Raw genomic sequence first — 57,115 nt, 5'->3', positions numbered from 1 at the left:
GCGGCTCATCAGGCTCTTTTTTTCCACCGGCATGGTGACCGCGACGGTTTCGCCGAGCAGGCGGCGGGCGGCTTCGGCGTAGGCGCGCGCCGGGGCGGACATGGGGTTGTGCAAGGTGACCGGGGAGCCGACGTTGGAGGCTTTGAGGACATCCTCGCTGTCGGGGATGATGCCGAGCAGGGGAATCGCGAGGATTTCCAGGACATCCTCGACTTTCAGCATTTCACCGCGCGCGGCACGGCCAGCATCGTAGCGGGTGAGGAGCAGATGCTTGTCGACGGTTTCGCCGGCTTCCGCTTTGGCGGTTTTCGAGTCGAGCAGGCCGATGATGCGGTCGGAATCGCGGACCGAGGAGACTTCGGGGTTGGTGACGACGACGGCCATGTCGGCATGGCGCATGGCAAGCGTCGCGCCGCGCTCGATGCCGGCGGGGCTGTCGCAGACGATCCAGTCGAATTTTTCGCGCAATTCGTTGATCACGCGTTCGACGCCTTCGGGGGTCAGGGCGTCCTTGTCGCGGGTTTGCGAGGCGGGCAGCAGCGAGAGGGTTTCGACCCGTTTGTCGCGGATCAGGGCCTGGGCGAGTTTGGCATCGCCCTGGACGACGTTGACCAGGTCGAACACGACGCGGCGTTCGGCGCCCATGATGAGGTCGAGGTTGCGCAGGCCGACGTCGAAATCGACGACGACGACGTTTTTGCCGGCCTGGGCGAGTGCGGCACCCAATGCGGCGGAGGAGGTGGTTTTGCCGACCCCGCCCTTGCCCGATGTAACGACCAGAACCTTCGACATGTATCTTCTTCCTTCATTCCTGCGCCGGAGGGCGCAAACGTCTTAGTATCACGCCGGCGGCGTGTGGTTTTATTCGAGTGCCGCGAGGCGCAGTTCCTTGTCGTCGAGCCAGACCTGGACCGGTTTGCCGTGCAGGCCGTGGCCCCAGTGGTCCGCGGTGCGGTAGAGACCATCGATGGCGAGGAGTTCGGCGGCGAGTTTGGTGCAGAAGATGCGGGCTTCGGCGCCGCCGAGCAGGCCGGCGACGGCGCGGCCGCGCAAAGTGCCGTAAATATGGATCGAGCCGCCGGCGATGATTTCGGCACCCGAGGAGACCGGGCCGATGATTGTGACATCGCCCTCTTCGAACACGATGGACTGGCCGGAGCGGACCGGGCGGGTGATCAGCAGCGAGGGGCGGCGGGCGGGTTCGGGCGGTGGCGGCTCGGGCGGGCTTGGTTCGGCGGCCTCTGGGATGTCGATGAATTTGTCTTGTTTGCCTTCGCGGCCGGAGGCGGCGAGCGTGGCACCGAACCAGGGGGTGCCGCGCAGGGCGGCCATTTCGACGCCTTCGACGCCGATGATCCGCAGGTCGCGCGCTTCGAGGGCGGCGAGGATTTGGGCGGGATCGTCATCGGTTCCGGCCATGGCGGCGAGGTTGACCACGATCGGGCGGTCGATGAAGAAACCGGCGGAGCGCGCCATTTGTTGATCGAGTGCGGTGAGCCACGCCTCGAACGGTGGTTCGGGGACCACGATCAGCGCCATGAAGGACCGGCCGCGGATTCGGATGGTTGGCAGAGGGAGTGTGGTGTTTGACACGATCAGCACGTAGCGGGCTGGGCTTCACCGCGTCAACCGGTGATTGCGAGTCGGGCGGGGGATTTGGTGAATGCGCTTGGCGAGTCAGGCGGTTTGTCAAGGGCTGGCTGTGCACGGGCGATGGCTTGGTGGGGTTGGCGACTCGGTGGCTATGCGGGCGACGGGGTGACGAGGCCGAGGCGTTGGGCGGCGGCGTGCAGGCGGCGATCGCGGGTCCAGAGTGCGGCATCGGGGGTGAGCAGGGTGGACGCCAGCAAATGGGCGTCGATGTAGCCGATGCCGATACCGATGCCGATACCGATGCCGATACTGGCCAGGCTGTGGCGTTCGATCAGGCCGAGCACTTCGGTGTCGGAGGCGGTGAGTGCGGTCGGCAGATCGGCCAGGGTGGTGAGGAGTGCGGTGCGATTTTGGAGCGAGCCGAGTGCGAGTTCGCCGATGATCCAGGGGTGGATCAGGATGTGTCCGCGATCGAGGTGTTGGGCGAGGACAGCGTCGCCGGAGCGGAAATGGTCGATCCAGATCGAGGTATCGGCGAGGATCAACCGGGTTCGGACTGGCGGCGGGGGATGGGTGCGAGATCGGGCATGGTGCCGCCGAGGCGGGCGAGGCGGCGGGCGCTTTCACGCTCGATCAAGGCTTTCAGGGCTTCGCGGACGAGGGCGGATTTTTCGTGGAGGCCGGTGAAGGCTTCGGCTTTGTCGATCAAGTCGTCGTCCAAGGCGATTGTGGTGCGCATGGCGATCTCCGGTGAGGCATTTTTTTTAGCATCGAATGATGATGGGATCAATGCCTGGGGTGGGCGTGCGGAGGAGGCCTACCTGGTACGGACCAGATAAATCAGAGTTTTTTTATTCTTTGTTCGCAAAATGGAAGTGCTTACCTTGCCTTATCTTTTTGGTGATTCGGAGGTGCTACGCTTCGTGATGACTCTGCCCATCCTTGCTGGCGGGAGAAGTTTCTGCTTTGCAGCACCTGCGAAAGTCTGATGCCGAGCAAGTGCGCAGGTGCTTCGATGCTCCGATAGCATAATTCGGCTAAGAGGAAGGTCGCAAGCAAAATTGTTGCCTTTCCACCAATCATCCGGCCGCTTGTCAGAGCTACAGTCAGGATCGGAAGGTGGATGAGATAGAGGCTGAAGGAGATTCGACCCAACCAGAGTGGGACGGGTGACGTCAATACCCTAGTAACACGGCTCTGCGGCAGGCATAGGACGATGAGAAGAGCGGCGCCGGCACCGATCAGGAAATCTGACCAAACCCGTTGGAAGGGCACGATGAGCAGCATGATCGCTAGGCCCCACAGGCATGCGATCAGCCCGCTTCCTGCGGTACCGACCAGCGCAACGAGGCGGTCACGGTGAAACGACAAAGCGCTTCCGACGGCGAACATCCAGGTGAAATGAATGGTTGCCTGCCAAGACCCAGAGATCGAATGCGGCATTCCGAATGACGCCCAGATAGACAAAATGAAGCAGGCGAAGGCGGTTTCCGCTGCCCCAATACTTCGGATCAATAGAAAAATGACAGGAAAGAAGATCGACATCCTGATTTCATGGACCAGCGTCCACATGGGCGGGTCAAGGATCATGTCCCTGCCGGTCATCAGGAGATGGGCAGTAAGACTGTAACCTCCGGCATGAGGCCGTAAATCGTTAAGCCAATGGCTGGCAGAAGGATTCCAGGTAGTCGGGATGACAGCATACGCGACGGCGATGAGCAGAATGATTGCTGCAAAAGGTATGTAGATGCGGCAGAATCGCTTGATAAAAAACGACCATAATTGCGGTTGCCAGTCCTTTGTCAGCGGCAGAGCGAGAACGAAGCCACTGAGAACGAAGAACAGATCTACGGCAGCCTCGCCGTCGACGCCAAGGCGTAATGGCGTGAAGCGCAGCCAGAACCATGGAGACGTCCAAGCAGTAGGATGTAACAGACTACCCGCATGGACCGCATGTCGTAACCGTTCAGGAACGGTCTCCACGTAATGATCGAAAACAACGACTAAAGCTGCGATGCCTCGAAGAGCGTCCAGTTGATTAAGACGTTTCTTGTCCATGACTCAGCATATGTTAAAAAATAGCAATACACAATGTAAAATACTTGAGAATTATCCAATTTTTGACAAATTATGACAGATTGTATATTTTTAGTACTGATTCCTTATCGCATAGTAGATGCGGCAGTATGGGTTGCTCCTCGCCTATCGGTTTACCACCGACAACTCCTATATGTATTGCCGAGAGACACCATCTTTCCCAATCTGCCCCACATATTGGGGCTGTGGGTTAACCGCCGGATTGGCAACGGTTGTTTGCCAAGCCAAATTTTGCAGTTGCGGCTGCACTCAGCGTTTATTATTTTATGAAATTTCTACAATTGAACATTAAGTAAAGCATTTTTTGCTACTTTTTTGCAAAAAAGAAGTGCTTGCTCACTTTTCATGGGTCCCACCGAAACGCCGCATGGTGTCGTTCGCGGATTTCGAAGCCGACTTGCTGGTAGATTTTCGCGGCGTGGTAGGCTTCGTCCGCGACCATGACGAGGGTGGTGAGGCCGAGGGTTTCGAGGGCGTGGCGGGCGATGGTGTGGACGAGTGTGCCGCAGATGCCTTGGCGGCGGTGATCGGGGTGGGTTTCGACCTGTTGGAATCGGCCGATGGTGCCGTCGTGGTAGAGGCCGAGGTCGGCGATCAGTTTATTGTTGAGGAAGGCGCCGAACCAGGCGCCGAGGCCTTGTTCGGCCATGGCGCGGTAGCGGGTGATCTGGCGGGTTTTGAACATTCGGTAGTCGGCGGGGTCTTGTTCGACCGAGGGGGAGAGGATTTGGCATTCGATCACGGCTTGCCAGTCGGCATCGGTGGTGATCGGGCGGATTTGGATGGCGCTGTTGGTTTTTGGGGGTGGGCGGACGGATTGCGCGGTGAGGACGAGGGCGGTTTCGACGGTGTAGCCGGCGGTCGCGAAGCCTGTGGTGTCGCCTGGTGCTTCGGTGTCCCAGATGAGGGTGACGTGGCGGATTTCGGGATTATCGCCGAATTCGTGGGCGAACAGGGCGGGCCAGGCGGTGGCGTCCTGTGGGGTGGGCGGGGTGTTGAAGATCAGGAGGTTGCCGAAAAAGAAGCCGGGGTTGGTGGGGGTGCGGATGACGAGGTAGTCGGCGCGTTCGATCACTTCGCCGTCGAAGCGGTGGAACAGGAGGTTGGTTCTGATGCCAAGGGATGGATTGTTTCGTAGCATAGGGTCCTCCCAATGAGGTGTGAGGGCGCCGCCGGCACGGACCAAATCAACAAGAGTTTTTTTGCTTCTTTTTTTGCAAAAAAAGAAGTGCTTACCTTACCTTAAACCATGGACGCGGTCTGTCAGGCGGCATCGTGGAAAATGATTCCGAGGGTGGCGCGGTGGCCGGTGCGGATGGTGCTGACGCCGTGGCGGAGGATGACGCGGTGGTCGCGTTTGGTGCCCCGGATGGGGCGGGTGTTGACGGCGAAGATGACGGCATCGCCTTGGGTGAGCGGGACGACGGCGGCGCGGGATTGCATGCGGGGGCGTTGTTCGGTGAGGATGAATTCGCCGCCTTCGAAATCGGTGCCTGGGGTGGAGAGCAGGGTGGCGACCTGGAGCGGGAAGATGTGGGGGCCGTAGATGTCCTGGTGGAGGCAATTGTAGTCGCCGGCGCGGTATTGCAGCAGCAGCGGGGTGGGTTTGGTCTGGCCGGCTTGGTGGCAGTTGGCGATGAAATCGGCGTGGGTGGCGGGGAAGCGGGTTTCGAGGCCGAGGCGTTCGTGCCAGCGGTTCGCGAGCGGGGCGAGGCTGGCGTAGAGGGTTTGGCGCAGGTGGGCGACCAGGGGTGGCAGGTCGTAGGCGAAGTAGCGGTATTCGCCCTCGCCGTAGCCGTGGCGACCCATGATGACGTGTTTGCGAAAACGGGAGGGGTCGGCGTAGAGCGCCTCGGTTTCGGTGCATTGGGTTTGGCTGAGCAGGGCGGGCAGGATGGCCCAGCCTTGGTGGTCGAGCGTGGTGGTGATGGCGGTCCAGTCGATCGTGGGGGTCATGGTTGGGTTTCCTGTTCGAGCAGGCGACGTTTGCGGGCGGTGCCCCAGCGGTAGCCGGAGAGTGAGCCATCGGTGCGGATAACACGGTGGCAGGGGATGGCGAGGGCGATTTTGTTGGCGGCACAGGCGCCGGCGACGGCGCGGGTGGCGGTGGGGGCGCCGATGGCGCGGGCGATGTCGGCGTAGGTGGCGGTCGCGCCGGGCGGGATGGCGCGAAGGGCGTGCCAGACGCGCTGCTGGAAGGCGGTGCCGCGGATATCGAGCGGCAGGTCGATGCCGCGGGCGGGGGTTTCGAGTTGGGCGATGATGTCGGCGATGGTGACCTGATAGGCGGCATCGTCACTGATGATGGTAGCGTGGGGGAAGCGGGTTTCGAGGTCGTGGCGGAGGGTGGCGGGGTCGTCGCCGAGCAGGATGGCGACGACGCCCTGGGTGCTGGAGGCGACCAGGATGGTGCCGAGGGTGCAGAGGCCGAGGGCGACGCGGATGGTTTCATCGGGGGCGCCGGCGCGGTAGCGCGTGGGGGTCATGCCGAGCAGGGCGGTGGATTGGGCGTAGAAGCGGGCGTTGGATTGGAAGCCGGCATCATAGATGGCGGTGGTGACCGGGGCGCCGGCGGCCAGCGCGGTGCGGATGCGCTGAGCACGATGCGCGGCGGCGTAGGCTTTCGGGGTGAGGCCGGTGACGGTTTTGAAACGGCGGTGGAAATGCGACGCGCTGAGGCCGGCGGTGGCGGCGAGTTGGGTAAGGCTGGGGGGTTCGGCGGCGGTTTCGATCAGGCGGCAGGCGGTTTCGATGCGGGCGATGAGGGCGGTATCGGGCGCGGCATCATCGGGTCGGCAGCGCAGGCAGGGGCGGAAGCCGGCGGCGCGGGCGGCGGATGGGGTGGCGTGGAGGGCGATGTTGGCAGGGTTGGCGGCGCGCGAGGGGCAGGACGGGCGGCAATAGACGCCGGTGGTGGCGACGGAATACCAGAAAGTGCCATCGGCGGTGCGGTCACGCGCGGTGATTTGGGCGAGGCGGGGATCTTGTTCGATACGGTTGAGGTGGGTCGGCATGGTATTTGTCCTGGAGATCGGGGCGATGAGGTAGGTGAGGACAAGGAAGTCTTCTTTTTTGTGAACAAAAAAGAAGCAAAAAAAACTTTTTTAATTTGGGACTGAGCGCGTGAAAACGCCCGTGCCCCAGATTCAAAAAGTTTTTTGCTTCTTTTTTTCAAAAAAGAAGTCTTCCCTTGCCTTGCGCTCACTTAACCAGACCTGCGCCACGCTGAAACTCCGTTCCCTGCTTTCGAATCCAGATTTCAGCGGATCAGCCCGGAGGCGACGGCGCGGGCGCGGCTTGCGGTGATCGAGGCGGCGACGGCGATGGCGGCTTCGAGGGCGCGGCGGCCGGCGGCGGCGTCGACCAGGACGGGGGCGCCATCGAGGCATGCGGCGTGGAAGGCGGCGTGTTCGGCGGCGAGGGCGTCGTGGTCGTCCCAGCTTGCGGTTTCGATGCCGAATTCCTCGAAGCCGGGGAGTGCCATGCCGCGGTCGCGGCCGATCAGGGTGAGTTTTTTGGCGGCGAAATCGACCGTGAGGTAGCCGGCTTCGGCGAAGATGCGCATTTTGCGTTCGGTTTTGAGGGAAATGCGGCTGGCGGTGATGGTGGCGACGCAACCATCGACGAAGTGGACGCGGGCGTTGGCGATATCGTCGTGCGCGCTGGCGACGGCGGCGCCGACGGCATCGACGCTTTCGATTTTCTGGCCGACCAGGGCGAGCACGAGATCGAGATCGTGGATCATGAGGTCGAGGATGACCGAGACATCGGTGCCGCGGGGTTTGAACGGGGCGACGCGGACGGCTTCGATATAGAGGGGGCGGCCCATGCGGGCGGCGACGGCGCCGTGGGCGGCGGAGAAGCGTTCGAGGTGGCCGACTTGCAGGACGAGGCCGCGGGCGGCGGCGGCGGCGGCGAGTTGGTCGGCTTCATCGAGTGTGGCCGCGATTGGTTTTTCGATCAGGACGTGGCGGCCGGCGGCGAGGGCCTGCATGGCGAGGGGGAAATGGGCATCGGCCGGGGCGGCGATGATCAGGGCATCGGCTGCGGTGATCAGGGCATCGAGCGGCAGGGTGGGGCAGTTGGCTTCGGCGGCGACGAGGGCGGCGCGGGCGGCATCCGGGTCGTGCAGGCCGACCAGGACGGCGCGTTCGGCCGCCGCCGTTTTCAGGGCGTGGAACCGCCCGAAATGTCCCGCACCGATCACACCGACCTTGAGCCTGTCCACCGCAATCCTCCCGAATTGGGGCCACACTTGCACGCGCAAGCCGGCCCCGCCATACCACCCCCGCCCGCCCGACCGCTTTCGCGGCACGTTCAAGGACCCTCTGCCGACCATGCTTTATTTCACGCGCCTGAAAACCACCATGATCCTGCTGTTCTGCGCCATCGGGGTGCTGCTGGCGGTGCCGAACCTGATCAAGCGACCGCTGGCGGGGGTGCCGTGGCCGCAGATTCATCTGGGGCTCGATTTACGGGGTGGGTCGTATCTGTTGATGCAGGTGGATATGAGTGCGGTGGTGAAGGAACAGTTGACCGGGCTGACCGATGACGTGCGCCAGGCGCTGTTGAAGGCGGATATCGGGTATACCGATCTTGGCGCGAACGTGGCGGCGAAGCGGGTGCAGTTCAATTTGTTGAAGCCATCCGATGCGGCGGCGGTGAAGCCGATATTGCAAAAGCTGATCAGCCCGGTCGAGGCGGCGGGCGGGGCGCCGGATATCGATGTGCGGATTGATCCTTCGGGGGCGGCGACGCTGACTTTGTCGCGCGCGGGGCTGATTGCCAAGCAGAGTCAGGCGATTGCACAGTCGATCACCATTATCGGGCGGCGGATCGATGGGTCGGGCGTGGTCGATCCGCAGATTGCGCGGCAGGGCAGCGACAAGATCGTGATCCAGTTGCCGGGGGTTTCGGACCCGAACCGGATCAAGCGGTTGCTGGGCAAGACCGCGCATATGACGTTTCATATGGTGGCGCCGAACGTGAACCCCGAGACCAAGACGCCGCCGCCGGGGGTCGAGATTTTGCCGATGCTGAACGATCCGGCCCAGTCGATGGCGATCCGCTCGCGGGTGGCGGTGGATGGCGCGGATCTGACCAATGCGCAGGCCGGGCAGGACCCGCAGACCGGCGGCTGGGTGGTGAATTTTACCTTCAACGGCACCGGGGCGCGCAAGTTTGCCGAGATTACCACCAAGAACGTGGGCAAATTGTTCGCGATCGAGCTGGATCATAAAATTATCGAGGCGCCGGTGATCCAGACGCCGATCATTGGTGGTCAGGGGCAGATTACCGGTGGGTTTACCGCGCAATCGGCGACGGATCTGGCGTTGCTGCTGCGGGCGGGGGCGCTGCCGGCGCCGCTGAGCGTGGTGGAGCAGCAGAGCGTGGGGCCGGAATTGGGCGCCGATGCGATCAGGGCGGGGATTTTGTCGCTCGCGGTGGGGTTCGTGCTGGTCATTGTGTTCATGGCGAGTTTTTACGGGCTGTTCGGCTGGTTTGCGAATATCGCGCTGGTGGTGAATTTGCTGCTGCTGGTCGCTGTGCTGTCGGTGATGGGGGCGACGCTGACCTTGCCGGGCATGGCGGGGATTTTGCTGACCTTGGGCATGGCGGTGGATGCCAACGTGCTGATCAATGAAAGGGTGCGCGAGGAGGTGAAGCTGGGGCGCAAGCCGCTGGCGGCGCTCGAAGCGGGGTATAAGCGGGCGTATGGCACGATTATCGATTCCAACGTGACGACGCTGCTCGCGCATATCATGCTGTTCATTTTCGGCTCGCCGCCGGTGCGCGGGTTTGCCGTGACGATTTGCGTGGGGATTGTGACGACGCTGTTCACCTCGACCGTGCTGGTCCGGTTGATCACCGCGCGGTGGTACATTGCCCGCCGCCCTGCCGCTTTGCCGGTATTTTGAGGCTCATTCGATGAAATTCATTACCACTCCTGCGTTCCGCCTGGTGCCGGATGGCACGCGCATCCGCTTCATGAAGGGGCGGTTTATCGGGTTGATGGTGTCGGCCGTGCTGTCGACCGCGTCGATCATTTTGTTTTTCCACCCGGGGTTGAACCTGGGGTTGGATTTCAAGGGCGGCGTGGTGATTCAGGTGGCGACGCCGAGCAAGCCGGATTTCACCAAGCTGCGCAGCGGGCTGGATGCGGCGCATTTGCAGGGGGCGGCGCTGCAGGGGTTTGGCAATGGCAAGGGCGTGCTGATCAGCCTGGAATCCAAGGCCAATGCGAACGCCACCGAACAGTCGCTGACGGCGGCGGAAGGCGTGGTGAAGGCGACGATTCCGGGTGCGAATATCGAATCGACTCAGGCGATCGGGGCTTCGGTGTCGGACACGCTGTTCCAGCAGGGGTTGGTGGCGCTCGGGCTGAGCTTTCTGATGATATTGGTCTATATCTGGTTCCGGTTCGAGTGGCAGTTCGCGGTGGGCGCGGTGGCGACGTTGATCCTGGACGTGACCAAGACGGTCGGGTTCATGGTGATCACGCAGATTCCGTTCGATCTGGTGACGATCGCGGCGATTCTGACGGTGATCGGGTATTCGACCAACGACAAGGTGGTGGTGTATGACCGGATGCGGGAGAATCTGCGGAAGTATAAGACGATGCCGCTGCGCGAGTTGATCGATCTGTCGATCAACGAGACGCTGAACCGGACGTTGGGGACATCGAGCACGGTGTTTCTGGCGGCGCTGCCGCTGGCGCTGTTCGGCGGGGCTTCGCTGTCGGGGTTTGCATGGATCATGCTGTTCGGCATCGTGGTTGGCACTTCGTCGAGCATTTATATCGCGGCACCCATTCTGCTGCTGCTCGGCGAGCACCGGTTACGGCGCGGGCCGAAGACGAACGAGGACCCGACGGTTGCCAAAGCGCAAGTCCGCGGCAGGTGAGATCAGGGAAGGTCTGCTTTTTTGTAAAAAAGCAGCAAAAAACTTTTTGAAATCGAGACCGCGGCGTTTTCACCGGCGAGACCCATCGAATAAAAGTTTTTTGCTTCTTTTTTTCAAAAAAGAAGTGCTTGCCTTCCCCTTACCGCCGGATTGCAACCGCGCAATCCGTGACCTATCTCGAAGGCGCCGATCGTTCTTTTTGCGAGGAATATCATGAGTTCGACAACTGACACGACCCGTCCGTTCGATGCCGAAGTGGGCCGCCTGCTCGATCTGGTGGTGCATTCGTTGTACTCCGAGCGGGAGATTTTTTTGCGTGAGCTGGTCGCGAACGCGGCCGATGCGATCGATCGTCGGCGGTTTCTGGCGCTGTCCGATGAGAGCCTGGCGCTGCCGGAGGATGCCTCGATCCGCATCAGCGTCGACAAGGCGGCGCGGACGATTACGATTGCCGATGATGGCATCGGCATGACCGCCGAGGATCTGGCGAGCCACCTCGGCACGATCGCGCGCTCGGGCACGCGCGCGTTTACCGAGACGCTGGCGGATGCCAAGCCCGAGGAGCGGCCCAGCCTGATCGGGCAATTCGGCGTCGGGTTTTATTCGGCGTTCATGGTGGCTGATACGGTCGAGATGATTTCGCGCCGGGCCGGGACCGAGATTGCGCATAAATGGTCATCGGACGGGCGCGGCGGCTATCGGATCAGCGAGGCGACGCGCGAGACGCCGGGTTCGGACGTGGTGCTGCACATCAAGGCCGATGCCGATGAATATCTCGAGCCGGTGCGGCTCGAGACGATTTTGCGGAAATGGGCCGATCATATTTCGGTGCCGATCAAGATCGAGCGGGACGGCAGTTTCCAGGCCGCCAACGAGGGCACGGCGCTGTGGCGCAAGCGGAAATCGGATGTGTCCGAGCAGGATTACACCGAGTTTTATCGGCACCTCGGCCATATGTTCGACCAGCCCTGGGCGACGATTCATTGGAGTGCCGAGGGCTCGATCGAGTTTTCCGCGTTGCTGTTCATTCCCGGCCAGTCGCCGTTTCCGGTGACCGAGGATGACCGTGAAAGCCATGTGCGGCTGCATGTGCGGCGGATGTTCATTACCGATGACGCCAAATTGCTGCCGGGCTGGCTGCGATTCATCGAGGGCGTGGTCGATACCGAGGATCTGCCGCTGAACGTGTCGCGCGAGATGCTGCAGGCGACGCCGGTGCTGGCGCGGATTCGCAAGGCGCTGGTCAACCGGGTGATCACGGAATTGAAGACCCGCGCCAAGGATGCCGAGGCGTATAAACCCTTCATCGAGCAGTTCGGGCCGGTGCTGAAGGAGGGGATTTACGACGACAACGAGCATCGGACCGATGTGGCTGGGCTGGCGCGCTTCCGCTCGACGCATGGCGATGAGCTGACCTCGCTGGATGAGTACGTGGCGCGGATGCCTGAAGGGCAGAAGGATATTTATTACATCACCGGCGAGGATGCCGAGCGTATCCGCACCTCGCCGCAGATCGAAGGGCTGCGCGCCAAAGGGTTCGAAGTGCTGCTGCTGTCCGACCAGATCGATTTTTTCTGGCCGGAACGGCTCGCGACCTATGCCGAGAAGAAGCTGGTCCATGCCGGTGCGGCAAACGACGTGTTCGAAACCACCGCGATGCCCGAGGCGATGAGCACGCTGGCCGCGGCGCTGAAGGCGGCGCTGAGCGAGCAGGTGTCGGACGTGGTTGCGTCATCGCGGCTGACCGATAGCCCCGCCGCCCTCGCCGCCGCCGGCGGGCAGCCCGACCTTGCGCTGCAACGGCTGATGCGCCGGGCCGGTCGGCAGAGCTACGCGCCGAAACCGGCATTGGAACTCAACCCGGCGCACAGGCTGATCGAGAGCCTGATGCCGCGCGCCGATGCGGGTGAGGATATGGCGGATTGGGCGGCGTTGCTGCTCGACCTCGCACGCATTCAGGACGGTGAGGCGCCGATCGACCCGGCACGGTTCGCGCGGCTGGTGGCGGAGAAGGTTGCGGGTTGAGGGTAGTGGGGAAGCAAGGCCAGGGGGCTCTGCCTCCGCCTTGCTTCCTCAAGGGCACGCTTGACCGCGATGTGGCCGCGATCAGACGAGGATGATCCTCTCGGACGTGGCTGCTGCGCGGAGGGCTTTGTCGGCGGTTGCGAGTGGCAGGCGCAGGCGTAAGGCGAGTTCGAGGTAGCAGGCGTCGTAGGCGGTCAAGCCATGTTTGGCTGCGAGTGCGGCGGTTTCGGTCCAGATTCGGGGGGCGGTGTCGCCATCGATCGTGATCGGCAGAGATTTCAGCAGGCTGATGAGGTGATCGAGCAGGTTGCGGTCGATCCGGCCGCGCCGGTGTGCGGTGAGCAGGCCGTTGAGGGCTTCGATCGGCCAGAGTTGTGGGACCGTGGCACCGGATTCGGTCAGGCGATCGAGGATGGCCATGATCGGTTTGGTTTGTTCATCGGCGAAGCACCAGGCGAGGGCGACCGAGTTGTCGAGCACGAAGCTCAACGGCGACCTTCGGCGATGAGGTCTGCGATTGAAATGCCGTCGAGCGTTGCGGCGTGACTGGCCTCGATCAGGGCGTCGGCGGTTCGGCGCGCGGCCTCGCGATTGAAGCCGGCGGTGGCCGGTATCAGGCGCGCGATGGGTTTGCCGCGCCGGGTGATGGTGATTTCGGCGCCGGTTTCGACTTCATCGAGCAGGGCGGTGAGGCGGTTTTTTGCGTCGAATACGCCTACGGAGATCATTGGATTGTCCTGTCTAGCTATCTGGCTAGATTACATGATGAGGGTGGGTGATGCAACGAAAAGAGGGGGCGTTTTCCGTCTTGTGAAAAAAAGCAGCAAGGAGGCGCAGCAGGTCGCCCGCGAAGGCTAAACCACCCATGGCCCAGACTCAAAAAAGTTTTTTGCTGCTTTTTTACAAAAAAGCAGTGCTTGCCTTCCCCTCCCCCGCCCTACACCCTCACCTCTTCGGCAACCCGCAGCACCCGCAGGAAATTGCCGCCCCAGATTTTTGCGAGGGCGGGTTCGTTGTAGCCGCGTTTGATCAGTTCTTCGGTAAGGCTGGGGGTCTGGCCGGCGTGCATGTAGCCGGCGACGCCGCCGCCGCCGTCGAAATCGGTGCCGATGCCGACGTGGTCGATGCCGATGCGTTGGGCGACGTAGTCGACGTGGTCGGCGATGGCGGCGACGCCGATATCGGAGGGTTTGGCGCTGCGTTTGAGGAAGGCGGAGACCATGGTGATCTGGATCAGGCCGCCGGTGTCGCGCAGGGCGGCGAGTTGTTCATCATCGAGGTTGCGCGGGTGATCGCACAGGGTGCGCACGCAGGAATGGGTGGCGACGATGGGGGTGCGCGATAAAGCGACCGCCTGCATCATGCTGGGTTTTGAGGCGTGGCTGACATCGATCAGGATGCCGAGGTCGTTCATGCGGGCGATGGCGGCGCGGCCGAGGGCGGAGAGGCCGCCGTGTTCGGTGGGGGCGTCGCCGAGGTCGGCGCGGGGGATGGCGGCGTCGGCCAAGGCGTTGTGGCCGTTGTGGGTCAGCGTCATGTAACGGACGCCGCGGGCGGCGAAATCATCGAGCACGGCGAGGTCGCCGCCGAGGGCGGTGCCGTTTTCGACCGCGGGGATGACGGCGAACTGGCCGGCGCGGTGGGCGGCCTCGATCGCGGCGGCGGTGTGGGCGGGGACGGCGCCTTCGGCGCGGCCCATGGCGGCGATGGTATCGAGCATGGCGAGGGCGCGGGTGCGGGCTTCGGTATTGCCGGCATCGTCGCGCTTGCCCTGGGGCACGTAGGCCGCAAAGCAGACGGCGCCGACACCGCCGCGCCGCACTTTGGGCAGGTCGACGCAGCGCGGGCCATCGGTGGTGAAATCGGGGCCGTTCGGCCAGGGGATGTCGACGTGGGTATCGAGAATCAGGAGTCGGTCGTGCAGTTCATGTGCCATGCGCAACCCTCGCTGGTGCGGGGGCTTGTGGTCAAGTGGGGGGTGCGGACAGGCCGATGGCGTCGAACAGGCGCTGGGAGGGTGGCCAGGCGCGGCTGATCGGGCCGTGCAGGGCGAGGACGAGGACGATCAGGGCGATCAGCAGGAGGATCGAGCCGATCCACAGGGTGCGGGCGCTGGGGGATTGGGTTGGTGGTGCGGGGGTTGGCCTTGGTGACTTCGGTTCGAAGGGTGTTTCGAGTCGTGCCGGTTGACCGGGTTCGGGTGCTGGCGGTTCGGGTTCCGGCGACGGGGCGGATTCGGCTTCGAGCGATTGGATGGGTTTGAATTCGAATTCGTCGTCGGAGTCGGGCGATGGGATGGGGTCGACTTCGGGTTCGGCCGGGGGCGGTGGTTCGGCCTGCCACTCGGTGTCGCATTGGGCGCAGCGGACGCGCATGGGCAGGCGGGCCTGCGCCTCGGGCGGCAATTCGTACTGCGCAGCGCAATCCGGGCAGGTTATTCGCATGGTGGAGCGAATGACATTTTCGTTGGTCGGGTGCAACCTGCGCGGCTTGCAAGGAAGGCAGGAAGGTCTTCTTTTTTGTGAACAAAAAAGAAGCAAAAAAAACTTTGTTAATCTGGGCCTGTGCCGGTGAGACGCCCGTGCCCCAGGGTTAGAAAGTTTTTTGCTTCTTTTTTCCAAAAAAGAAGCCTTCCCTCCCCTCGCCTAACGGACGCTTGCCCTATGGTGCGGTATCGCGGCATGGAAGCGGGGCATGATTCGTTTTACCCATGTCGGGCTGACCTATCACCGCGCCGGTGCGGCCGGTGGTGATGCTGTCGCGCTCGATGACATTGATTTCGACATTCCGGACGGCGGGTTTCGCTGGCTGACCGGGCCATCCGGCGCGGGCAAGACCAGCCTGCTCAAGCTGATGTATCTGGCGGCGCGGCCGTCATCCGGGCGGATCGATCTGCTGGATACCGATACCTTGCGGCTGGACCGGCGCGGCACGGCGTTGCTGCGGCGGCGGATTGGCGTGGTGTATCAGGATTTCCGGCTGCTGCGGCATTTGTCGGCCTATGACAACGTGGCGCTGCCGCTGCGCCTGGCCCGGCGCAAGGAGGTGCAGGTGCGCGCCGATGTGACGGAGCTGCTGCGCTGGGTCGGGCTGGCGGGCCGGCTGGATCATCGGCCGGAGGAATTGTCGGGCGGCGAGCAGCAGCGGGTGGCGATTGCGCGCGCGGTCATCGCGCGGCCATCGCTGCTGCTGGCGGATGAGCCGACCGGGAATTTGGATGATGATCAGGCGGAGCGGCTGATGCATCTGATCCGGTCGCTGAACCGGATGGGAACGACGATTATTGTTGCGACGCATAACATGGGGCTGGTGGCACGGCATCCGGCGCCGGTGCTCGAACTGGTCGATGGCAGGTTGGTGCGGCATGGCTAAGCCGCATGCCTCGCGCGCCGATCGGATCGGGTTGCGCGCCGCGATGGCGGATCGGCTGTTGCCGTTCATGGTGGCGGCGATGAGTTTTCTGGCGGCGTTGGCGCTGGCGGGGAGCATTGCGGCGGGGGCGTTGGCCTCACACTGGTTGAGCGGCGCGCAAGGACTGATGACGGTGGAGGTGCCGACGCCGAGCCAGCCGGTGACGGCGAACGGGCCGTTGCGCCAGGACGCGGTGCTGACGCTGTTGCAGGCGACCAAGGGGTTGAGCGATGCGCATCTGCTGTCCGGCGCGGAGCTGGCGACGCTGTTGAAACCGTGGCTCGGCGCGGCGGCGGCGGATGGGACGCTGCCGATCGCGCTGCCGGCGGTGATCGTGGTGAAGGCCGATGCGCGGGCGCCGGACGCGGCGGTGCTGGGGCCGAAGCTGGCGAGCGTGGCACCGGGCACGATCGTCGATTCCGGGGCGCGCTGGGCGGATCGGCTGGCGGCGCTGACCACCAGCCTGCGGGCGTCGGCGGCGGCCGTGCTGGTGATCGTGGCGCTGGTCGCGGCCTCGGTGGTGGCGGTGGCGGTAAGGGCCGGGCTGTCGCAGCGGCGCGAGGCGATCGAGATCATTCATGGGTTGGGGGCGCTCGATTCCGACATCGCCAATCAATTCGCGCTCAGGGCGATGCGGCTGGCGGCGACCGGCGGGTTGCTCGGCGGGGTCGTGGCGTTGCCGGTGCTGGCGTGGCTGGCGCTGCTGTCATCCAGTTTTGTGGCGAGCGCGCCGGCGGAACGGCTTGATCTGGTGACGGCGCTGCCGCCGCTGCTGTGGGGTGCGCCGGTGATGTTCACGCTGGCGACTGCGCTGATCGGCTGGCTGGCGGCGCAGATCACGGTGCGGGGCTGGCTGAAACGGCTCGCATGAGGCATCGGAACATGCCGCCATCGATGGGGTTGGGGCGCGGCGTCAAGCCGCTGCGCCAGCGCCGGCGTGGGCCGTGGCTGCGGCGGTTGTTGGGGCTCGTGCTGATCGCGGGCCTGGTCTGGCTGATCGGGTTCGGCTGGTTTCTGGCGCTGGTGGCGGGGGAGCGGCCGAGTACGCCGATGCCGCATGCGGGTGGGATTGTGGTTTTGACCGGCGGACCGGACCGGGTGAAGGCGGGCCTGGAATTGCTGATGGCGGGGGCGGCGCCGCGGCTGCTGATTTCGGGTGCGGGGGTGGGGACGTATTTGGGCGATTTCACGCCGCGCGACGGGATCAACGCGGCTGCCAAGGCGGCGGCGATCAGCCTGGGGCATCGGGCGACGACGACGCGGGGCAATGCGCGCGAGGCGGCGGCGTGGGTGCGGCGGCATCGCATCGGGTCGTTGATCGTGGTGACGGCGGATTATCATATGCCGCGCGCGCTGCTGGAGTTGCGGCGCCAGATGCCGGCGGTGCGGCTGCTGGCCGAGCCGGTGCGGCCGCCGGCCATGGTGCATCTGGACCGATGGCGCTCGCTGCGGCTGCTGGCGGCGGAGTTTACCAAATATGTGCTGGTGCGGTTCCGGCTTGGCGGGTTCGCGGCGCATCATATCGAGGCGCATCTGTAATGTTTCTGGTCGGCTCGTTGCTGTTTCACGGGTTCATCGTCGTCTCGGCGGTGACGGCGGGGCTGTATGCGCTGGTGCTGCGGCGGGTGGCGCCGGCGCGGCTGCTGCCGTTCGGCCAGGCCTGGGCGCGGCTGGCGCTATGGGTGCTGCGGGTGGTGTGCGGCATCAAATTCGAGGTGACCGGGCTGGAAAACCTGCCAGTGGGCGGGGTTATTCTTGCGGCACAGCACCAATCCGCGTTCGATACGCTGGTGTGGTTCACCTTGCTCGATCGGCCCTCGTACGTGATGAAGCAGGAATTGCGGGCGATGCCGATCGTGGGCGGGCTGCTGGAGCCGGCCGGGCAGATCGCGATCGACCGGGCGGGCGGGGCGACGGCGTTGCGCGCCTTGATCGAGCAGGTGCGCGCGGCCGGGGTGGCGGGGCGGCAGGTGATCATTTTTCCCGAAGGCACGCGGGTGGCGCCGGGGGCTGAGGTGGCGTTGCAGCCGGGGATCGTGGCGATTGCGCGAGCGACCGGGTTGCCGGTGGTGCCGGTTGCGACGGATTCCGGGCGGTACTGGGCGCGCGATGCGATCCGCAAGCGGCCGGGCACGATCCGGATCAAGCTGTTTCCCGCATTGCCGGCCGGGCTCGATCGGGCGGCGATGCTGGAGGCGCTGCATGAGGCGTTTTATCAGCGTGGCGTTTCGTGAGCGCGCGCCTGTGGATAAGCCTGGGGACGAGTGTGGAAAACGCCTGAGTCGTGAGATAAATCGATTTTGGTAAATTATTGAAATCATTATTATTTTTGAATAGATTTCGGTGGATAACCGGGGTTGCCGGGCGTTGTGGATTGTCAGTCGATGAAGACCATCCAGAGCGTGCCGAGGATCAGGCTGATCAGGGTGATCGGCACGCCGGCGCGCAGGAAATCGGTGAAGCCGAGGGTGATGCCGCGGGATTTGGCGCGTTCGGCGACGATGAGGTTGGCAACCGAGCCGAGCAGGGTGAGATTGCCGGCGAAGGTTGCGGCCATGGCGACCATCAGCCAGGCGCGGTGCGGGTTGGCGAGGGCCGCGATGAAGGGTTTCAGCACCAGCACGGCGGGGACGTTGCTGACGATGTTCGACAGGATCGCGGTGAGCGGCACCAGCACGGCCGGGCGGCCGGGGTGCAGGGCCGCAATGTGGTGCACGATGGCGGGCGTGATCACCGCGCGCTGCATGCCGGCGACCACGATGAACAGGCCGACGAACATCAGCAGGAGTGACCAGTCGACCTCGGCGATCAGGGGTGCGCCTTTCAGGCCGGGGGTGAGCAGCATGAGGGCGGCGGCGATCAGCGCGGCTTCGGCGGGGGCCAGGCCGGCGAGACAGGCGATGACGAAGACGGCGAGCATCAGGATGGCCTTGATCATCAGGCGAAGGTGGATGGCTGAGGTTTTTTCCGGTTTCCGGTCCTGCGGCGCGGCCGGTTCGGCCGGGCGCAGTCGGCCGCGCCACAGCAGGGCGACGGTGGCGAACACCAGGATCAGGCCGAGGGCGGCGATCGGCGCGAGGGTGGCGGCGAAGTGGGCGTAGCTGATGCCGGAGAGGCTGCCGATGATGATGTTCTGCGGATTGCCGGTGATGGTGGCGACCGAACCGATGTTCGACGCGGCGGCGAGGGCAATGAGGTAGGGCATGGGTGCCACGCCGGCGGCGAGCACGATTTCGAGCACCAGCGGGGTGAGCACGACGCAGATCGTGTCGTTGACCAGCACCGCCGAGAGGATGCCGGAGACGGCGACGACGGCGGCGAGCAGGGCGAGCGGGTGTTTGGCGCGTTTGAGGGCGGTGCGCGTGACCAGCGCGAAGAAACCGGCGCGGCGGAGGCTGGCGGCCAGGATCATCATGCCGAGCAGCAGGGCGATGGTGTTGAAATCGACCGCAGCGATCGCCTGTTTGAAGCTGAGACCGCCGCAGCCGATCATGAGCGCGCCGCCGACGAAGGCGATGCCGGTACGGTCGAGCCGAAAGCCGGGCAGCCGGCCCAGGGCGACGCCGAGATAGGTCAGGACGAAGATCACGATGGCGAGTGCATGGATGATCGCGGGCGGGAGGAGCGTGGTCATTTCCGTGCTGTGACATGAGGTCGCACGGGGCCGCAACGCCTGGAATCCGGGCCTGATGCGGTCCACATTGGTAAACGCGGCGGTTTCGCCTATGTGATGGTCGCATGTGGTTAACCGATTTCAGCACGCTTCTCGGCTCGGCGGCGAGTAGCCCGCCGCTCGAGATCACGACGATCATTCTCGGCACCTTCATTCTGGAGGATGCGGCAACGCTGCTCGCCGCGATGCAGGTCGCCTCCGGCGCGGTGGCGCTGCCGCTCGCACTCGGCTCGCTGTATGCCGGAATCGTGCTGGGCGACCTGGGCTTGTACGGGCTGGGGCGGCTTTCGGCCAAACATCCTTGGGCGCAGCGGATGGTACCGAAACGCCGGCGCGACCTGGGGCGGGACTGGGTGAGCCAGCGGGTGATCCCGATCGTGCTGGTCAGCCGGTTCGTGCCGGGATTGCGGCTGCCGACCTATACCACCTGCGGGTTTCTCAAGGCGCCGTTCCTGACGTTCGCCGCCGCCGCGATCATGGCGACGCTGGCGTGGACCAGCCTGTTGTTCTTTATCAGCCTGAAACTCGGCGCGCTGATGCTGCACTACCTCGGCCCGTATCGCTGGGTCGGGCTTGCCGTGTTCGTGCTTCTTCTCATAGTGGTGGGACGGATCATCGCCCGGTGGCAATCGGACAAGATCGGAAAGGATGGTTGATGAGCGATATTTCGCCCGCATCACGGCTCGAAGGCGCGGTCGCCCGCCGCAGGGGCGCCAAGGCCGTCTCGTTTTTCGAGTTCTGGCCGGGATTCGTGTTCTATGCGCCGGTGGTGGTGTTCTGGATTTTCCAGGCGCTGCGCCACCGCAGCCTGACGCTGCCGGCGCTGACCAACCCGCGGATCGAGGCGGGCGGCATCTGCGGCGAGTCGAAAAACGATATTCTCGATCTGGCCGGGCCGGAAGCGCGGCGCTGGATTTCGCCCTATGTCGGCATCACCACCCAGGCGCACGCCGGGCCGGCCGATCTCATCATGGCCGAGGCGGCGATGGCGGAAGCGGGCTTGTCCTACCCGGTGGTGGCCAAGCCGGACATGAGTTGCAACGGTTGCGGCGTGCGGCTGGTCGAGACCAGTGCGGCGCTCGGCCGCTATTTGGCCGCGTTTCCGCGCGCGACGCGGTTGCAGTTGCAGGCGCTCGCGACCGATGAGGGCGAGGCGGGGATTTTTTACATCCGCGAGCCCGGCGCGGCCAAGGGGCGGATTACCTCGGTCACGCTGAAATACGCACCGATCGTGACCGGGGATGGACGGTCGCGGATTCGCGACCTGATCGCCGCCGATGACCGGCTCAACGCCGTCTCCCACCTGCTGCTCGAAAAACTGGGTGCGGAGGCGGCGCGGGTGCCGGCGGCGGGTGAGCGGGTGCGGCTGGTGTTCGTCGGCAATCACTGCCGGGGCTCGACCTTCAAGGACGGGCGCCACCTGATCACGCCGGAACTGACCGCGCGGATCGATGCGATTGCGCGGGATATTCCGGAGTTTCACTTCGGCCGGTTCGACCTGCGCTTCGCCTCGACCAATGCGCTGCGCCGCGGCGAGGGGTTCAGCATCATCGAGGTCAACGGCGCGGGATCTGAAGCGACGCATATCTGGGACCCCGAGACCAGTATCATCGAGGCGTATCGGACGCAGTTTTTTCATTACGGCGCGGCGTTCCGGATCGGGGCGGTGCTGCGCGCGCAAGGGGTGAAGCGCTACGGCGCGTGGCGGCTGCTGCGGGCGTGGCAGCGGCAGAAGGCGCTGATGGCGCTGTATCCCAGCAACGACTGAACAATGGACCCGACCCCTTGCCCGTGCGGTTCCGGCCTGCGGCGGCTGCGTTGCTGCGCGCTCGATCTTGCGACGCTGAGCCCGCCGGCGGCGACGGCACCGGTGCGGCCGCTGCTGGAACAGGCGGAGGCCGCGCTCGCGGAGCGTGACAACGCGCGCGCCGAAGCCGCATTGCTCGCCGCCCTGGAACTCGCACCGGGGCGCGAGGATGCATTGTTCAGCCTGCACCGGCTGCTGCGCCAGGACGGCAAGATCGGCGCCGCCGAGGCGATTCTGCGCCGCATGGTCGCGGTCAACCCGAATAATTTCGCACCGACCAACGAACTGACGCTGATGCTGCTCGCGCGCGGGGCGCTGGCCGAGGCCGAGGTGCACGCGCGCAACGCCGTGCGGATCGCGCCGCGCAGCGCCCAGGCGCATAATCTGATGGGCCTGGTGATGACCGAGGCCAATCGCGCGCTGATCGGCGAATATCACTACCGCGAGGTGCTGCGCCTGCTCGAGCGCGACGACGCCGTGACGCTGGCCAATCTGGCGTGGAATCTGAAGACCCAGGGCCGGATCGAAGAAGCCCGCGCGCTCTATGCCACCTCGGTCAAGGCGAACCCCGACGTGGTGCAATCGGTGCTGGGCTGGACCCGCACCGAGGAGGCGGACCGCAAATTCGATCGCGCGCTCGAACTGGTGGAACAGGCCGAAGCGCTGGCACCCGGCAACGCCGCCGTGGCGCTGACCAGGGCCACGGTGCTCGCCCGCAAGGGTGCCACCGAAGACGCCCTCGCCCGGCTCGATCGGCTGGGGGAAGGCGGCACGCTCGGCCCGGCGGAACTATCGGAAAAGGGCCGGCTGCTCGACCGGTTGGGGCGCTACGACGAAGCGTTCGCCGCCTATGACGCGGGTAAAGCCCGCGCCCTCGCCCTCGGCGCGCGGCGCTACATGGATGAGGCGGCACAGGATATCGCCGCCCGGTTGCGCGGGTTTTTCACCGAACGTCGCCTCGCCACCCTGCCCCGCGCCACCACGCGGACCGACATGCCGCAGCCGATCTTCATCGTCGGCTTTCCGCGTTCGGGCACCACGCTGATCGAGCAGACCCTGTCGGTGCATCCGCGCATCGCGGCCGGCGATGAGCTGCCCTATATCAACGATGCCACGCATCTGGTGCAGCGGCTATTCGCGAGCCCGCTGAGCTACCCGGATGCGCTGTGCGAATTATGGATGGGCGATCAGCGCGAAGGGCTCGATCTGCTGCGCGACCACTACCTCGCCCGCGTCCGCCAGGCCGGCATTCTGCGCGAGGGTGCCGCCTGGTTCACCGACAAGATGCCGCTGAACGAGACGCATCTCGGCCTGATCCACCTGATGTTTCCCGCCGCGCCGATCATTCATTTGCTGCGCCATCCGCTCGATGTCGTGTTATCGGTGTATTCCAATCATCTGACGCATGGCTTGTTCTGCGCCGCTGAGCTTGCAACCATCGCGAAACATTATGCGCTGACCGCCGATCTGATCGCGCATTACCGCGAGCATATTCCCGCTCTGCGTTACCGCGCGGTGCGTTACGAAGACGTGGTCGATCATCAGGAGCGGGAAATTCGCGGCCTGCTCGACTTCATTGGTGAAGATTTCGATCCGGCCTGCCTGCAGTTCGAGAAAAACCAGCGCTACGCCCGCACCGCGAGTTACGCGCAGGTGACCGAAAAACTCTACGATCGGTCGCGGTTCCGGTATCGGCATTATCGCGCCCAGCTCGATCCCGTGGTTTCGATGCTGACGCCGATGATCGAGCGGCTCGGCTACACGATCGACGACAAGGGCTGAACGGTCCGGCGACCGTCCCGGATTGGTCGTTGGCGCTGGCGCTGGCGCTGGCGCGATCAGGATCACGCAAGCGTGAGGACCGTCATTTGAAATATTTCTTTACAGGTTGCGTCACAAATCAGTACGGAGATAACTGAAGAGCTATTAACCATTTGTGCAGATGAGGGAGTCCTTGATGGACAACGAATTGAGTGATGGTATTCAGCTTCACACGTCGTTTATCACTCGAGAAAATCTAAAAACTGGGAATACTTTAGAAAATTCACTTAGTCCCTCAATTTCGCTCGATCAATCTTCGGTTTCTTCGCCGCTCGGTGGAAGTTTACTTGGGTTTTCCCAATCAGAGGTTGTAAACCCGGGGATGTTCCTTGAGGGTGTCGTTCACACCGGCATGATCAGCAACCCTTCCGATCTGCAGGTGGCCCATAAACTCTCGTCAACCGTGGTCGATCAACTGAAATCCTCGGATTTCACCCCCTACAGCGCGTTCAAGCCGACCGACCCGATCAGTGGCAGCGCCGCGATGGTCAGCAATGGCACCGGTTCGGTCGCCGCGTTGGCCGCCAGCAATGCCTCAACACCCAATCAGCACATGACGATCGTCGTGCAGGACGCGCCGGGGGTCACACTGAGTGCCGCCGCACAGAACGCCTTGAATTACGCCGCCCAATATCTCGGCGCGCTGATCGCCGATCCGGTCGCGGTTACGATCCAGGCGAATATCGCAAACCTGAACAGCGTAACCCAGACCGGCATTCTCGCCTATGGTGCGCCCGAGGCGTACTACGTGCCTTATTTCATCGCGCAGGGCGAGGTGGCCAAGCACGACCCGGCCCTGGCACCCTACCTGCCGAAAACCGATACGGCGGCCGGCGGTGTCGCCGCCGTCGTCTCCAAAGCCGAATTGCAGGCGTGGGGGTTGCCGACCCAGGGTTATTACTCGATCGGCGGGACGATCGTGATCAACACGGCCTATCAGAGCCAGTTCAATTACAGCACCAACAACGTCCTGCAGGCTGCCAGTCCGAATTCGCTCGATTTCGTCGGTCTTGCACTGCACGAATTGTCGCACGCCCTCGGCCGCGTGCGGTTCGACCAGGTTACCGCCGCCGCCGGGCGCTATAAAGGCGATCCTTTGACCGGCCCGATGGACCTTTCGGCCTTCACCTCGCCAGGCACGCTCCAGCATAGCGCGGTCAAGGGCGTTGGTGCGGTCCCCTATTTTTCGACCGACGGCGGCAAGACCCCGATCGTCTACTCCTCGACGCAAACCCGCTCGGACTGGAACAACTACATGCAGAACGGCGCGTTTCTGCACGATGCCTGGTCGGGCTATCTGTTCCCCGGCCTCGCAACCATGTCATCCGCCGACCTGACGTTGCTCAACGCGATCGGCTTCGACGTCAATTGCTTCGCGCCTGGCACACGCATTCTGACCACCAAGGGCGAAATCGCGGTGGAGGCTCTGAGCACGGGCGATGTCGTGGTGCTGCATGATGGTGGCACCGCACCGATCACCTGGATCGGCACGCGGTGGATCGACCTGAGCAACCACAAGCGCCCGGACGCGGTGCAACCCGTGCTGATCGAGGCCGGCGCCCTGGCACAAGGCATGCCGAGCCGTGATCTGCTGGTGTCGCCCGATCACGCGATCTATCTCGATGGTCATCTGATCCCGGCCAAGGCTCTGATCAATGGCCGCACCATCCGCATCGCGCCACGCAAGTCGATCACGTATTATCATATCGAATTGCCGAGCCATGCGGTGATCATCGCCGAAGGCACGCCGGCGGAATCCTACCTCGACACCGGTAATCGCGGTGCGTTCGAAAACGGCGGTATCGCTGTGGATTTGTACCCGGATTTTGGTCAAAAGCGGCGCGAAACCCAAGGATGCGCGCCGTTCGCCGAAACCGGTCCCGTGGTCGAAGCGGTCAGGGCACGGCTGCTCGCGCGGGCGCAGGTATCGACGACGGCCGAGGCCGGGTTGCGCGTGGTCGCGGTCGATGGCGGTGCGATCATCGAAAGCCGCGCCGCGATCCCGGGTTATATCACGACCGATCCGCAGGATCGCCGGCGCCTCGGGGTCAAGGTGACGGCTCTGCACGTCGATGGCCGCAGCATCCCGCTCGACCACCCCGCGCTGACCACCGGCTGGCACGCGGTGGAGCCGGACGGGCGTTGGACCACCGGCCACGCCGTGGTGCCCGCCAGCCTGTTGCAAGGCGGCGTGCTGGACGTGACCATTGGCACCACCCTCGCCTATGCGGCGCCAACCCGAAAGGCGGCTTGACCGAGCCGGCCGGTCGCCGGAGCGTGATCATTCCACAGCGATCATGCTCCGGGCCTGCCATCGCGAGGCCGCCTACTGCGTCAGCACGGTAATCCCAGGCGGTTGAGCATCGGGGCCTGCTGCTCGAAAAAATTGGCGAAGGCCGATTTCATCTGATCGACGATCACATCATCGGCCGCGGGTGCGGCCATCGCGGCCCAGGCGGTAAATACGGCATCATCCGGTTGCGGCAGCGTTTGCCCGATGGTGGCTTCGCTCAGCCAGTCGTGCTGGCGCAGAACGGCGAAGGCCGCGAGGCCGGGGAGGGAAACGCCGCCGCCGAGCGCGGGCACCGCGAGGGCGACCGGGTTCATCAGGCTGTTGCCCTGCATTTTTTCGGTGAACATGGCGGCGTTGAGGCGCACGCTTGGCGGGTCCATCCGGGCCGCCGCGTCCGGCACCATGATGGCCTGACCGGTGCCGATCAGCATGGCGAGCAGTTCGGCGGGGTTGCCCTGGCTGTCGTTGGGGTGAGACGCGCGGGCGATGGCGAGCAGGTCGCCGATGGTTGCCGGGCCTTCGGCGAGGCGGGCGAAGGCCGGTTCGTACAGGCCGGCGTTCATCGTGGCCTGGCCGGCGGCGGATTCGAAGGTGAGCTTGCGCGTGGCGTAGGGCACGGCAAGGCCGAGCGGGATGGCGCGCAGGATGGCATCCCGCGTCATCGGGTCGAGCCGGGTCGCGCCGCGCACGAAAATGTCGTGGCGCAGGGGCTGGTTGGCGGTGACGTCCTTGAGCAGCTCGATCATCGAGGGATCTTCGAATTCGGCGGCGATCGCGCGGGCGGTATCGTCGAGTGCCAGGGCGGGGAAGTTTTCGAGCAGGCGGGGTGAGCCGGCGTAGGTGAGTTTGGCGTCGGCGAGCGCGGCGGCGACATCGTGATGAAAGCAGGGCGCCCAGGCTTCGTTCATGAATTCATGCGCGAGGTAGGCGGCGGGTTTGTCGGCGCAATGTTCGATGATGCGGGCGGCGGACGGGTCGATCGCGCCGCTGCCGGCATCCATCAGGCGGCGGACCATGGCGAAGCCCTGCGCGGCCTGACGATCGGCGCGGAACGCGAGGCGGCTGCCGGCTTCGCGCATCAGCCGTTGCAGGCCGATCATGCCGCGCCACGCGGGCAGGACGTTGTAGCTGACGTGGCAGAGCCCGCCGGGCTTGAGTTTTTCGGCGAGCAACCGCACGACGCCCTGGCGGACCGGTTCGCTGACCCAGGTCCAGAGTCCGTGGAGGCTGGCGGCGTCGAAATCGGGCAGGTCCGTGCCGGTGAAGCGGGTAAAATCGGCCTCGATGAACTGGCAGTTGGTGATCCCGGCACTTTTCGCCATGGCGCGGGCGCGGGCGATATGGGCAGGGTTGAAATCGAGCCCGGTGACGGTCCAGCCCGGGTTGGTGGCGGCGAGCACCAGGGCGGAGAAGCCGAGGCCGCAGCCGATATCGACGAAATGGAACGGTTCGTCGCGCGCGGGGATGGTGGCGGCGAAACCATTGACCAGGGCGGCGAGCGCCATCAGCCGGGGCGATTGCTCGGCGTAATAGCCGGGGGCGTAGGCGATATCGGTGACGTAGCCGGCGCCCCAGCTCATGGTGCGGCCGCGCTGAGCCGGGGGATCGGCAGAGCCTCGATCGTGGTGGCGTTGAACAGCGCCTGATCGGCGCGCGCGCGGCCGCTGAGCCCGGGGGTGGCGATCGGCAGCCAGCCGGTCCAGGACAGGCGGGGGGCGGTGGTGCCGCCGAGCTGGGCGCGGGGGATCGCATCCGGATCGAGCACGAGGTTGACCGCGAAATCGACCTCCATGCCGACATAGGCGCGCACCATCGAGACCAGATGATGCAGGCGGGGCCTGTCGGGCAGCAGGGCTTCGAAGGCGTCGTGCGACAACGGCCCGATCCGGATGATGAAGCGGGCCTGCGGGTCGAACGCGCGGGCCCCGGCGGCGCAGTCGCGCCCCAGGCGGTTGAACTGGCCGGGCATCCGGCCGCGCGGCATGCGGCTCTGGCTGTCGGCGTCGAGGCGGAGCCACCCGCCGGCGAATTCATCGATCGTGACGTCGCGGTCCAACCAGTCCGACAGCAGGGCGCGCAGCCGGTCCGCCGAGCGCGGGCGGCTCGCGAAGAAGCCGGCGTAGTGCTGGATCGGCATCGCACCAACCGCGAGGCGGTCGATCAGGTGGCGCGTATTGAAGCCGGTGAGCGCCAGCAGGACTTCGCCGGCGGGATCTGGCGCGATCCGTGCGTCGGCATTGCCCGTGTGATGGGCGAGTTCGGCGGCGAGGTGCGGGCGGTATTTGGTGCCGGCGGTGGCGAATCCAGCGATTAGGCGCTGCGCCAGCATCGCCACGAAATCGGCCATCGCGGGCGAGCGGGCGCGGGTCGCCTGGGCGACCAGCTCGGTATACCAGCGCGGCAGCGGGCTGGAGACGCCGAGCAGGCCGATCAGCCTGGTGGCGAGCGTTGCGCGGCCGGCCTGCGGGGCGCTTGCGTGATCGACCTCGGCGGTCGGGTGCGCGAGGGTGGTGGGCGCGGTGAAGGCGATCGCCTCGCCCACATCGCGCCTTGCGGCGGCGAGCCAGAGCAGGCGGATGGCGGCACCGAGGCGGAATTTTGCCGGGGTGCGGGCCAGGCGGGCGAGCGCGCCTTCGGGTGTGCGGGGTGCGGTCATAGCAGCGTCCGGTGGCCGGCGCGGGGTGGGAAGCGCATGGCCGGATCAACCCGGCCGCGCAGGCGCAGGGTGGTGCGCACGAAGGAATTGATCGTGCCGTGCAGGGCGAGGAAGCGTTCGAGCACGGCGCCGAGCAGGAACAGGCCGTTTTCCTGATAGGGTTTCGGGTCGAATTCGAGCGTGACGTCGAGCCCGCGGCAAAAGCTGCCGAGGCGCCCGCCCGGCAGGCGCGCGGTGCCGGGTTTGGCCGAGACGCCGATCAGCGCCTCGATCGCGGCGCGGGTTTCCGCGGTTTCGGCGCGGTCGTACAGGCGGAGCACGTCGCGCAGCGCTGCGGCACCTTCCGGACCGCCGACCACCGAGAGATGACCGAGCGAGAGATGCGAGATCAGCCGCCACGCACCGCGTTCGGCGAGGCGCGGCCGCAGCGTGGCACCGGGCGGGGTGAGGCAGGCGACGCGGGCGATGCCGTCGTGCGGCGAGATCGGCGTGAGGTAGGGGTGCCCGCCGCCGAACGGCAGGGCGGCGGGCAGGTCGCGGTTGACGCAGAGCGCATCGACCGAGAGCACGGTATCGGCCGGGGCGGCGGGGTCGAACTCCGGCGCGAAGGGGGCGAGGAAGGTTTCGGTGCCGCCGAGCGTGGCGGCGGCGGGGCGGCGGGCTTCGAGGTAATATCCGCCCGGCGTATCCGGGCCGCCCTGACCGGCGCGGTAGAAGGGTTGCCAGGGCCTGGTGTTGCCGGCGCGATCGGTCTCGCGCACGGCGGTGATGCCCCAGATTTCCATGCCGGTGGCGCGGCGGGCATCCGGCACGACGCGGTATTCGGTATCGGTCTGATCGAGGCGGATCGGTTCGCAATGCTGGGGGAAAATATTCACCATCGGCGTGCAGCCGAGGGCAAGGTGCTCGGCGCTGACCGCGCGTTCGAGTTCGATGGCGGAGCGGTCGAGATAGATGAAGATTTCGAGCCGGTTGCCGGCGAGGGCGAGGGTCTTGCGGTCCAGCCCATCGAGATCGATGAACATGAATTTTTCGGAGAACGCGAAATATTCGGCGAGCAGCCGAAACCCGGTGAAGCCGCGCGCGGGCCAGGGCAGCAGGGCTTCGTCCTCGCCGAAGCCGACCGGGATGACGGCTTCGCGCCCGAGCAGCACGGGGCTGGGATCGCCCGGGCTGACCGCGAGGGCGACGCCGATGGTGTGGGCGGCGAGCAGTTCATACAGATGCGGCGCGATCGCCTGGCCGCCGCGCAGATAGAGCCGCAGACGATCGACCCCGAGTTTGGCGAAGCTCATTTCGGGCGCCATGGTGCCGAGCACGATGCGCAGGACCGAGGCGGCACCGGGGGCGAGCGGGTTGGCCGGGGCGACGAAGGGTTGCCCGGCAAGGCGGACCTGTTCGATGCGGATCGGCCAGAGCGAGACGGAATAGGCGGTCTGGAACCGGCAGGCCTGGCCGCGCACGCGTTCGGATTCCAGGGTGAAGCCGGCGTCGAGCCGGACGTTCGCCTGCAGATCGGGCTTGCAGTCGAACTGGGCGATGGCGCAGGCGGGGATCGGGGCGAGAAAACCGGGGTAGAGCGCGCCGAGCAGCGCATCGGTCAGTTCGGGGAATTCATCGTCGAGGCGTTTGTGGACGCGCGCCGAGAGGAAAGCAACGCCATCGAGCAGGCGGGCGACGTGGGGATCATCGACCGCATCGGGCGACAGGCGCAGGCGGCCGGCGATTTTGGGGTGGGTATCGGCGAATTCGGCGGCGAGTTTGCGGATCGCCAGCAGTTCGCGGTTGAAATAGGGCAGCAGGCTGTCAGACAAAGCGCTCGCCCTTGACTTCGATTTCAGCCGAGGTGGCATCGACGATCGTGTTGAAGCTGATCGGCTCCGGCGCGGGTTCGGCGTGCAGCAGGCCATCGATCCGCATGTGCAGGGTGGGGTCGAGCGGGTTTTCCGCCTTGACCAGCACGACCGCGACCTGGGCGAAGCGCGGCTCGAAGGTTTTGATGGTGCGTTCGACCTCGGCGCGGAAGGATTCGCGCGCGCCGGGGTCGGCCATGCTGCCGGAGGTGTAGTCGGGCAGGCCGTAGCCGGCGACCGAGCCTGCGAGTTCGGTGAGTTTGCCGGGCAGGCTGTGCCAGCGGCGCTTGGCGTTCAGCAGCGCTTCGAGATCGCGCCGGACCGAGCGGCGCAGCACGGTCATCGCTTCGCCGGGCGAGAGCGGGCGATCGCGGTCGCGATCGGGCGCATCGTCGAACAGGCGGTCGAGCGGGGAGAGTTGCACGCGCGCCCCGGCATCGCGCACCCGGTCGTTGAACGGGGTCTGGCTCATGCTGCGAAGACGAGCGTGCCGAGATCCATGATCGGGACCGCATCGTCGCCGACCAGGAATTCGCGCTGGCCGATGCCTGTAACGAGGCCGGCGTGGTCCTGCCAATTGGTCGCGCGGCCGAGGCGATACTCATCGGCCGGGGGTTCGCCGGTCACGGCATAGATGGCGGGGATATAGACATCACCATCCGGCCCGGCTTCGACCGCGAGGCTCGCGCGCCGCCAGATCAGGTCGCGCGGGCGGGCGGGTTTGTGGAAGGTGATTTCGGTCACACGCGAAATCGGCACCCAGAAGTATTTACCGGTCGTGGTCAGAACTTCCAGAATCCCCGCTGTGGTGTCGCTCGCATCGCGAAAATCGGTGAACGCCGCGCCGTCGACGGTGCCGGGTCGGGCGGTGCGCGCGGCTTCGGCGGCGGCGGCGGCCTCGCGTGCCGCCTCCAGGTCGCCGGCGCGCTGGGCGACCAGGGATGCGAGCAGGGATTGTTCGACCGGGCCTGGTTCGCCGAGAAACTCGGGCACCCTGCCATCGCGGTATAATTGCCGGCGGGCCATTTCGCCGCGCAGCAGCTGGCGGAATTCGGCGACGACCAGCGCGGCGGCCGGGTCGAGCTGGCCGGCGGCATCGAGCAGGACATCGGCGCGTTCGAAATTGCCGGCGAACACCAGCATTTCGACCAGCAGGACGCGGGCGGCGACATCCGTCGGCTTTGCCTTGACCGCGGCGGTGGCGGCGGCGACCGCGGCATCGAGCTGGCCGGCGCGAAACGCGGCACCGGCGCTGCCTGCGGTGGGGGATGCGGCGTTGATCGGGGTCGCAGTCTGGTCGCTCGGCATGGTTCACCCTCCCGGCATCTTTGACGTTGATGGGATTAGTATTGAAACGGCGCTGGGCGCGCAATGGCTGGTTGCGATTGCGACAATAAGGTTCGCGTTTATTTTTATGACGAAACAACGAGTTTGTTTACGCCCCGGCAAGGACAGGCTAACATTGCAACCAATGGGCGATTTTGCGACGATGTGCGCTGCGGATCGCCCGGCCAGAACTGTGCCAGGACTGTGACAAGCGTATTTGCATCGGACGATCTTGCATCGATTTCGACGTTTTTTGGGGAACCGGACAATGAGCGGCAGCATTCATGAAAAACTCAACCGCGTGCGTAAACCGCGGGTGCATATTACCTATGACGTCGAGACGGAGGGCGCACAGATCGTGCGGGAACTGCCCTTCGTGATGGGCGTGCTGGGCGATTTTTCCGGCGATCCGACGCAGCCGCTCAAGCCGCTGGCGGAACGCAAGTTCATCCAGATCGATCGTGACAATTTCAACGACGTGATGGCACGCATGGCGCCGGGCCTGAAGCTCAAGGTCGACAACAAGCTCGCTGACGACGGCAGCCAGATGGCGGTGGACCTGAAGTTCAACAGCATCGAGGATTTCGATCCCGAGCGCGTGGTGGAGCAGGTGCCGGCGCTGAAGGCGCTGCTCGAGACCCGCAACAAGCTGCGCGACCTGATGAGCAAGGCGGATCGTTCGGAACAGCTGGAATCATTGCTCGAGCAGGTGTTGCAAAACGATGGCGAGCTCAAGGCGCTGTCAGGTGAACTCGGCCTCGGCGCCGGCAAGGAGGGCTGATCATGTCAGGCACGAAATCCGAAGCGGCGAGCACCACCACGACCGAGACCGAGCAGGTCAGCCTGCTCGACCAGGTGGTGGGCGCAACCAAGCAGACCGAACCCGACCGGGCGCAGGACCTGGTCAAGACGCTGGTGCAGGAAGCGCTGTCCGGCACGGTGACGTTCGACAAGAACCTGACCCGCACGATCGACCGCGCGATTGCCGCGATCGATCGGCGGATGTCGACCCAGCTCAACGAGATCATGCACAATCCGCGGTTCTTGCAGCTCGAAGGCAGCTGGCGCGGACTCAATCATCTGGTGATGAACTCCGAGACCGGCACATCGCTCAAAATCAAAGTGGTCAACATGACCAAGCGCGAGCTCAACCGCGACCTGACCAAGGCGGTGGAGTTCGATCAGAGCCAGCTGTTCAAGAAGATCTACGAAAACGAGTTCGGCACACCCGGCGGCGAGCCCTATGGCGCGCTGATCGGCGATTACGAATGGACCAACCATCCTGACGACATCGAGAGTTTGCGCCTGATTTCCAACGTGGCGGCCGCCTCGTTCGCGCCGTTCATTTCCGCGGCGGGTGCCGGGATGTTCGGGTTTTCGGACTGGACCGAATTATCGAAGCCGCGTGATCTTTCCAAGATTTTCGAGACCGCCGAATACGCCAAATGGCGCGGCTTTCGCGAGACCGAGGATGCACGGTTCGTCTCGCTGGTGATGCCGCGCACGCTGGCGCGGGTGCCCTATGGCGCCGCGACCGCGCCGGTCGAGACGTTCAACTACGAAGAGGCGCCGTTCAACGCCGCCGGCGCCGCGCAATCGATGGATCATCACGATTATTGCTGGATGAATGCCGCCTACATGATGGGCGAGCGGCTGACCGCGAGCTTTGCGAGTTCCGGCTTCTGTGTCGCGATCCGCGGTGCCGAGGGCGGCGGCAAGGTGGATAATCTGCCGTTCCACGTCTTCCAATCCGATGATGGCGACATGGATGCGAAATGCCCGACCGAAATCGGCATCACCGACCGGCGCGAGTTCGAACTCTCGAACCTCGGCTTCCTGCCGCTCTGCCACTACAAGAACACCGATTACGCGGTGTTCTTCGGCGCGCAATCGACGCAGAAGGCGAAAAAATACGACCGGCCGGATGCGACCGCCAATGCCGCGATCTCCTCGCGCCTGCCCTATATCATGGCGTCATCGCGGTTCGCGCATTTCCTGAAGGTGATGGCGCGCGACAAGATCGGCTCGTTCATGGAAGCCAAGGATTGCGAAAACTGGCTGAACCGCTGGATCGGCACCTATGTGAACGGCAATGCCGATGCCGGGCCGGAAATGAAAGCGAAATATCCGCTGCGGGAAGCGAAGGTCGAGGTCAAGGAGATCCCCGGCAAGCCTGGTTCGTACAACGCGATCGCCTATTTGCGGCCGTGGCTGCAAATGGAGGAATTGACCACATCGATGCGGATGGTCGCCAATATTCCGAAAAAGACCTGATCGGATCGTTCATGGCCTGATCTCGCATGTTGCGTGATGCTGTGCTGGCCGGTCAATTTTTCGGCGACCGGCATCAGGCCGAGGCGGGCGATCTCGCGCGGTTTCTGACCGCGCCGGCGGCCCCTTCGCTCGCCATCTGGTTCGGGCTCGATAGCGCCGCGATCCTGCGCGATCCAACCCGGCTGGCGACGATGCTGGACCATGACATCGCGATGATCGATGCGATGCTGGCCGCCGCGATCGATGAAATTCTGCACGCGCCGCGCCTGCTGCGGCTCGAAGGATCATGGCGCGGGCTGCATTGGCTGGCCGATCGCATCGAGGCGAGCGGGCGGGTGCGCCTGCGGGTGCTGCACGCCGCCTGGGGCGAAGTATGCCGCGACCTTGAGCGGGCCGCGGAATTCGACCAGAGCCAGTTGTTCCGCCGGATCTACGAGGATGAATTCGGCACCCCGGGTGGCGAGCCCTATGGGTTGCTGGTGATGGATTACGAAGTGCGCCACCGGCCCGGGCCAGGTGCGCCGAGCGATGATGTCGCCGCGATCGCGGGGCTCTCGGCAATCGCGGCCGCCGCCTTCGCACCGATGATTTTCGGCGCAGCCGCAGCGCTGTTCGGCGTCGACCGGATGGAGGAATTATCGGGCGTCGCCAATCCGGCGGCGATTTTCACGGGGCCGGAGCACCAGCGGTTCCGCAACCTGGGCCAGCGCGAGGATATGCGCTTCGTCGGCCTCGCACTGCCGCGCCTGCGCGCCCGCCCGGCCTGGGAGGATCGCGCCGAGGCGCGGCGGGGGTTTCGTTACGCCGAGACGATTGCGACCGGCGATGACATCGTCTGGTTCGCCGCCGGTTATGCGATCGCCATGACGGTGGCGCGCGCGATGGCGACCTACGATTGGCCGGCCGACATGCGCGGCTATATCCAGGACTGGCCGGGCAGCGGGCTGATCACCACCGGCACCGCGCCACGCTTTTCGGTGGATTCCGCGCAGGGCCAGGACCGGTTCGAGGCGGAAATTGCGCTGACCGATGCTCAGGAACGCGCGCTGGTCGATGCCGGGGTCATGGCCCTGTCCTCGCTGGGGTTCGGCGGCCAGACCGTGCTCGGGGCCGCGCGCAGCCTGCAGGCGCCGCGCCGCTACAGCGGGCCGCGCGCCGAGGCGGCGGATGCCAATGCCCGGCTCTCCGCCCAGTTCAATACCATGATCTGCGTGTCGCGGTTCGCGCATTTCATCAAGGTAATGGGGCGCGACATGACCGGCGCGTTCCGCACCGCCAGCGAGATCGAGCGCGAATTGACCACCTGGCTGCGCCGCTACGCCAATGCCAACAAGGACGCCGGCCCCGAGACGCGGGCGCGCTACCCGCTGCTCGATGCGCGGGTCGAGGTGCGGGAGCTTGCGAGCAAGCCGGGTTCGTTCGGCTGCACGATCCATTTGCAGCCGCACTACCAACTCGATGATATCAGCGCGTCGTTCCGGCTGGTGACGGAATTGTCGGCGCCGCGGACCTGATGCTGTGACTAACGCGGCTGAGGTCAAGGCAGCACTTCTTTTTTGTAAAAAAGAAGCAAAAAACTTTTTTTAGTTTGGGATGTTGCCTGGGGTGGCTTAGTTTTTTGTATTCCTGGGGATTTTCGCTTCTATTCTTTTGAAAGAAAGACGATCTCTGCTTCTTTTATGTGGCCGGCTTGATCCCCAGCGCCGTCAGCATCGCCTGACGCACCGCGGCATCGGCCAGAATGTCCTCGATCAGCTGCGGCCAAGGTAGGCGGGCGCGGCGGACGGCTTCGTCCAGCGTCAGCGCGATCGGTGATTGCGGCTCCGTGCGGCGGAAAAATTCGGCGATTTCGGTGAGCTGGTTGAGCGCATCCTCGCGGGTCCGCACGGCGCTGCGGGGCATTTGGGCATCCGGCATGTCAGTCTCCGTGGGTTCGATCTCCGCCATGACGGGCTGTGCCGCGATGACGGCCGGAGCGCCGGCCTGCGGGGCGTAGCGCTTGGCGATGTTGATGACCTGTTCAAGAATTTCAGCAACCCGGCTCGCGGCCGGTGCATCGGCGCCCGCCACTTCATCGAGCGTCTGCGCCATGCCGCGCCACGCCGCCAGCGTGGCGATGGCCTGTTGCGCGAGGGCGGTGAAATGCGCGACGCCGACCGCCCGCGCCTCGGTCTCCAACTTGGCGAAATCAGCGACGCCGGCGGCAATCCGGGCGGCCTTGCGCTTGGCATCGCCCAGCCCGGCGGTTTCCTCGGCCTGCTGGTATTGGAACAACAAAACCCGCGCGCCATCCGCCGTGTTGAACAGCGGCAATTTGCGCAACGGCTGGATCAGCGTGCCATCGCCGCCGACGCCGTTGAGCCCGGCGATCGGCGCGATGCGGGTTTCCATGCCATCTTCATCCGGCAGGGGAAACACACTCTCCCAGTATTGCGCGGCAAAACCCGCGATCAGCGCGGCACCATCGGCGAGGCCCGCAAGGCCGGATTCGCGCACCAAAGCCTCGGTCAGCCAGGCGGCGATTTCGAGATCGTGCGATTTTGCCAGGGCGGATTGTGACAATTGCAGGACGGTGCGCCAATGTTGCGCCACCTCGGGTTCGAGCGAAGCATCGGCGTCGGCCGCCCGCTCGGCCGCCCGCGCGTCCGACCGCGCATCGCGCAGCCGGTAATAGACCGATTGCGCCGCATAATCGGCCCGCAGATCAGCGCCGCTCGGCGCGTCTTCCGTGATCGGCCCTAACAAATCAGTAATGTCGAGTGTCATGCAAAAAATCCAGTGTGACAAAGGTCATACAGTCATCATGTTGCAGGTTCTTAATCTGGACAAGTCGGGTGTTAGCCCATAATATCAAAACCACAACATTGTTTCGTCGTAACAAAACCGGCACGTATCCGGTCCTAAAAGGGGAGCAGATGGCGGCTATCGATCTCAAATCTCTCATCGCGCGCCTGAACGAGCACAGCCGCCGCAGCCTCGAAGCAGCGGCCGGACTTACCTTGTCGCGTAGCCATTACAATGTCGAGATCGAACATTGGCTGCTCAAGCTCGCGGACGGGACGGATACCGATATTCCGCTCATTCTGCGCCATTACGAGATCGATCATGGCCGGTTCCTGATCGACCTTAACCGATCGCTCGACCGAATGAAAACCGGCAATGCCAGGGCCCCTGCCCTGTCACCGGATGTGGTGGATTGGGCGAAACAAGGCTGGCTGCTCGCCTCGATCGAGCATGGGCTGTCGCGCACCCGCTCGGGCGATTTGTTATGGGCGCTGCTGGCCGATGAAGGGCTGGCCCGCCGGGCGCGCGAGGCTTCAAGCCAGCTTGCGAAAATCCAAGCGGAAATGCTCAAGCGCGACTTCGCCGCGATCACCCAGAACTCAACCGAATCCCACAGTGCCACGCTGGCGGCAGATGGTGCGCCGGCGGCGGGCGGCGACGATGGTGCCCCCCGCCCCGGCGGTTCGGCCGCACTCGATCAATTCACCGATGATCTGACGGCGCGGGCGCGGGCCGGCAGGATCGATCCGATTCTCGGCCGCGATTTCGAGATCCGTCAGGCGATCGATATCCTGACCCGGCGGCGGCAGAACAACCCGATCCTGACCGGGGAAGCCGGCGTCGGCAAAACCGCCGTGGTCGAAGGCCTGGCGCTGAAAATCGCGCAAGGCGATGTGCCGGAAGCATTGAAAAACGTCGTGCTGCGCACGCTGGATATGGCGTTATTGCAGGCGGGCGCTGGCGTGAAGGGCGAGTTTGAAAACCGGCTGAAATCGGTGATCGAGGAGGTCAAGGCCTCGCCCCGGCCGATCATCCTGTTCATCGACGAGGCGCACACCATGGTGGGCGCCGGTGGCGCGGCCGGGCAGAACGATGCGGCTAATCTGCTCAAACCGGCGCTGGCGCGCGGCGAATTGCGCACCATCGCGGCGACCACCTGGGCGGAATACAAGAAATATTTCGAGCGTGACGCCGCACTGGCACGACGGTTTCAGGTGGTGAAGGTCGAGGAACCATCCGAGCCGATGGCAACCGCGATGATCCGCGGCCTGGTCGGCACGCTGGAAAAACACCACAAGGTCCGCATTCTGGACGAGGCGGTGAGCGAGGCGGTGCGGCTTTCGGCGCGCTACATTCCCTCGCGCCAGTTGCCGGACAAGGCGATTTCTCTGATCGACACCGCCTGCGCCCGAGTTTCGATGAGCCAGGCGACCGAACCGGCACCGATCGAGGATCGCCGGCGGCGGCTCGATCTGATCGCGACCGAAACCGGCATTCTGGCGCGCGAAATGGCGAGCGGCGGGGATCACGCGGCGCGGCAGGCCGAGCTTGAGGAGGAACGCGCGAGGCTGGTCGATGACCTCGCCGGCCTCGAGACGCGCTATGCGACGGAGAAGGATTTGGCCGCCGAGATCACCGCGCTGCGCACCCGGCTCGAAAGCCCCGAACCGACGATGGCGACGCCCGAATTGGCACCGATCGAGGCTGCGTCCGGCGACATCGCCATCCTCGAATCACCGGTCCACACCGCGGCGCCGGAGGATCGGAGCATGCTGCGCCAGGCGCTGGCCGCCGTCACGGCGCGGCTGAAAACGTCGCAGGGCGAAATGCCGCTGATCTTTCCGGTGGTCGATGCGCAGGCGGTGGCCGAAATCGTCGAAAGCTGGACCGGCATTCCGGCCGGGCGCATGCAATCCGACGAAATCAACACCGTGCTCAACCTCAAAACCACGATGGAGCGCCGTATCGTCGGCCAGCCCCACGCACTCGAAGCGGTGGCGCAGGCGATCCGCACCTCGCGCGCGAAATTGACCGATCCGCGCAAGCCGATCGGCGTATTCCTGATGGTCGGCACCTCCGGCACCGGCAAGACCGAAACCGCGCTGACGCTCGCCGATCTGCTGTATGGCGGCGAGCAGAACATCACCACCATCAACATGACCGAGTTCAAGGAGGAGCATAAGGTCTCGCTCCTGATGGGCAGCCCACCCGGTTACGTGGGATACGGCGAAGGCGGCGTGCTGACCGAAGCGGTGCGGCGTCGCCCCTACTCGGTGATTTTGCTCGACGAAATGGAGAAGGCGCATCCCGGCGTGCAGGATGTGTTTTTCCAGGTGTTCGACAAAGGCAACATGAAGGACGGCGAAGGCCGCGACATCGACTTCAAGAACACCGTCATCATCATGACCTCGAACGCCGGCACCGATCTGATCGAGAAACTGTTCGCCGATCCTGAAACCGCGCCGGATGCGGCAGGGCTGGCCGAGGCGCTGCGCCCGGAACTGGCAAAATACTTCAAGCCGGCGTTTCTCGGCCGGGTAACCATAGTGCCGTATTTCCCGCTGTCGGATGAAGTCATTCGCCAGATCGTCACACTTCAGTTGAACAAGATCGCGCGCCGTGTGCGCGACAGCTACAAGGCCAGCTTCACCTACGAGCCTGAACTGGTCGAAACCATTGCCGCGCGCTGCAAGGAATCCTCCTCGGGCGCGCGCAACGTGGAGAATATTCTCTCGCGCAGCCTCCTGCCCGAACTATCGGCGGAGGTTCTGGCCCGGTTGGCCAATGGCGAGGCGATTTCCCACATCAGCGTCGGAATTGGTCCCGAAGGGTCGTTCCGCTACCAACTTGGCTAATTTTTATAACCCAGCAGGAGAGAGACCAAATGGCCGTCTATATGAAATATGCAGCGATCAACGGCGACGTGACGACTGAAAGCTACACCCAATGGATCGAGCTCCACAGCGTGCAATGGGGTGTCGGGCGCGGCATCGCCATGCAGTCCGGCAGCGGCGAAGGCCGTGAATCCAGCCTGCCGAGCCTCTCGGAAGTCACGATTACCAAGGACTACGACATCTCGAGCCCCGACCTGCTGAAGGAAGCGCTCAGCGGCGCGGCCAAGGACGTCGATATCGCCTTCGTCCGTACCAACTCCGCAGGGTCCGGCTCCGATAAATATCTGGAAATCAAGATGAAGGACGTGATCATGTCCGGCTTGAGCCTGTCCTCGGGCGGCGACAAGCCAAGCGAGTCGATTTCGCTGAATTATTCATCGGTCAGTTTCGTCAGCGTCCCGATGAAAGACGACGGCTCGTCGGGCACCCAGAGCGTGGTGAACTTCGACCTCAAGACGATGAAGATGAGCTGATTTCGGCACGGGCCCGGCGCTGAGGCGCCGGGTTTTCCAAGCATTTCCACGCAGTGCCAACCGATGATACAGGGAGCCGTCCATGTCTACGTCCATCGACTTCATGACGAAACCTCACAAGTTCATCTACAAATGCGTCGTCTGTGGAACCGAGACGTCGGTCCTCGGTGAAAGCGGCACCGTGGTCTCGCCCGGCGCCACCCACGGCGAAGCTGTACGCAACGGCATGAGCGTGTATGGCGAGGAACGCATCAACGGCGCCAGCCGGATTGCATCCAGAAATACGGAAATGAAGGATATCTGCGGCGGATTCGGCCGCATGGTGTTCGTCAGATCGGCCACCTACAATCCGCAACCGCCTCCCGTCACCACTCCTGCGGGCTGGGATGACTTTGCAACAAGGGTCCATGGCTTCTGGCAAGCCTTCAAAAACAGCGGCTACGATGTCGCCCTGCGCGGTGTCAATAATCGCGGCACGACCGGTTACCAGGCGATCCCTGACAAAATCAGGACCTATCTCAGCAATCACCAAACCGTAAACATCAACGGTGGCACCTATACGGTCTCGAACAGTGTGTCGGGCGGGGTTTCACTGCATCGCACCATCCCTGTACGCGGGCAGAACGGAACCGTCTGTTCATTTATTTATCATTATTGACCACAATAGGACCAACCGTCCTGTTTCGGCTCGCGATCGTCGCTCATGCCGTTCACGAGACAGCGTTAATGATGACGGTTCACGACCGTTGGTATCCATAGAAACGTGACGCAGGATGATATGGGGTCATCAAATCGGTCACCAACGATTTTTGCCGGGCAGATAGATTGAGTCGCCCTTGCGACCCAACCTACTCCAACCGCAATGATCGAGCCTGCCACCGGCAACCACAAAACCGTTCACTTGCGCGCCGCCATCCTGATCGAACCCGCCCCGCAGCCCGGTGCATCCCGGAAAACAACGCGACCACGACAATCCGTACCAAAAACACGAAATTAGTATAAGTAACGCTTTCCCACCCCCCGCCGGCTGTGCTTTGATCAAATTATGATCGAGCCTACCGCCTCAGAGTCCCTGACCGTGCCTGGTGCCGACACCGTCAAGCTGCTGCGTGACGGCGTCTCGACCCAGCGCGACTGTGCGACGGGGCTGGCACGGGCTCTGTTCGACCTCATCCTCGCCCTCTGCAACGCCATCATTCACCGGCGCGAAAACCCGATCGCCGCAGCACCACAAGAACCGGCGTCCCAACCCGCACGAACCCCCGAACCCACCGCCCAAAACCACACCCCGCGCCCGCCGGCACGCCAGGGCGATATCAACGCGTCCGGACATCATCGCGCCCGATCCGATGCTGCACGAGCCGGAACCGGCCGGGTCATTCCGCCCATCACCGATCGCGCGCTTCATCGCGCCGCCCCGCTTCACCGTGCCGCCACACTTCACCGTGCCGTCCCGTGCCGATCAAGCCAGCGCGCTGCGGCAACGCCAACCCTCCGAGTCCATCGCGATCGCCACGCGTCCCGGCAATCAATGCACGACCCGCCCCAGCCCCGAGCCCTCCAAAAAACACACCAAGGCCACAGCGCATTCGCGCGTCCTTTTCGTTACGATATCGTAACTAAAACCATAACCGCCTTCAGCCGACCGCCTTCAGCCGCCCGCCTTCAGCCGATCGTCACCACCACCGCAGTCACATTGTCACTCCCCTTCCGCGCCAGTGCCGCCGCAATCAGCAATTCGGTCGGCGGCACGCCGTCCGGCGCACCCAGCAACGCCGCAATCTCGCTCACCGGCAGGGTCTTGCTCAACCCGTCCGAGCATAACAGAAAGCGATCGCCGGGTTCGATCGTGCCGATCGTCTTGTCCAACTCCAGATCGAGGCCGTCGGCACCCAGCGCCCGCGTGATCACGTTCGCCTGCGGATGATGCTCGGCCGCCGCCAGGCTCAGGCGCCCCTGATCGACGAGGTCCTGCACCAGCGAATGGTCGCGGGTAATCTGGGTCAACGCGCCCTGGCGCAACAGATAGGCCCGGGAATCACCGGCCCACAGGCAGGCGAAATGCGTATCGCGCAGCACCAATATCACCACGGTCGAAGCAATGACGGTCCCCGCCCCCCGCAATCCGGCCTCGTGCAGCAACGCCGTGTGGGTCTCGTTCATCGCCACGCGCACCCGCGGCAGCAACTCCGCCGCGGTCAACCCTGGCTCCAGCCGATCCAGCGCCGCCGCGATCATGCCGGACGCAAGCTCGCCGGACTGATGGCCGCCCGCGCCATCGGCGACCGCCCAAAGCCCGAGGTCCGGCCGACACAGATAGGCATCCTCGTTGTGCCGGCGCACCGTCCCGACATGGGTCTGCGCCCAGGTGGTAACACGCGGGATCATCGCGCAGCGTCCGGCGCCTGATCGGTCAGGAACGCCGCGAAGCCTGCGGGATCGGGCAGATCATCGCACTCGAATCGCGCGGCGGCCTTGCGCGGCGCGCCGTCGGTCCACCAAATGTTGCGCGCGGGCGGCGTCCACGGGTCGGGTGCGATGCCGACCAGGCGCAGCGCGAGGCGATCCGGCGTGACATCGGTCGTGACGGCATCGAAGCCGAGCGCCTCGGCACCGGCCAGCCAGGCAGGGCCGGCGCGCGCGGCATCGGTCGCAATCACGAGCGGAAAGCAGCGCTCCACACTGTCCATGCTCGGCATCCACACACCACCAAGACGCTGCCCGCCGATGGTCGCGAAAAAGCGCCAGACCGGCGCTTCCATCCAGCAATCCACCCAGGACTCGCCCAGCGAATCCTGGCTGGCGTGCAGGCAGGCGCGCATCCAATCATCGAGCGCATCGACCACCGCGGTGCTCAGCCCACCGCGCACGAAATCGCCGCGCGCGGGTAGCTTGCCGTAGAACCCCGCACTCATCCCCGCAGACTCGGGCAGCGGAAATTGGTCAGCACGCCCGGTGCGAACGGGTTGAAGATCGAACCCGCTTCGATCGCGAAGGATGCCGTCTCGCCACCCTGATCGAAGGTGAGCGTATAGCGCGCCGACGCGCCGCCTGCCGTCAGGCTGCCCTGGTTGAACAGCCGGAACACCGCCCATGGCCCGCTGGCCTGCAAGGTGATCGGCGTGCCGCCGGCCGCCGCCGGTGTAATGATCAACCGGGCGGCTTGCATGCCATCCGCCCCCGGCCAGGTCACCGAGGTCGGCACCGTCGGGCCATGGGCGTAGTTGATGGTGACACCGCCAAGTTGCAGCGTCACCTGCGCCGCACTGGCCGAGAGCGATTCCGGCGTGATGGTGAATTGCACGCTCGGCGTCGCGCTGCCGACAAAGAACATCTGCTGGATTTCCTGGGCGCGCTGGAACTCCGCCACCGCCCCCTGGCTGACCGGCGGGGTGACGCCGTTGACCGGCTGCACGTGCCACACCGGCGCGGTCATGTTCACGAAGGGTCGCACCTGGGTGTTGAAAAAACTATCGAGTGCCGCACCCGGGGCGAACAGATGCGCGAAATCCGCGAGCGGAATGCCGGCGCTGGCGCTGCGATCGAACGGGTAATGCCCGACCACCGCCTTCTGACACAACGGCGCCGCCCCACCCGGCGCATTGAACGCCGCCGCGGCCGAAGCCGCCGCGCTGCCGCCGCGCAAAGTGTTCGCCGTCGCGGTAATGCCACTGAGCCAGCGCCGCACCGGTTGCGGGTCGTGCTGCGCCTCGCCTTCGAGCAGCGCCGCCGCATCGCCGCCCGCACCGGGTGCCGCGGGTCCGGCGGCACCGGGGGCGGTGGCCGCGAGCGTGGCGAGTTGTTGCTGCACCTGATCGATCAGTTGCAGGGTCAGGCTGATCGGCGCACCGACCGCGCCATTGCCGACATAGGTGCGCAGGGGTGCGAATTTCTGATCGATCGCGGCACCAGGTGCCGGTGGTGGCGCGCCGTTCTCCGGCCCGACGACGCCCTTGAGCCGTGCGGCCGCGGCATCAAGCGCGGCCAGATGCGGTGCCTTCGGTGCGGCGCTGCCCTTGGGCAGTTTCGGCGCCTGTGACAGGGTGAGTTGCTTGGCCATCGATTCCAGCAGCGTCTTCATCGGCGATTGCGGCGAGCCGAGCACATAGAGCGCCTGCACCGCCTGCCCGGCGCTGCCCAGCGGCACCAGATTGATGTCATCGATCATCGTGCGCCAATGCGCGGCGTAATCCGCCTCGTAGAGTTTGATCACATCGCTTTCCAGCGACTGCATCTGCGGCGAGTTGGGATCGACCTGAGATGACTGGCCGAGCACCCAGCTTTCCTTCGCGACATCCTGCGTGGCGTGGGTGAGTGCCGGCAACAGCACGGTGTAGAAGCCGCGCCGTGTGAAAAATCCGGGCACGCCATCGGTCAGGGGTTTGCCGGTCGCGTTGGTGAACAGCGGCGTGCCGGCGGCACCGAGCGCTGCCGCCGGTGTCCAATCCGGCACGCGCGCGGCCGCCTGGGAATCGCGGATGCGCGAATAGACGCGCTCGGCGATCGGCACCCGCGAGAAGGTGGCGCGCGCGGTCGCGACCAGCCCGCCATCCAGCGGAACATCGGGCAGCGGGCGGGCAAGCAGATCGATCAAATTCTCCATCAGCGAGGCGCGCAGATCGGTCTGGCCGATGCCGGGATACAGGCGTTGCCAGTCGAGCTTCATCCACGCCTCGACCAGCGGCGCATCGAGCGGGCCCTGGTTGCCGAGCATCAGATAGACGCGCGTCGCCTGATACAGGAAATCGGGTCGGTCGAGGCCACCGCGCATTTCGGCTTCCAGTTGCAGAACCAGCCGCGGCAGCAGCGCGAAATCGAGCGTGTGGCGATAGACCGCGGCGGTGGCCGCATGGATCGAACGGGTCTGATCGAGGCCCAGCCCGGCGAAGCCGGCATCCGGCTTCGCTGCGGCCAGGCGGCGCGCCTGTTCGAGCAATGGCGCGATCAGCGGCAGGTTGGCGCTCGAAACCGGATCGAGCTTGAGGGTGGCAGCGATTTTCTGTTCGGCGGCGAGGCTGTTATTCGCCCGCGCGATGGCGGCCGCATTGTTGCCCCGGCTGATCAACAGGCCGGCCACCAACGCGATGAACACCACGCCGACCGCGGCGAACCCGCCCGCCCGCAGTGCGAAGCGTCGGCGCGCGAGGCCGCGATCCGCCGACCCGAGCATCGCCTCGCCGAAGATCACGTCCTTCAACAGCGAGGCCAGAAAATACGAGCGGCCGGATTGCGGCCGCAGGCTCGGCGCGCGCCGCTGGTCGATGCCGAAACTGCGCGCCAGGGCGCCGGTCAGCCGGTCGATCGGCGTGCCTTCCTGCGTGCCGGAGCAAAGATAGACACCGCGCAGCCAGGGCGCGGGGTCGAGCGTCGAACCGCCGAACGCCTCGGTCAGGAATGCCGCCAGCGGCGCTTGCAGGCTGGCGACCTGGAGGGGAAATCCCTCGATCATCGCGCGGCGGTCCGGGCTGCGCTCGGCGGCGAGGCGGTCGATCACCCGCGCCTCGATCCGGCCGATCAGGGCCTTGAATTCGGGCACGAATTCGCGAACGGCGCCGGCCGGCCCGCGCTCGTTCGGGAACGTGGCTCCCCAGACCTGGGCGCGGCCGGCGGTGTCCAGATCATCGAAAAACTCGGTGAAACCCGCGATCAGGTCGGATTTGGTGAACAGCGCATAGACCGGTACGGTCACGCCGAGGCGGGACGTAAGATCCTTGATCCGCGCACGGATCGCGCGAGCATGGGCCGCGCTGGCGGACGGATCGCCGCCCGCGATGTCCGACAGCGCGATCGCCACGATCACGCCGTTCAGCGGCTGGCGCGGCCTGGTGCGTTTCAGCAGGTCGAGAAACCCGTGCCAGCCGGCCTGATCGACCGCGACGGCGGAATCCTGCGTGGTGTAGCGGCCGGCGGTGTCGATCATCACGGCCTGATCGGTGAACCACCAGTCGCAATAGCGCGTACCGCCGACCCCGGCGACCGCCCCCTGCCCCAGCTCCGCCGCCAGTGGAAAATTCAGCCCGGCGTTCATCAGCGCGGTCGTTTTGCCGGCGCCGGGCGGCCCGATGATGACGTACCAGGGCTGCTCATACAGGTAACCGCGCGTGCCGCGCGCCTTGGCGAGAATCGCCAGCGCCTTTTTCAAGCGCGCTGACAACGCGGCAACCTCGTCCTGCTTCGCACCTGCATCGGGGTCGACCGGTGCGGCCGTGATCGCGCTCTCGACCGTGCTGGCGCGCTTGCGGGCGCGCCGATCGAGCCAGAGATTGACCCCGAGCCAGAGCAGCACGATCAGGGCGATGATGATCGCGCGCGGCAGAATGCCGGCCAGCGGCGGCCAGAACGGCGCGAAGAACCAGACCAGCGCTGCGATGATGGCAACGCCGAGGCCGGTTAGAAGCCAGCGGGCCAGGCGGGCGTTCATCGGGGGGCCGGTGCGAGAAAGGAAGGGAAGGACAAGACTGCTTTTTTGTAAAAAAGCAGCAAAAAACTTTTGGTGGTTGGGGGCATGGGTGGTTTTGCTGGCACGGGCTTAATCAGATAAAAGTTTTTTTGCTGCTTTTTTTTCAAAAAAAGCAGTGCTTGCTTTGCTATTGAAACTGCGCTCATGGCGCACTCCCCCGGATCAGCACGATCTCGATCCGGCGATTCAGCGCGCGGCCGGCAGCCGTTGCGTTGCTCGCGATCGGCGAGGCAGCGCCCCGACCCTCGGCGGTGATACGGCTCTGATCGCCGATCGAACGGTCCAGCACGGCGGCGGCGGCGCGGGCGCGGTCCTGCGAGAGCACGAGGTTGTTCGGGAATTGCAGCGTGTGGATTGGCTGGCTGTCGGTATAGCCGATCACCTGGACCTGGCCGCGCTCACGCGCGAGTGCCTGGCCGATTTTGCCCATCAGCGGCAAAGCCTGCGCCTGCACGGTGGCGCTGCCGGAATCGAACAGGCCGGTGTTGTTGATCCGCACGATCGGCGCATTCACGCTGCCCAGCACGCTGACCTCGCCCTTGGCGATTTCGGGCGAGAGAAATCCGCGCAACCGGTCGAGCACGGTGGGGGATGGTGCCACCGGCGGCGGCGGCGGCGCGGTGGGACCGGCGCGGACCAGACTTGGCATATGCGACGGATCGGCCGCGACCGCGCGGTTGTAGAGCGCGCCGGACGCGCCGGCGAGCGTATAGTCGAGGCTCGCATAGACCAGCGCCAGCACACCGAGCGCCGCAGCACCCGCCACCCACACCGGCACGGAGGCGCGCCGGGGACGATACGCCGCGGCGACGCCCTGCCAATGCGGCGACAGGGCCGGATCGCCCGGCGGGCGGGCGCGGCGGATGGTCGCGTAGATATCCTCGCGCAGCCGGTCGATTTCGGCCGGTCCGCGCGGGCTGAGCCGGTAGCGGCCCATGTAGCCGAGCGAGAGGCAGACATACATCAGTTCGAGCACCGCGAGGAACTGGCCGGGGCTTTCGCGGATCTGCTTCAATATGTCGAAGAACCGCTCGCCGGAACGCACCTCCTGATGAAAGGTCGATACCAGCGAGCGCTGCGCCCAGGCACCCTGGCTGCCCCAGGGGGTGGCGAGCACCACGTCATCGAGGCTGGCGCAGAGCGCGTAATGCGCGGGACGGAGTTGATCGACCGGGACTTGCGCCTGGCGCCCGGCGATTTCGAAATCGCGCAGGGCGCGCGCCGCACGCTCGCGCAGATCGCCGGAATCGGGCGGTTGCAGCGTGTTGCGCAGGCGTGCGAGCAATTGCAGCAGGGGCGCGGCGGCGGCGAGCAGCGGTGTCGAGCCGAAATTGAGCGTCTCGGCGCCACCGCCCGGTGGCGGTGGCGCGGGGGGTTCGGAACCGCCGCCGGTCGGCGGCGGCGGTGCGGGCGGTGGGCGCCTGCCGCCCGGCGATGGGCGAATGATCGTGCGGTCGCTGTCGTCGGGTTCGGAGAACGGGTTGTCGCTCATCCGCGGATCGCCCAGAGTTCGAGTTTCATGCCCGGAAACTCGCCCGAGACATGCAGGGCGAAGGCGCCCGAATTCTGCATCTGCTGCCAATGCGGGCTGCCGCGATCGAGCTCGAAATAGCTCGCACCCGCGTAGAACGGAATCTGGCGTGGGGCGACCGGCAAGGGCCGCACCGAAATGCCCGGCAGTGCGACGTTGACCAACTCCCTGATCTGTTCGACCGCACCGATTTTCACCTGTGCCGGGAACAGCCGCCGGAGGGTTTCGCCCGGCACATCCGCCTGGACGGTGAGGACGAAATTCGATGCCCGCAGGATCGAACGATCGTTGATCGGGCCGACGTGCACGCCGTGCCGGCGCTCCTGCAAGGGAATCGCGATCGCGTTCTGTTCGATCACCGCGGACAGCGAGCGGCGCAGATCGGCCACGACCGGGGCAAAGCTGCGTTGCAGATCCTCATGCCGGTAGCCGGGATAGGTGTTGGGCCGGCGCGTACCCTCGATGAAGGTGGCGAACTCGGCCGCCATTTCGACGAAGGCGGCGTAGAGTGTTTCCGGGTGGATTACCGCAGCATCCGCCCAATGCTGCAACAGCGCCTGCCAGCGGTTGATCGCCTGCAGCAGCATGAAATCCTGCACCTCCGCCACGCCGCGGGTGCCGGGCGCGTTGAGCCGTGCGGCCAGCGCCTCGCCGCGCTGGTGGATCATGCCGGAAAATTCGGTGATCAGCCCGGCGAGCGGGGCGGCGGCGTGGCAGGCCAGCGCGGGGGGGCACCAGCGCTCGTCGAGCGTGACGCGTTTATCGGCCGAGACCTCGATGATGCGGGCCATCGGCAGGCAGAGGAATCCGGCGCGATCCTCGGTATCGAGCATGTAGCGCAGCCGCAGCCGGCCGATCAGCACTTCGGCCGGTTCGGGCGAGGCGGAATGGGTGTCGTACGCCTCGAACCGCGCGGCGGTGTAGCGCCCTTCGGTGCTACCATCGGGTGCGGCGATTTCGGCCGCGCCGGGCTGGCGGATCGGCAGGGCCAGATGCACCAGCACGTTGCGGGTGGCTTCCGGCACATCGAACGGTGCGGGGTGATCGGCCTCGTTCGGCAGGGCGAAGGGCGTGCCATCCTCGAACACGCCGGCCGCCTCGGCTAACGCGAACCGGCCGGTGCCGAGCAGGTCGCGGTTGATCGTGGCGTGGGTGATGCCCCAGGGGTAAGGCACCAATGATGCAATCCGGCCGCGCAGCAATGCATCCAGCCAGCGATCCTGCTGCTGGAAATGTTGCGAGCGGAGAAACATTCCCTCCTGCCAGACGACCCGGTTGGTCCAACTCATCGCCGATCAGCCTTTTTTGATGTTAGGCACCAGTTTGGCCGTCACGCCGTTCAACCGCAAGACCAGATCGTTCGGTTTATGCGGCGTCAGCGGGGCGAGCAGCCGCCACTGCGCCTGATCGATCGCGCGGAACAGCACGGCGATGCCAAGTGCCTGCGCGCCATCCGGCAGGCGGCGATCGAGATGCACCGTCGCGCCGGGCGGCACGATCACCTGGTCGGACGGGCCGGCCAGATCGGTGCCGAGCACGGTGCTCGCGTGGCTCATCAGCGAATAGGGATCTGCCGCGTTGAACTTGCCCGATGCGGCCAGCGGATAGATGCGCACGGCGACCGGCTCGGCAGTGCCTGTGGCATCGGCGTTCTGGGTGGCGCCGCCGATGATGGTGAGCGCGAGCGTCGCCGGCGGGGGCGGTGGCGGCGCGCCGCCGCAGGCGGCGAGCAGGAGCGGCAGGGCGAGGATCAGTCGTTTCATCGTTCGCGCGCCTCGGCTTCGGCCAGGGCGGCTTCGTAGGCGCGCGCGAAGGCCTTGCCGAACACGCTGTCGAAATCATCGGTCAGGGCGCGGGTGATTTCGCCGTGCAGCGCCTCGAACGCATCGAACGCGCGGGCCTTGCGCTGGGCGGGGATCATGGCGCGGCCCTGCTCGCCCTCGGCGCGCAGCAGGCCGGGATCGAACCGATCGAGCAGCGCGCGCACGGCGGCTTGCATCGCTCCCATCACCGCGATTTCGTGCAGGCGGATGTCGCGCAGCGCATCGCTCACCGCGGCGTCGGCCGCCATATCGGTGCGGCGGCCGATGCCGAGCAGGGCGGCCATGGCATCGTCATCATCGGCGGAGAATTTCAGCGGATTGTTGCCCTTGGCGCGGATCATGGTCTGTTCGATCCGGAATTCGCCCTTGATCGCGGCGCGCGCGATCATGCTCTGGCGCAGACCCGCGACCATCGCGCGGAACGCACCGCCGAGCCGGCGCATCATGACGGCCGGATCACCGCCGACCGGTGCATCGGCCATGCCGGCGGCGGTGAGGAAGGCGGTGAGCAGATCGGGGTGATCGGACGTGATGGGCGACGCGGCCGGTGGTGGTGGTGGCGGCACTGGGGTTGGGTTGAAGGCTTCGGGCGCCGGTGGGCGCGGCGGAGGCGGCGTGAGCGATAGATCCCAATCATCGGGCAGGAGTTTCGGTGCCCGCGGCGGCGGGCGGAATGCGTCCTGATGTGCGGCCGAATGATCGGCGACCGGCCGGCCGAACAGCGACTCATCGGGCGCGAGCGGATCGAAATCGCTGGGCAGCGCGATCGAATTGCCGCCGCCGAACCAGCTGTCCGGCGCGGGTGGCGCGGCGGGTGCGCTCGGTGTTGCGAACGGATCATCGCCGAACGGGTCGCCGTAGTCGTTGCGCGGCGGGGCCGGTGGTGCGAAGGCGGTGGCGGATTGCATCCGCGCCTCGATTTCATAGGCGCCGAACCGGATCCGATCGCCATCGGCCAGCGTGTGCACGCCGCCGCTGCCGAGGGGGGCGGCATCGCGGTTGATGTAGGTGCCGTTGGTGCTGGTATCGGCGATCTGCCAGGCACCGCCGCGCCACGCGATGACGCAATGGCGCTTGGACAGGACGCGCTCGGGGTCGGCCAGCACCCAATCGTTATCGGAACCCCGGCCGATGCGGAATTCGCCGCCCTCCAGCCGCCGGGTTTCCGGCGGTGCCGCATCAGGGCAGCGCAGCATGCTGAGGATGAGGGTCACGACGCGTCTTCGCGCGCGATGCGACCCGCGCCGCCCTGGGCGATATCGCGCGCGGCCCCGAGATAGCGTTCGAGGCGCATCAGCCGCAGCGCGGGATCGCCGCGCACCGAGGCGAGGGTGACCGCGCCGGCGACGGCGACGCCGGTGAGGTGCGGGGCGGGGGGATTGGGCGGCATGGCTTCGGGGGCGATGCTGGGGCCGGACCAGAAGGCACCGACGGCGGCCCAGGCTTCCGGTGTTTGGAAGCCGACCTGTTCGGCCAGCGCCATTGCGGCGTAGCGGGACGCTTCGGTCTGGGTGCGGACCCAGGTTTCAGCGGCTTCCCGGGCACTGCGGTCGGGTTCGGCGAGATCGGCGGGGGCGTTGGACTGGGCGCACATGCACGCCCACCAGACCGCCTCGCGCCGGGGCAAGGCATGGGCGAAACAGCGCGCGGCCTCGACGAGGAAGCCGTTGCCGGCGAGCGTGGCGATCAACTGCGGCACCGTGGTGCAGTCGGCGATTGTGCTGCGTGCCTCGGGACCGAGCGTTGCGCGGGCGACGATGGCGTCGCGGTCAGCGTCGCGGAGCTTGTCCATCGATGCGGCGTCCATCGCTCAATTCACCTTGATGATGGGGGCATTCTGGATCATCAGCGTCCCTGCCTTGTGCTGGGCGATCTTTCCATCGGTCTGAAGCAATGATTCGGCTTCGATCTTGATCATCAGCGATTTCAGCGTGATGCTGGTGTGATCCATCACGATCGTGCTGTCACCCACTTTCAAGGTGATCGACGTATCGGATTCATAGAGGACGGCCTTGGTCACCTTGACCGTCTGGGTCCCCTGGACTGTGATCGCTTCGTTCTTTTTCACCGTGACGGTGCGGTTGGCATCGACCGTCATGGTCTGGTCGTTCTCGACCTCGATGACATGATCCTTCTGGGCGTGGAACAGCAGGATTTCCGAACCCATCGTGTCGTCGAACGAGATCTCGTTGTAATCCGCCGCCCCGCCGCCCTTGGTCGAGCGGGAGCGAAACCCGCTCTTGTTCTTGTCGCTGGCCGGGAAAATCGGCGTGTTGGTCGAATTATACAGCGCGCCGACCGCGACCGGGCGATCGATATCGCCTTCGAGGAAGGTGACCGCGACCTCCTGGCCGATGCGCGGGATGAACTGCGCGCCCCAGCCACCGCCCGACCAGGGCTGCACCACGCGGAGCCAGAAACTACCTGAGGACGTGGTCTCGCCGCGGTGATCCCACGGGAACTGCACTTTGATACGGCCGAGATCGTCGGTGTAGATCTCCTCGCCTTGCGGGCCGATCACGGTTGCGGAATAGAAACCGGCCATGGCGGGCTTGGGCAGCGGAATGGGCTGCCAGGGGGTTTTGGCGGGGATGGCGGTGAGTGAGAGCGTGATGCCGGGATCGCGTGCGTTGGTCATTGCACCGCCCTGATCGCTGATTGCCAGTGCGACGGAAATCAGCACGTAGTCACTGGCGCCGCCGTCGGCGGTGGGGTCGCCGGTGAGCGTGATCTGGCCGCCGACGTAGAGATCGGGGATGGTGGCGCTACCCTCATACACCTGAGCGCGCGCTTCATGCGCCTGCATGTGCCGCTTGGCGATTGTCTGGGCGGTGCCGGGGTCGGGCGCCCAGCTTGGCCAATGGTAATGGGTGCGGTTGGCGACACCGGGTGCCGTCAAAATCGTCGGCTCGTCGCCTTTGATCGCGGTTGAGGCGGTGGTCGGGTTGTAATCGCCCATGGTGGAGGTGCCGAGCGTGGTGGCATCGGCGCGGTGCCAGGTGTGGACGCTGGCCTCGATGCCGCTGAGCGAGGAAAACATGAGAGGCGAAGCCGGCAGGGTTTTGAAGGCGGCGTTGGAATTACCGATCACCAGCGTGTGCTTGCCGTCGCTGTGTTCGAAAAAATAGAACAGCCCATCCTCGGCGAGGATGCGGTTGAGGAAGCCGAGATAGGTTTCGTTGAACATGACCGTGTAGGGTCGGCTCGGCGGGTTGCCGTTGATGCGGTATTCGACATCGGTGACGCCGAATTCGGGGAGGATTTGCTGGGCGATATCGAGGGATGATTTGTTCTCGAAAAAGCGGCAGTCGCGGGTCTGTTCAAGGAAGTGCAGCTTGGGGACGATGACAATTTCGTAATCCCAATAGGATTGAGAGGCGAGCAGGGTGGAGCCGGTGGAGGTGGAGGGCATCTGGGTGATGCTGACGACCAGGCCATTGAGATAGCAGAGATGCGGGCCGCCCTGGGCGATGGTGATCGTGACGGGTTGGTGGAGGAGCTGGTCGACCTGGATGATGGAGAGGCCGGTGCGGAGCGTAACGGTATAGGCAAAGGGTTGGCTCAGATCGCATCCGCCTAGAACACCTGTCGCCTTGAAGGAGTCGGGCGGCAACGGCGTCTGGATTTCAAGTAGATCGGTCAGCACATCCATCAGCGTGTCGCTCCAAGCCTCATGATACCGTTTTATGGTACGTTAGCACAGGTAGCTCGTTTCGGGAGGCCGACGCCGTAAAGATGATTGGAACATGAACAAAATTTAAATGAACGTCGCGTTATTAATTTTCATACGAATTTATGAAACATTGGGTGGGTATGGCATTCGGCACGGCAAACGGAACGTCGGTGACTGCGTTTTCTCCTCGGGCCCAGTGCGGATCGGCAAGACTCCCGTATTGGCGATGGTGCTTTGATATGCTTAACGAACGGGTAGGGCGTCGGGAACATGGGTAAATTGTGATGGACGGAATGTCTCCGTATCAGGCGCGAGCGAGCAGGACCCCGCCGCGCCCCTATCTGGAACTCAACGTGTCGCAGGGTGTGTTGCTGATCCTGCCGATAAACAACGATACCGTCCTGCTGCGCCGCTTCGAGGTGTTTCCACACGCTCTTGCTGAAGGCCGCCAGGGGGCGCGGGCCTATGATGCCATGCTGCGGGAGGCGCGATCTTCCCCATCCGCCATGGGGAGGATACGGCGGTTCTACGACGAGTGGCGTCCTGGTCTTGCCAGCCGGATCGCTGATCCGGCGCTGGTGCTGCGGCTTAATCAGGACGTTCATAGCCCATTGCTCGCGACATTTTATTTCAAGAGCCCGGCGTTTCTGCATGCGGCGATGGTGCGCCGCCATCCGGAATCGGTGGTACCACGGCCTGTCGGCGATATCAGCAATTGGTCCGTCCAACAGAGGATCGTAGCGATATTCGAGGCCATGTTCGATCAGCACGATTTTCAGGCGGTTGCCGGAGCCGATTGGATTGCGCTTCAGAAGCAGCTGAAAGAGTTGCTGACCCCGATCCATCTGAGTATCCTCGCGGTCGGCTTGAGCGGGCTCGCCGCCGCTCAGGGCGTACCAGGGCTCAATGTCGTAATCGATACCTTGCTGGTGGGGCTGGCGTGGACCGCCGACGGCTATGCCGGGCTGCTCGCCATCCGCAGCTTCATGCAGGCGGTCGTCGAGGCCTGTACGGCGCGGACGCAACAGCAGATCAATGCCGCGGCGAAGGAACTGGCGTCTGCACTCATTCAACTCGGCGTCATGACGTTCCTGACGGTCCTGATCAGCCGGATCCGACTGATCGAAGGTTTTCCGGAAAAAGCGCCCGTTGCGGAGGATACGACGGAAAAGGCGGCCGCCGGTACCGCTCGTCCGATCGAGCGGGAAGCGGTGAACGATCCTGATTGCGCGCAGTTGGCGCATGCGAAGGATATGGCGCAGCTTTCGACACATGTTTACGGAAAAGATATGACGTTACCGGACGGGTACCGCTATCTCGACCCCGCGACGGAAGACGGACGAAAGGAGTTAGAGTCTCTCGGGTTAATCCCACAAGATCTGGCGCCACAAAATTCCCCTTTCCGCGCCTCCATTTTTGCATCAGGGTCAGGAGAGAACCCCTCCTACGTGGTAGGTTTCAAAGGCACCACGCCAACGTCAGTCAGCGATTGGATGCAGAATTTTCAACAACTGGTGGGCACGCGAAGTTCTGCATACGATAATGCAATGGATCTCGCGCGTCGCGTTGCCGATCAAAATGATAATTTATCATTTACCGGCCACTCCCTCGGAGGAGGCCTTGCGTCGGCAGCTTCGGTCGTCACGGGAAAATCAGCGACCATATTTAACGCAGCGGGGTTAAATCCGTCGACAGTTAGGGGGTTCCCCTTGGCACAAGCACCTGTGACCGCATACCATACAGCAGACGACATTCTTTCCACGTCGCAAGATGCATCTATTTTTCCCGCAGCATACGGTAACCGATATGAACTACCGCCTATTTCAAACAGACCATATAGCTTGGCCTCACATAACATAGAGGCAGTCACAAAATCGTTGACTGCAAAAATGAGAGACCTTGGTTGCCCATGACCATCAGCTTAATTTCTCGGATTTAGTGAATGACGCAATATTTCTTTACGTCATCTTCCTACGATGAACCGTCACAGCGCGAATTTGCCGCACTTGTGGCCAAAGGTGATGTTGACAAAGCTTTGAAGGCGGCATCAAAACTTGCTTATGGCGTTAATTGTGCTGCGCCTGATGGTGTTACCCCATTGTTGGTCGCCGTTGAGCGGGAAAATAGAGACATGGTCTTGGCTCTTTTGGATGCCGGTGCACAGCCTGATGGAGACTCCCAGAAAGCGCCTGTATTTCAGGCTGTCAGTTGTTCGACCCCAGATATCCTCCGCGATCTTCTTGATGCGGGTGCCGATCCCAATGGAATGATGGATACTGTCCCGGCATTATGTGACGCCGCACTTCACAACCGTATTGCTGCGGCGGAGCTTCTTCTTTCTTACGGCGCCGATGTGAACAGTCAGAATAGTATCGGAGTTACTGCGATCAACAAGGCCGCTTCAGCCGAACAATGGGATATGGTGAATTTCCTAATGGACCACGGAGCTTCGATCTGGATCGCGGCACCCGCAAGCGGTTCGACCATGCCGCGCTTCGCGATCAACGATCGCATGGACCCCAACAGTGCGCTTTGGAGATCACGCGAAGCGGCGATTCAGAAAATCAAAGCTGCCGGTTTCCCTTGGCCACCGCCGCACCCAAAGGAGGTCAAGCGGTTGCTGAGCGAAGGTAAATGGCCCCCGCCTCAGGCGCATTAGCCAACGGGCGACCGACCTTCTGCAGCGCAAGGACCACCCAAGATCGATGATTGAACCCTCAACATTCTCCAAGAGCTGGGCTTGCCGAGTGAATCCTATAACTATGCGATCGATCCTGGCACGAAGCTCGCAGATTACACAGATAATTTATCGTTTGCAGGTCACTCTCTTGGAGGGGGTCTAGCATCTGCTGCCTCGGTTGTGACTGGGAAGCCAGCGACAATTTTCAACGCAGCTGGTCTAAACGCAGCCACAACTGGAGGTTTTCCGTCGCTTCAGGCACCTGTCACGGCATATCACACTGCGGACGATATCCTTTCAACAACGCAAGATTCGTCGATTTTTCCGTCGGCGTACGGGGAGCGTTTTGAATTGCCGCCTGTTTCGGCCAACCCGTACAGCTGGGACGCGCATGGAATGGACTCCGTCAAACAATCACTGGCCACCAAAATGAATGACTTGGGTTGCCCATGATAGGCCAATTATTTCTGGGACAGAATTAATGCAATTCTTTTTTAATCCAACATCCTTCGATGATCCGGCCCAACTATTGTTCGCCGAGCACGTAGCGAAAGGGCGGATTCTCGAAGCTGTCGAAACGGGATCGGACCTCATCGCCGGCGTCAGTACCATTGCACCCGATGGCGTTACTGCCTTGTTGATTTCGGTCGAGCGAGAGAATCGACCAATGGTATCAGCACTCCTGCGAGCGGGGGCAAATCCGAACGGCGGACCAAATAGAGCGCCGGTTAATCAGGCTGTGTATAACTCGAATACAGAAATACTCAAGGATCTTCTTGAAGCAGGGGCCGATCCGAACGGTATGATGGAGAGTAACCCTGCGCTCTTTAGTGCAGCACGCCACGATTTTATCGCGGCAGCAAATCTCCTTCTTTCATTTGATGCGGATATCAATAGTCGCGACGAAATTGGCGTCACAGCCCTTAGCACCGCCGCTTCGGCTCAAAATTGGGATATGGTCAATCTCCTGATGGACCACGGAGCTTCGATCTGGATCGCGGCACCCGCAAGCGGTTCGACCATGCCGCGCTTCGCGATCAACGATCGCATGGACCCCAACAGTGC

The 57,115-nt window shown here is 64.4% G+C and carries 51 protein-coding genes (1 of these 51 cut by a window edge); 21 read left to right on the top strand and 30 right to left on the bottom strand.

The genetic code is table 11. The features are described from left to right. The 9 genes from minD to BW994_RS15235 form a co-directional block, all read right to left on the bottom strand. Positions 1 to 792, bottom strand: the 5' portion of a protein-coding gene (gene minD / locus BW994_RS15275) for a septum site-determining protein MinD (RefSeq protein ID WP_029312544.1). 24 nt of this gene lie to the left of the window's left edge; 792 of the gene's 816 nt are visible here — the first part of the coding sequence; the start codon lies at positions 790 to 792; the stop codon falls past the left edge of the window. A gap of 69 nt (positions 793 to 861) precedes the next feature. Beyond that, on the bottom strand, positions 862 to 1,593 hold the full coding sequence (minC, locus tag BW994_RS15270; protein WP_029312543.1) for a septum site-determining protein MinC: 732 nt from the start codon (positions 1,591 to 1,593) through the stop codon (positions 862 to 864). Between the two features lie 149 nt (positions 1,594 to 1,742). After that, positions 1,743 to 2,138, bottom strand: coding sequence for a type II toxin-antitoxin system VapC family toxin (locus tag BW994_RS15265; protein ID WP_029312542.1), 396 nt, complete (start codon positions 2,136 to 2,138; stop codon positions 1,743 to 1,745). Beyond that, entirely contained in the window at positions 2,135 to 2,332 is a 198-nt protein-coding gene (locus BW994_RS15260; protein ID WP_029312541.1) for a type II toxin-antitoxin system VapB family antitoxin, read from the bottom strand. The genes BW994_RS15265 and BW994_RS15260 overlap by 4 nt, the downstream gene beginning before the upstream one ends. Before the next feature lie 140 nt (positions 2,333 to 2,472). After that, positions 2,473 to 3,651, bottom strand: a complete 1,179-nt coding sequence (locus BW994_RS15255; protein WP_029312540.1) for an acyltransferase family protein — start codon at positions 3,649 to 3,651, stop codon at positions 2,473 to 2,475. A 382-nt stretch (positions 3,652 to 4,033) separates the two neighbouring features. Then, entirely contained in the window at positions 4,034 to 4,831 is a 798-nt protein-coding gene (locus tag BW994_RS15250; RefSeq protein ID WP_035229309.1) for a GNAT family N-acetyltransferase, read from the bottom strand. Positions 4,832 to 4,953: 122 nt separating this feature from the next. Then, the gene (locus BW994_RS15245; protein ID WP_029312538.1) at positions 4,954 to 5,646 is read right to left on the bottom strand and encodes a 2OG-Fe(II) oxygenase; all 693 of its coding nucleotides are present in this window, start codon (positions 5,644 to 5,646) and stop codon (positions 4,954 to 4,956) included. Further along, positions 5,643 to 6,704, bottom strand: a complete 1,062-nt coding sequence (ada, locus tag BW994_RS15240; RefSeq protein WP_029312537.1) for a bifunctional DNA-binding transcriptional regulator/O6-methylguanine-DNA methyltransferase Ada — start codon at positions 6,702 to 6,704, stop codon at positions 5,643 to 5,645. The genes BW994_RS15245 and ada overlap by 4 nt, the downstream gene beginning before the upstream one ends. A 245-nt stretch (positions 6,705 to 6,949) precedes the next feature. Further along, positions 6,950 to 7,918 carry a Gfo/Idh/MocA family protein gene (locus BW994_RS15235; protein WP_029312536.1) on the bottom strand — a complete coding sequence of 323 codons (969 nt, stop codon included), beginning with the start codon at positions 7,916 to 7,918 and terminating at the stop codon, positions 6,950 to 6,952. A 109-nt stretch (positions 7,919 to 8,027) separates the two neighbouring features. Between BW994_RS15235 and secD the strand changes: the two genes are divergently transcribed. The 3 genes from secD to htpG all read left to right on the top strand — a co-directional run bounded on the left by secD (position 8,028) and on the right by htpG (position 12,618). Continuing rightward, complete coding sequence (gene secD, locus BW994_RS15230) at positions 8,028 to 9,608, top strand: protein translocase subunit SecD (RefSeq protein WP_029312535.1); 1,581 nt, start codon at positions 8,028 to 8,030, stop codon at positions 9,606 to 9,608. 10 nt (positions 9,609 to 9,618) lie between these two features. Then, on the top strand, positions 9,619 to 10,593 hold the full coding sequence (secF, locus tag BW994_RS15225; RefSeq protein ID WP_035229301.1) for a protein translocase subunit SecF: 975 nt from the start codon (positions 9,619 to 9,621) through the stop codon (positions 10,591 to 10,593). Positions 10,594 to 10,806: 213 nt separating this feature from the next. Next, complete coding sequence (gene htpG / locus BW994_RS15220; protein WP_029312533.1) at positions 10,807 to 12,618, top strand: molecular chaperone HtpG; 1,812 nt, start codon at positions 10,807 to 10,809, stop codon at positions 12,616 to 12,618. A gap of 81 nt (positions 12,619 to 12,699) precedes the next feature. Here htpG and BW994_RS15215 read toward each other — a convergent pair whose 3' ends face one another. From BW994_RS15215 to BW994_RS15200, 4 genes are all read right to left on the bottom strand, one after another. Next, positions 12,700 to 13,098 carry a type II toxin-antitoxin system VapC family toxin gene (locus BW994_RS15215; protein WP_211252786.1) on the bottom strand — a complete coding sequence of 133 codons (399 nt, stop codon included), beginning with the start codon at positions 13,096 to 13,098 and terminating at the stop codon, positions 12,700 to 12,702. Between the two features lie 5 nt (positions 13,099 to 13,103). Beyond that, positions 13,104 to 13,346 (bottom strand): type II toxin-antitoxin system Phd/YefM family antitoxin, encoded by a 243-nt coding sequence (locus BW994_RS15210; protein ID WP_029312531.1) that lies wholly within the window; start codon positions 13,344 to 13,346, stop codon positions 13,104 to 13,106. Positions 13,347 to 13,555: 209 nt separating this feature from the next. After that, positions 13,556 to 14,554 (bottom strand): dipeptidase, encoded by a 999-nt coding sequence (locus tag BW994_RS15205; protein WP_029312530.1) that lies wholly within the window; start codon positions 14,552 to 14,554, stop codon positions 13,556 to 13,558. A 31-nt stretch (positions 14,555 to 14,585) separates the two neighbouring features. Continuing rightward, positions 14,586 to 15,062 (bottom strand): zinc-ribbon domain-containing protein, encoded by a 477-nt coding sequence (locus BW994_RS15200; protein ID WP_139334148.1) that lies wholly within the window; start codon positions 15,060 to 15,062, stop codon positions 14,586 to 14,588. Positions 15,063 to 15,312: 250 nt separating this feature from the next. Between BW994_RS15200 and BW994_RS15195 the strand changes: the two genes are divergently transcribed. The 4 genes from BW994_RS15195 to BW994_RS15180 are packed head-to-tail and all read left to right on the top strand — an operon-like array spanning position 15,313 to position 18,263. Beyond that, a complete protein-coding gene (locus BW994_RS15195) occupies positions 15,313 to 15,990 on the top strand; it encodes a cell division ATP-binding protein FtsE (RefSeq protein ID WP_029312528.1) in 678 nt (225 codons plus the stop codon). Continuing rightward, positions 15,983 to 16,900 carry a cell division protein FtsX gene (locus BW994_RS15190; protein ID WP_029312527.1) on the top strand — a complete coding sequence of 306 codons (918 nt, stop codon included), beginning with the start codon at positions 15,983 to 15,985 and terminating at the stop codon, positions 16,898 to 16,900. The genes BW994_RS15195 and BW994_RS15190 overlap by 8 nt, the downstream gene beginning before the upstream one ends. Further along, a complete protein-coding gene (locus BW994_RS15185) occupies positions 16,897 to 17,568 on the top strand; it encodes a YdcF family protein (protein ID WP_245801585.1) in 672 nt (223 codons plus the stop codon). Before BW994_RS15190 ends, BW994_RS15185 begins: the two co-directional genes overlap by 4 nt. Further along, on the top strand, positions 17,568 to 18,263 hold the full coding sequence (locus BW994_RS15180; RefSeq protein WP_029312525.1) for a lysophospholipid acyltransferase family protein: 696 nt from the start codon (positions 17,568 to 17,570) through the stop codon (positions 18,261 to 18,263). Before BW994_RS15185 ends, BW994_RS15180 begins: the two co-directional genes overlap by 1 nt. A gap of 143 nt (positions 18,264 to 18,406) precedes the next feature. On the opposite strand, the gene BW994_RS15175 is transcribed toward BW994_RS15180, so the two are convergent. Beyond that, positions 18,407 to 19,663, bottom strand: a complete 1,257-nt coding sequence (locus tag BW994_RS15175) for an anion transporter (RefSeq protein ID WP_035229297.1) — start codon at positions 19,661 to 19,663, stop codon at positions 18,407 to 18,409. 104 nt (positions 19,664 to 19,767) lie between these two features. On the opposite strand from BW994_RS15175, the gene BW994_RS15170 reads away from it, so the two are divergent. From BW994_RS15170 to BW994_RS20260, 4 genes are all read left to right on the top strand, one after another. After that, on the top strand, positions 19,768 to 20,358 hold the full coding sequence (locus BW994_RS15170; RefSeq protein WP_029312523.1) for a DedA family protein: 591 nt from the start codon (positions 19,768 to 19,770) through the stop codon (positions 20,356 to 20,358). Then, positions 20,358 to 21,470, top strand: coding sequence for a hypothetical protein (locus BW994_RS15165; RefSeq protein WP_029312522.1), 1,113 nt, complete (start codon positions 20,358 to 20,360; stop codon positions 21,468 to 21,470). The genes BW994_RS15170 and BW994_RS15165 overlap by 1 nt, the downstream gene beginning before the upstream one ends. A 3-nt stretch (positions 21,471 to 21,473) precedes the next feature. Beyond that, complete coding sequence (locus tag BW994_RS15160) at positions 21,474 to 23,291, top strand: tetratricopeptide repeat-containing sulfotransferase family protein (RefSeq protein WP_029312521.1); 1,818 nt, start codon at positions 21,474 to 21,476, stop codon at positions 23,289 to 23,291. Between the two features lie 361 nt (positions 23,292 to 23,652). Beyond that, entirely contained in the window at positions 23,653 to 25,584 is a 1,932-nt protein-coding gene (locus tag BW994_RS20260) for an NF038122 family metalloprotease (protein WP_051657439.1), read from the top strand. Positions 25,585 to 25,664: 80 nt separating this feature from the next. On the opposite strand, the gene BW994_RS15150 is transcribed toward BW994_RS20260, so the two are convergent. The 5 genes from BW994_RS15150 to BW994_RS15130 are packed head-to-tail and all read right to left on the bottom strand — an operon-like array spanning position 25,665 to position 31,440. Continuing rightward, complete coding sequence (locus tag BW994_RS15150) at positions 25,665 to 27,203, bottom strand: class I SAM-dependent methyltransferase (RefSeq protein WP_051657438.1); 1,539 nt, start codon at positions 27,201 to 27,203, stop codon at positions 25,665 to 25,667. Further along, positions 27,200 to 28,279 (bottom strand): type VI secretion system baseplate subunit TssG, encoded by a 1,080-nt coding sequence (gene tssG / locus BW994_RS15145; protein WP_029312518.1) that lies wholly within the window; start codon positions 28,277 to 28,279, stop codon positions 27,200 to 27,202. Before tssG ends, BW994_RS15150 begins: the two co-directional genes overlap by 4 nt. Then, positions 28,276 to 30,093 (bottom strand): type VI secretion system baseplate subunit TssF, encoded by a 1,818-nt coding sequence (gene tssF, locus BW994_RS15140; RefSeq protein WP_029312517.1) that lies wholly within the window; start codon positions 30,091 to 30,093, stop codon positions 28,276 to 28,278. The genes tssG and tssF overlap by 4 nt, the downstream gene beginning before the upstream one ends. Continuing rightward, positions 30,086 to 30,604: a type VI secretion system baseplate subunit TssE gene (gene tssE, locus BW994_RS15135; protein WP_035229294.1), complete on the bottom strand. Its 519-nt coding sequence runs from the start codon at positions 30,602 to 30,604 to the stop codon at positions 30,086 to 30,088. Before tssE ends, tssF begins: the two co-directional genes overlap by 8 nt. Then, positions 30,601 to 31,440: a type VI secretion system accessory protein TagJ gene (locus BW994_RS15130; RefSeq protein WP_051657437.1), complete on the bottom strand. Its 840-nt coding sequence runs from the start codon at positions 31,438 to 31,440 to the stop codon at positions 30,601 to 30,603. Before BW994_RS15130 ends, tssE begins: the two co-directional genes overlap by 4 nt. 286 nt (positions 31,441 to 31,726) lie before the next feature. Here BW994_RS15130 and tssB point away from each other — a divergent pair, with 286 nt between their 5' ends. Genes tssB through tssC (BW994_RS15115) form a run of 3 tightly spaced genes read left to right on the top strand, consistent with a single transcriptional unit; the run spans position 31,727 to position 35,246 of the window. After that, positions 31,727 to 32,239: a type VI secretion system contractile sheath small subunit gene (tssB, locus tag BW994_RS15125; protein ID WP_029312514.1), complete on the top strand. Its 513-nt coding sequence runs from the start codon at positions 31,727 to 31,729 to the stop codon at positions 32,237 to 32,239. A 2-nt stretch (positions 32,240 to 32,241) separates the two neighbouring features. Continuing rightward, complete coding sequence (tssC, locus tag BW994_RS15120; RefSeq protein WP_029312513.1) at positions 32,242 to 33,732, top strand: type VI secretion system contractile sheath large subunit; 1,491 nt, start codon at positions 32,242 to 32,244, stop codon at positions 33,730 to 33,732. Between the two features lie 26 nt (positions 33,733 to 33,758). Next, the gene (gene tssC / locus BW994_RS15115) at positions 33,759 to 35,246 is read left to right on the top strand and encodes a type VI secretion system contractile sheath large subunit (protein WP_029312512.1); all 1,488 of its coding nucleotides are present in this window, start codon (positions 33,759 to 33,761) and stop codon (positions 35,244 to 35,246) included. 163 nt (positions 35,247 to 35,409) lie between these two features. Here the strand turns inward: tssC (BW994_RS15115) and tssA are convergent, their stop codons facing one another. After that, complete coding sequence (gene tssA, locus BW994_RS15110) at positions 35,410 to 36,498, bottom strand: type VI secretion system protein TssA (protein WP_029312511.1); 1,089 nt, start codon at positions 36,496 to 36,498, stop codon at positions 35,410 to 35,412. 149 nt (positions 36,499 to 36,647) lie between these two features. Between tssA and tssH the strand changes: the two genes are divergently transcribed. The 4 genes from tssH (at position 36,648) to BW994_RS15085 (ending at position 41,502) form a co-directional block, all read left to right on the top strand. After that, the gene (gene tssH, locus BW994_RS15105) at positions 36,648 to 39,371 is read left to right on the top strand and encodes a type VI secretion system ATPase TssH (protein WP_029312510.1); all 2,724 of its coding nucleotides are present in this window, start codon (positions 36,648 to 36,650) and stop codon (positions 39,369 to 39,371) included. A gap of 29 nt (positions 39,372 to 39,400) precedes the next feature. Next, positions 39,401 to 39,883, top strand: coding sequence for an Hcp family type VI secretion system effector (locus BW994_RS15100; protein ID WP_029312509.1), 483 nt, complete (start codon positions 39,401 to 39,403; stop codon positions 39,881 to 39,883). Between the two features lie 82 nt (positions 39,884 to 39,965). Then, positions 39,966 to 40,541: a hypothetical protein gene (locus BW994_RS15095; protein ID WP_139334147.1), complete on the top strand. Its 576-nt coding sequence runs from the start codon at positions 39,966 to 39,968 to the stop codon at positions 40,539 to 40,541. Between the two features lie 691 nt (positions 40,542 to 41,232). Further along, the gene (locus tag BW994_RS15085; protein ID WP_029312506.1) at positions 41,233 to 41,502 is read left to right on the top strand and encodes a hypothetical protein; all 270 of its coding nucleotides are present in this window, start codon (positions 41,233 to 41,235) and stop codon (positions 41,500 to 41,502) included. A gap of 46 nt (positions 41,503 to 41,548) precedes the next feature. On the opposite strand, the gene BW994_RS15080 is transcribed toward BW994_RS15085, so the two are convergent. Genes BW994_RS15080 through BW994_RS15040 form a run of 10 tightly spaced genes read right to left on the bottom strand, consistent with a single transcriptional unit; the run spans position 41,549 to position 53,349 of the window. Further along, on the bottom strand, positions 41,549 to 42,271 hold the full coding sequence (locus BW994_RS15080; RefSeq protein ID WP_029312505.1) for a PP2C family protein-serine/threonine phosphatase: 723 nt from the start codon (positions 42,269 to 42,271) through the stop codon (positions 41,549 to 41,551). Then, positions 42,268 to 42,798, bottom strand: a complete 531-nt coding sequence (gene tagF / locus BW994_RS15075; RefSeq protein WP_029312504.1) for a type VI secretion system-associated protein TagF — start codon at positions 42,796 to 42,798, stop codon at positions 42,268 to 42,270. The genes BW994_RS15080 and tagF overlap by 4 nt, the downstream gene beginning before the upstream one ends. Then, positions 42,795 to 46,304 carry a type VI secretion system membrane subunit TssM gene (gene tssM, locus BW994_RS15070; RefSeq protein ID WP_029312503.1) on the bottom strand — a complete coding sequence of 1,170 codons (3,510 nt, stop codon included), beginning with the start codon at positions 46,302 to 46,304 and terminating at the stop codon, positions 42,795 to 42,797. The genes tagF and tssM overlap by 4 nt, the downstream gene beginning before the upstream one ends. Next, complete coding sequence (locus tag BW994_RS19335; RefSeq protein ID WP_139334146.1) at positions 46,301 to 46,489, bottom strand: hypothetical protein; 189 nt, start codon at positions 46,487 to 46,489, stop codon at positions 46,301 to 46,303. Before BW994_RS19335 ends, tssM begins: the two co-directional genes overlap by 4 nt. After that, positions 46,486 to 47,835, bottom strand: coding sequence for a type IVB secretion system protein IcmH/DotU (icmH, locus tag BW994_RS15065; RefSeq protein ID WP_029312502.1), 1,350 nt, complete (start codon positions 47,833 to 47,835; stop codon positions 46,486 to 46,488). Before icmH ends, BW994_RS19335 begins: the two co-directional genes overlap by 4 nt. Then, entirely contained in the window at positions 47,832 to 49,163 is a 1,332-nt protein-coding gene (gene tssK / locus BW994_RS15060) for a type VI secretion system baseplate subunit TssK (protein WP_029312501.1), read from the bottom strand. The genes icmH and tssK overlap by 4 nt, the downstream gene beginning before the upstream one ends. A 6-nt stretch (positions 49,164 to 49,169) precedes the next feature. Next, positions 49,170 to 49,637, bottom strand: coding sequence for a type VI secretion system lipoprotein TssJ (gene tssJ / locus BW994_RS15055; protein WP_029312500.1), 468 nt, complete (start codon positions 49,635 to 49,637; stop codon positions 49,170 to 49,172). After that, a complete protein-coding gene (tagH, locus tag BW994_RS15050) occupies positions 49,634 to 50,911 on the bottom strand; it encodes a type VI secretion system-associated FHA domain protein TagH (RefSeq protein WP_076454682.1) in 1,278 nt (425 codons plus the stop codon). Before tagH ends, tssJ begins: the two co-directional genes overlap by 4 nt. Beyond that, entirely contained in the window at positions 50,908 to 51,504 is a 597-nt protein-coding gene (locus BW994_RS15045) for a DUF6931 family protein (RefSeq protein ID WP_245594155.1), read from the bottom strand. The genes tagH and BW994_RS15045 overlap by 4 nt, the downstream gene beginning before the upstream one ends. 3 nt (positions 51,505 to 51,507) lie before the next feature. Beyond that, the gene (locus BW994_RS15040; protein ID WP_051657436.1) at positions 51,508 to 53,349 is read right to left on the bottom strand and encodes a type VI secretion system Vgr family protein; all 1,842 of its coding nucleotides are present in this window, start codon (positions 53,347 to 53,349) and stop codon (positions 51,508 to 51,510) included. A 305-nt stretch (positions 53,350 to 53,654) separates the two neighbouring features. Between BW994_RS15040 and BW994_RS15035 the strand changes: the two genes are divergently transcribed. The 3 genes from BW994_RS15035 to BW994_RS19325 form a co-directional block, all read left to right on the top strand. Beyond that, positions 53,655 to 55,283 (top strand): Mbeg1-like protein, encoded by a 1,629-nt coding sequence (locus BW994_RS15035; protein WP_029312496.1) that lies wholly within the window; start codon positions 53,655 to 53,657, stop codon positions 55,281 to 55,283. 29 nt (positions 55,284 to 55,312) lie between these two features. Continuing rightward, complete coding sequence (locus BW994_RS15030; protein WP_081849129.1) at positions 55,313 to 56,029, top strand: ankyrin repeat domain-containing protein; 717 nt, start codon at positions 55,313 to 55,315, stop codon at positions 56,027 to 56,029. 454 nt (positions 56,030 to 56,483) lie between these two features. Continuing rightward, positions 56,484 to 57,115: ankyrin repeat domain-containing protein (locus BW994_RS19325; protein WP_139334145.1), on the top strand; the 632-nt coding region annotated here is incomplete at its 3' end.

Origin of the sequence: Acidiphilium rubrum (genome assembly GCF_900156265.1) — a bacterium.
Classification (GTDB): Bacteria; Pseudomonadota; Alphaproteobacteria; order Acetobacterales; family Acetobacteraceae; genus Acidiphilium; species Acidiphilium rubrum.
The sequence above is the reverse complement of the archived record's forward strand: the minus strand, read 5'-3'. Positions and strand labels throughout refer to the sequence as shown.

Excerpts from the sequence above, each read along its gene's own strand:
- BW994_RS15260 (WP_029312541.1), bottom strand. The coding sequence starts at position 2,332 with ATGCGCACCACAATCGCCTTGGACGACGACTTGATCGACAAAGCCGAA.
- BW994_RS15255 (WP_029312540.1), bottom strand. The coding sequence starts at position 3,651 with ATGGACAAGAAACGTCTTAATCAACTGGACGCTCTTCGAGGCATCGCA.
- BW994_RS15250 (WP_035229309.1), bottom strand. The coding sequence starts at position 4,831 with ATGCTACGAAACAATCCATCCCTTGGCATCAGAACCAACCTCCTGTTC.
- BW994_RS15245 (WP_029312538.1), bottom strand. The coding sequence starts at position 5,646 with ATGACCCCCACGATCGACTGGACCGCCATCACCACCACGCTCGACCAC.
- ada (WP_029312537.1), bottom strand. The coding sequence starts at position 6,704 with ATGCCGACCCACCTCAACCGTATCGAACAAGATCCCCGCCTCGCCCAA.
- secD (WP_029312535.1), top strand. The coding sequence starts at position 8,028 with ATGCTTTATTTCACGCGCCTGAAAACCACCATGATCCTGCTGTTCTGC.
- secF (WP_035229301.1), top strand. The coding sequence starts at position 9,619 with ATGAAATTCATTACCACTCCTGCGTTCCGCCTGGTGCCGGATGGCACG.
- htpG (WP_029312533.1), top strand. The coding sequence starts at position 10,807 with ATGAGTTCGACAACTGACACGACCCGTCCGTTCGATGCCGAAGTGGGC.
- BW994_RS15210 (WP_029312531.1), bottom strand. The coding sequence starts at position 13,346 with ATGATCTCCGTAGGCGTATTCGACGCAAAAAACCGCCTCACCGCCCTG.
- BW994_RS15205 (WP_029312530.1), bottom strand. The coding sequence starts at position 14,554 with ATGGCACATGAACTGCACGACCGACTCCTGATTCTCGATACCCACGTC.
- BW994_RS15200 (WP_139334148.1), bottom strand. The coding sequence starts at position 15,062 with ATGCGAATAACCTGCCCGGATTGCGCTGCGCAGTACGAATTGCCGCCC.
- BW994_RS15195 (WP_029312528.1), top strand. The coding sequence starts at position 15,313 with ATGATTCGTTTTACCCATGTCGGGCTGACCTATCACCGCGCCGGTGCG.
- BW994_RS15190 (WP_029312527.1), top strand. The coding sequence starts at position 15,983 with ATGGCTAAGCCGCATGCCTCGCGCGCCGATCGGATCGGGTTGCGCGCC.
- BW994_RS15185 (WP_245801585.1), top strand. The coding sequence starts at position 16,897 with ATGAGGCATCGGAACATGCCGCCATCGATGGGGTTGGGGCGCGGCGTC.
- BW994_RS15180 (WP_029312525.1), top strand. The coding sequence starts at position 17,568 with ATGTTTCTGGTCGGCTCGTTGCTGTTTCACGGGTTCATCGTCGTCTCG.
- BW994_RS15175 (WP_035229297.1), bottom strand. The coding sequence starts at position 19,663 with ATGACCACGCTCCTCCCGCCCGCGATCATCCATGCACTCGCCATCGTG.
- BW994_RS15170 (WP_029312523.1), top strand. The coding sequence starts at position 19,768 with ATGTGGTTAACCGATTTCAGCACGCTTCTCGGCTCGGCGGCGAGTAGC.
- BW994_RS15165 (WP_029312522.1), top strand. The coding sequence starts at position 20,358 with ATGAGCGATATTTCGCCCGCATCACGGCTCGAAGGCGCGGTCGCCCGC.
- BW994_RS15160 (WP_029312521.1), top strand. The coding sequence starts at position 21,474 with ATGGACCCGACCCCTTGCCCGTGCGGTTCCGGCCTGCGGCGGCTGCGT.
- BW994_RS20260 (WP_051657439.1), top strand. The coding sequence starts at position 23,653 with ATGTTCCTTGAGGGTGTCGTTCACACCGGCATGATCAGCAACCCTTCC.
- BW994_RS15150 (WP_051657438.1), bottom strand. The coding sequence starts at position 27,203 with ATGAGCTGGGGCGCCGGCTACGTCACCGATATCGCCTACGCCCCCGGC.
- tssG (WP_029312518.1), bottom strand. The coding sequence starts at position 28,279 with ATGACCGCACCCCGCACACCCGAAGGCGCGCTCGCCCGCCTGGCCCGC.
- tssE (WP_035229294.1), bottom strand. The coding sequence starts at position 30,604 with ATGAGCCAGACCCCGTTCAACGACCGGGTGCGCGATGCCGGGGCGCGC.
- BW994_RS15130 (WP_051657437.1), bottom strand. The coding sequence starts at position 31,440 with ATGCCGAGCGACCAGACTGCGACCCCGATCAACGCCGCATCCCCCACC.
- tssB (WP_029312514.1), top strand. The coding sequence starts at position 31,727 with ATGAGCGGCAGCATTCATGAAAAACTCAACCGCGTGCGTAAACCGCGG.
- tssC (WP_029312513.1), top strand. The coding sequence starts at position 32,242 with ATGTCAGGCACGAAATCCGAAGCGGCGAGCACCACCACGACCGAGACC.
- tssC (WP_029312512.1), top strand. The coding sequence starts at position 33,759 with ATGTTGCGTGATGCTGTGCTGGCCGGTCAATTTTTCGGCGACCGGCAT.
- tssA (WP_029312511.1), bottom strand. The coding sequence starts at position 36,498 with ATGACACTCGACATTACTGATTTGTTAGGGCCGATCACGGAAGACGCG.
- tssH (WP_029312510.1), top strand. The coding sequence starts at position 36,648 with ATGGCGGCTATCGATCTCAAATCTCTCATCGCGCGCCTGAACGAGCAC.
- BW994_RS15100 (WP_029312509.1), top strand. The coding sequence starts at position 39,401 with ATGGCCGTCTATATGAAATATGCAGCGATCAACGGCGACGTGACGACT.
- BW994_RS15095 (WP_139334147.1), top strand. The coding sequence starts at position 39,966 with ATGTCTACGTCCATCGACTTCATGACGAAACCTCACAAGTTCATCTAC.
- BW994_RS15085 (WP_029312506.1), top strand. The coding sequence starts at position 41,233 with ATGCTGCACGAGCCGGAACCGGCCGGGTCATTCCGCCCATCACCGATC.
- BW994_RS15080 (WP_029312505.1), bottom strand. The coding sequence starts at position 42,271 with ATGATCCCGCGTGTTACCACCTGGGCGCAGACCCATGTCGGGACGGTG.
- tagF (WP_029312504.1), bottom strand. The coding sequence starts at position 42,798 with ATGAGTGCGGGGTTCTACGGCAAGCTACCCGCGCGCGGCGATTTCGTG.
- tssM (WP_029312503.1), bottom strand. The coding sequence starts at position 46,304 with ATGAACGCCCGCCTGGCCCGCTGGCTTCTAACCGGCCTCGGCGTTGCC.
- BW994_RS19335 (WP_139334146.1), bottom strand. The coding sequence starts at position 46,489 with ATGAGCGCAGTTTCAATAGCAAAGCAAGCACTGCTTTTTTTGAAAAAA.
- icmH (WP_029312502.1), bottom strand. The coding sequence starts at position 47,835 with ATGAGCGACAACCCGTTCTCCGAACCCGACGACAGCGACCGCACGATC.
- tssK (WP_029312501.1), bottom strand. The coding sequence starts at position 49,163 with ATGAGTTGGACCAACCGGGTCGTCTGGCAGGAGGGAATGTTTCTCCGC.
- tssJ (WP_029312500.1), bottom strand. The coding sequence starts at position 49,637 with ATGAAACGACTGATCCTCGCCCTGCCGCTCCTGCTCGCCGCCTGCGGC.
- BW994_RS15045 (WP_245594155.1), bottom strand. The coding sequence starts at position 51,504 with ATGGACGCCGCATCGATGGACAAGCTCCGCGACGCTGACCGCGACGCC.
- BW994_RS15040 (WP_051657436.1), bottom strand. The coding sequence starts at position 53,349 with ATGGATGTGCTGACCGATCTACTTGAAATCCAGACGCCGTTGCCGCCC.
- BW994_RS15035 (WP_029312496.1), top strand. The coding sequence starts at position 53,655 with ATGGACGGAATGTCTCCGTATCAGGCGCGAGCGAGCAGGACCCCGCCG.
- BW994_RS15030 (WP_081849129.1), top strand. The coding sequence starts at position 55,313 with ATGACGCAATATTTCTTTACGTCATCTTCCTACGATGAACCGTCACAG.